Origin of the sequence: Sphingobium sp. TB-6, from assembly GCF_012927365.1 — a bacterium.
Classification (GTDB): Bacteria; Pseudomonadota; Alphaproteobacteria; order Sphingomonadales; family Sphingomonadaceae; genus Sphingobium.
Genome location: NZ_JABBGL010000001.1, coordinates 173,015 through 229,305, shown reverse-complemented (window position 1 = coordinate 229,305; position 56,291 = coordinate 173,015). Strand labels below are relative to the sequence as shown.

Here is a 56,291-nt window from a genome sequence, read left to right as displayed (position 1 = left end):
TGGGCGTGGCCCGGCGCGCGCTGGAACTGGGGCTCGACTATGCGTTGAACCGCAAGCAGTTCGGCAAGGCGATCGTCCACTTCCCGCGCGTCGCCGACAAGCTGGCGATGAGCGTGGTCGACATGGTGCTGGCGCGTGAGCTGACTTACGAGGCCGCGCGCGCCAAGGATTCGGGCAAACGCTGCGACATCGAGGCGGGCATGGCCAAGCTGCTCGGCGCGCGCGCGGCATGGTCGAACGCCGACGCCGCGCTCCAGATTCACGGCGGCAATGGCTACGCCATGGAGTTCGAGATCAGCCGCGTGCTGTGCGACGCCCGCATCCTCAACATTTTCGAGGGCGCCGCCGAAATTCAGGCGCAGGTCATTGCCAAAGGCCTTGTCGGCGGAAGGAACTGAAACATGTCCGAATGGGCTGCATGGCTGGGCCGGGAAGAAGTGCGCGAAGACAGGATCGGCACGGCAGCGGTGACGCGCTGGTGCGCGACGCTCGATCGGCCGACCGCTGCCGATGGCACAGTTCCGCAGGGTTATCACTGGTGCCTTGGCCTGCCTGACGCTGCAACGGCCGATCTGGGCGAAGACGGTCATCCCCGTCGCGACCCAACGTCCTCCAGCTTCCTGCCGCCGGTCCCCCTACCCCGGAGAATGTGGGCGTCAAGCAAGGTCGAATTCCTCCATCCCCTGCGCATCGGCGAAACGGTCAAGCGTCGCTCGCGGGTGAAGGCGATCACACCGAAGCAGGGTGGCTCTGGGCCGCTGGTCTTTCTGGAGGTGGAACATGAAACCACCTCCGAAGATCGGGTCGCGGTGCGCGAGGTGCAGTCCATCGTCTATCGCGCGGCGGCGCCCGAAGGGGCGCCCGCAGCGCCTCCGCCGGGGCCTGAGCTGAAAGGACTCGACGGCTGGAGCGCCACACGCACCCTCACCCCATCCGAGCCGCTGCTGTTCCGCTTTTCGGCCCTGACGTTCAACAGCCACCGGATTCATTATGACCTGCCCTATGCGACCGCCGAAGAAGGCTATCGCGGTCTGGTGGTCCATGGGCCACTGATCGCGACCCTTCTGCTCGACCTTGCCCAGCGCGCATTTGGCGAGCAACCGCTCTCGCGCTTTTCGTTTCGCGCAATGTCGCCAGCAATCTGTGGCGATGCCCTTCATCTCGCGCTGAGAGAGGGGGAAGCAGGCCTGGAACTCATGGCTCTGGCGAGTGACGGGCGCCAGGTCATGGCCGCGACGGCAACGCGGCGGAGCTGACAGCGGCGGTCATCCAAGATCGCGAAGAAAGGTTTTGAGTCAATGAACGATATAAGCTCGATGGGCGTTGTTGGAGCCGGTCCGATGGGATCCGGCATTGCCCAGATCGGCCTCACCAGTGGCATGTCGGTCGTCCTGATCGACAAGGATCAGGGTGCGCTGGACCGCGCCGTGCAGTACATACACAGCCGGATCGCGCGGCTGGTCGAAAAGGGCGCCATTCCGGGCGAACAGCTCGATGCCATTCGCGGCCGCCTCAGCACATCGACCGATATCGCTGACCTCGCCTCCTGCGATGTGGTGATCGAAGCCATCATCGAGCGCCTCGAACCCAAACAGGCCTTGTTCAGCGATCTGGAAAATATCGTCAGTGAGCAATGCATATTGGCGACCAACACCTCGTCGCTGTCGGTAGCGGCGATTGCCGCGAAATGCCGCAACAGGCAACGGGTTTGCGGAATGCATTTCTTCAATCCCGTGCCGCTGATGAAACTGGTGGAAGTGGTCATCGCCCCGGGGACAAGCAGCGAGGTGGGCGAAGCGGCCCACCGCCTTTCGCTCAGGCTCGGCAAGGTGCCCGTTACCGTGAAGGACGGCCCCGGTTTTCTGGTGAACCTGCAAGGACGGGCCTATACGACGGAAGCGCTTGCCATCGCCCAGGAAGGGGTCGCCGACTTTGCCACGATAGACCGCATCATGCGCGATGGCGCCGGCTTCCGGATGGGTCCCTTCGAGTTGATGGACCTGACGGGAATCGACGTCAACTATCCGGTGACCCAGTTCATCTACGAAGGCTATCAGCACGATCAGCGGCTGAGGACGACAACGCAGCATGCCCTTCTCGCCGCGGCCGGAAATTTCGGCCGCAAGAGCGGGCAGGGCTTTTTCGACTATGGCGAAGGCCGCACGGAAACGCCGGTCGATAAGGCCGCGGGTGGAGCAGAACTTCGCCCCAGACTGATCGGACATCCGCCTGTCTGGGAAGCCTTGCGCACGGCGACGAAGCTTGTCGAAGGCACCGACGTCAATCTTGTCGCGCCGGTGGGCGAGGATTGCGCGACGATCTGCCACCGGCTCGGCCTCGATCCCGCGAACACTGTCGCGGTAGATTTCACAGCGATCGAGCGCAAGCATCTGACCGTCATGAGCGCCATCGGAGGGTCATCAAAAGCGGAACAGGTTGCGCAATGGCTGCGCGGACATGGTTTCACGGTCGAAATCATTCAGGACTCGCCCGGATTCGTGCTCCAGCGCATTCTGGCGATGGTGGCCAATCTGGGTTGCGAACTTGCGCAGATCGGCGTCGGCAGTCCCGCCGATATCGACACCGCCATGAAGCTGGCCCAGAACTACCCCCTCGGCCCGCTGGAATGGGCCGAAAAGCTGGGCGTGGCCACATGTCACGCCATTCTCGTCCAGTTGCAGGCGATCACCGGCTCCGACCGCTATCGTCCCGGCCTATGGCTCCGACGCCGCGCCCTGCTCGGCCTGTCGGCACACACACCCCGATGAGGCCCATATGAGCGATATAGAGGCAGACGAGCCGCTGCTGTTCGACGTCATCGACGACCACATCGCCCTGGTGCGTTTCAACCGTCCGAAGGCGCGCAATGCCATTGACGGCGCGACCGCCCTCGCCCTTTCGGCGGCGGTGACGCGCATCGAAGCGGACCCGGCCCTGAGAGTGGCGATCCTGGCGTCCTCGACACCCGCAATGTTTTGCGCGGGTGCCGACCTCAAGGTCGTCGCGGCAGGACGTGTGGCTGAACTGCGACCGAACGACAGTGGCTTTGGCGGATTTGTCGATGCCATCAGGCAAAAGCCATGGATTGCCGCAGTTGATGGGGCAGCTTTGGGGGGTGGGACGGAACTTTGCCTCGCGTGCGACATGATCGTCGCCAGTCGAAGTTCCGCCTTCGGACTGCCGGAGGTCAAGCGAGGACTGATGGCGAATGGCGGAGGAGCCTCGCGGCTGGTCCGCGCCCTGCCGCGCAATATCGCTCTGGAATTGCTCGCGACCGGGGAAAAGTTCAGCGCGGAGTTCGCGGAACGGCACGGCATGGTCAATCGGCTGGTCGACTCCGGCGATGTCATGGAAGCGGCGCTGGAACTGGCGCGGACTATCCAGACCAATGCCCCGCTGTCCGTTCGCGAATCGCTCTCCATCGGACGTCTGGTGGGCGATCGCTCCGACGCGGAACTGCGGCGCCTGTCGCGCGAACGCATGCAGGTCGTGATGGCAAGCGACGATGCCAGGGAAGGTCCACGCGCCTTCGCCGAAAAGCGCGATCCCCAATGGAAGGGCCGCTAGGTCGAATGCAGGCCCAAAGTTCCAGGCTCCTAGTAGCCTGGCAGGTTTCGAGTTTGGAGGAACGAATGGACTATCATTTCATCACCTATGATATCGAAGACCGGATCGTCACCGTCACCCTCAATCGACCCGAGGCGATGAACGCCCTGACCGACGAGCTTTATCGCGAATTGCGTGACGCTCTGGAACGTATCCGGTCCGACAAGGAAGCCGCATGCATGATCCTGTCCGGCGCGGGCCGGGCATTTTGCGCCGGCGCCGACCTGAAAGTGCCACGCGATCACATGACGGCCATCGACCGGAGGACGCGGCATCGGTGGATCCTGAAGGAGGTGCTCGAACCGCTGCACAGACTGGAAAAGCCGGTCATCGCGGCGGTCAATGGTGCTGCGGTCGGCGCCGGGTGCAACCTTGCCCTGGCATGCGACTTCATCGTGGCAAGCAAAAGGGCATCATTCCACCAATCCTTTACCAGGCTCGGGCTGGTGCCGGATCTTGGCGGGCTTTATTTCCTGGTGCGTGCGGTCGGGCTGAACATGGCAAAGGAATTGTGCCTGACCGGTCGAAAGATCGATGCGGAAGAGGCCGGGCGTATTGGGCTGGCAAATCGTGTCGTACCGCATGAGGAAGTTCTTCTTGTGGCGCGCCAGATCGCGCTTGAAATAGCGAACGCTTCACCGACGGCTAACGCCATGGCCAAGACCTTGCTTAACATGTCCAGCAGTTCTTCGCTGGAGCAAATGCTCGAATATGAAGGCTATGCACAAACGATGGCCTTCATGTCACCCGATTACAAGGAAGGCGTCGAAGCATTTCGTGAGAGGCGTGCGCCGAACTTCTTCGATTCCCTGCAAAAGACTTGAAAGCCCCCCACGTCAACAGGACTCAGCGGACCGTTTAATCAAACCGGGGAGAATGAAAATGGTTGCGCAGGAAGCAACGATAGATGCCGCACATTTTCGGCATGTTCTCGGACATTATCCGACGGGCGTTTGCATCATTACGGCGCGCAGCGCTGAAGGCGAGCTGTTCGGCATGGCCGTGGGATCGTTCACTTCGATATCGCTGAATCCGGCATTGGTCGGCTTCTTTCCCGACAATGGTTCGACAAGCTGGCCCAGAATCCGGGCCTGTGGCAGCTTTTGTGTGAATGTTATCGGCAGCCATCAATTGAGTCTTTGCCGCCAATTTGCCGCACGGGGCGGCAACAAGTTTGAGGGCGTGACGCATCGCCTTTCTCCAGCGGGACACCCTATCCTTGATGACTGCGTCATGTGGATCGACTGTGCGTTCCACGATGAGGTTGCGACAGGGGACCATAGACTGGTTCTGGGGCGGGTCGCCGCGCTGGAGGTCGAGCGTGCCGACCAGCCTCTCCTGTTCCTGCGTGGAACCTATGGCGCGTTCCAGCCACTGTCCTGAGGAGGCATCGCTCCGGCCCTCGCCGCACAGGACCGGCGCAACCGCCGGACCTGATCCGCATCGATATGTGCGGCTCCGCGTGGCGGGCCGCGCTTACCGCATATAGCTGCCCCCGTTCAGAAGGATGGTGTCGCCGGTCATCCACGACGCTTCGGAGGAGGCAAGATAGACGGCGAGCGCCGCCGGATCGTCCGGCGTTCCGGCCCGGCCGACGACGATCGATGCAATGCGTTCCCCAAGCACCGGATCGGACGCCTTGATCTCATAGGGAGGGATCATGCCCAGGGCAATCGCGTTGACCGTGACTCCCGATTTGCCGACTTCGGCGGCGAGCGCCCGGGTGAAGCCCAGAGCGCCCGCCTTGGCCGCCGAATAGATGGACACGCCAATGTCGGTCCCTCTCAAGCCGGAGGCGGATGAGATATTGATGATCCGTCCCCAGCCCTGATCGATCATGGAAGGCAGCGTCGCCTTGCAACAATTGAGCACGCCGAAGATGTTGACATCGAATGTGGAATGCCAATCCTTCGGGTCCATATCGACGAATTGCGCCATTTTGACCGCCTCCGCCCCGGCATTGCCCGCATTGTTGACAAGAATGCCAATCGGCCCCTCAGTCTCCGCAACAGACCGCACGACCCGCGTGGCGGCTTCGAGATCGGTCACGTCGAATATGGCGGGAACGGCGCGCCCGCCTGCCTCCACTATCTCTTGCACGACCCGCTCGGCGCGGTCGGCATGATAGTCGTTTACAGCCACGACAGCGCCCCTGCCGGCAAGCGCCCTGGCGATTCCCGCGCCAACATTCTGGCCCGCACCCGTGACGAGCGCGACCCTGCCAGTGAGATCGAACATGCTTATGTTTCCACTTCTTCCAATGTCCCGATCCGATCGATCGGATTGTCGTTTACCCGGCAGCCGCCCACCTATGACTTCGTGAGGGCACGCTTCAACGCGCCCATGGAGTCGCGGTCGAGGGCCATGGTGATGTCTGCATCCGGCACAAGATTGAAAGCATGCGGCCCACCGGGATAGATGTGCAGTTCTGTCGAGACACCCGCAAGGATCAGCCGTCGCGCATATTCCAGATCCTCCTCCAGAAAGAGATCGAGTGCGCCGCAGGCGATGAAAGTCGGTGGCAGGCCGGAGAGATCCTCCGCCCTTGCAGGCGCGGCATAGGGGGAAACGTCCGCCCCGCCCGGCTCGCCGCCGATCAGCGAGCGCCAGCCGAAATGGTTATTATCCTGCGTCCAGATGAACTGACCGAGATAGGGCGAGGGATCGTCGCGGGTCGCCGTGCGGTCATCCAGCATGGGATATATGAGGTGCTGGAAGGCGACGGGCACCTCGGCACGGTCGCGCGCCAGAAGCACGAGCGCGGCGGCCAGCCCGCCGCCCGCACTCTCGCCAGTGACGGCGATGGTATCGGGATCGACGCCAAGCGCCTGGGCGTTTTCGTGCAGCCATTTGAGCGCCGCGTAGCAGTCGTTGACGGGTCCCGGATGCGGCGTTTCCGGCGCGAGCCGATAGTCGACCGAGACGCACACCGCCCCGAACTCCCCGGCATAGGCCGCGTCGATCTGCGCGGTCATGTCCGCCGAACCCATGATATAACCGCCGCCATGGATGTGCAGAATTCCCGGCCTCCCAGAACCGCTCGCCTTGGGAGCGGTGATGATCAGACGCACGTCCGGCGCGCCGTCGAGACCCGGTATGCGCTCCTCATACATCTTCAGATCGGCCGCCAGCGGCGCGGGCTGCGGAAGCGTCTCCGCCATGGCCACCATCGCGGCTCGGGATTCGGCGAGATGCTCGGCATCGAGCACCACAGCGGGCGCCTGCTCGACCATGGGCAGGATTTGGGGGTCGACGAGATGGCGGGACGGCATGACGTTTCAGCTCCAATCGATCTTCTTATACCCTAAGCTTTCCGGTGAGGCGTTGCGGACGGCCCATGATGGACGCCGCCACCGGGCACTATTTCCCTCATTCGACCGCCGCCAACAGGGTGCCCTCATTTCCTCCCTCGAACAACGCCGCGAAGGTTTGCGGAATGCGCTCGAAGCCGGGCCTTATGTCGGCGCGGTGAACGATCAGTCCCTGATCCACCCATTGGCCCAATTGCCTGAGCGCGGCGTCCGTCTCGTCTTCATAGTCGGCTTGCAGGAAGCCCTGCATCGTCACGCTCCCATAGATCAGCCGCATCATATTGTTGGGGCCGCGGGCCGGGCCGCCTTCGGTATAGGTCGCGATCTGGCCGCAGAGTATGATGCGCCCGAACTTCGCCATATTTTCGATTGCCGCCTGCAATATGTCGCCGCCGACATTGTCGTAGAAAATGTCTATTCCGTCCGGGCACAGTTCGCGCAGCTTCTCCTGAACGTCACCGCTTCGATAATCCACGGCGGCATCCAACCCGCATTCCCCGGTCAGCCAGGCGCATTTCCGGGCGCCGCCGGCAATGCCGATCACGCGGCACCCCATGATCTTCCCGATCTGGGCGGCGACCGAACCCGTCGATCCCGCCGCACCCGACACGACCAGAGTGTCGCCCGCCCTCGGTTTGCCCACTTTGAGAAGCCCGAAATAGGCCGTGCGGGCGTTGAGCCCATAGGTCGTCATGATGTCGGTCACGCTCAACCCATCGGGCACGGGCGTCACCGGATGATCGGCGGCGACGCGCTGATAGTCCTGCCAGCTCGTAAAGGCGGTGACGCGCATGCCAACCGGTACGCCCTCCCGCGCCGAAGCCACAACCTCGCAGGCGGCGGGCGCCATGACGGGGTCTCCGATGGCAATGGAGGGGTAGAGACTATTCCCTGGCGGCTCCATCCAGTTCCGCATGGTCGGCGCACAGAGGAACAGCAGGTTGCGCAAGATCAGTTCCCCCGGCCGCAACGATGAGCTGTCGGGTATCAATGTCTCCGAATATTCGAAATCGTCCGCGGTGACATTGCTGGTCGGACGGCGACGCAGCAACCATTGTCGGTTGATTTCAGACATTTTTTCCATCGCCCAATCCCTCGGCGAGATAATCCTTCACGACCTTGCCAAGGGGAAGCGAGAAATTGGCGGTCTGGACATGACCGGCAAGCATGCGCGTGGGCTTGAACAGGTGCCAGGGGTCCACCTCGCTCGGGGAATCGAATGCGACCGAGGCGCGTCCCGCCCAGAGCACATCGCCCAGCACGGGCGTCTGGTGCAGTCCACCCTCGACATCCAGCCTGACGAGTTCGGCCGCCGCCGGACCCCGCTCCGGATCGGATGGCGGAATATAGCGCAGCGACAGGATCGGCAGCGCTTCCACTTCGTCCGGCCTGGCGAGCCGGTCGCGCGAAAGAGTGAAGGTGACCAACCGCTTGCCCACAGGCCGCTCGATGGTGAAGATGATCTGCTCGGCCTCCTCGCGCCAGGCCATGGTCGCAAGCTTCTTGGCATAGCCCCAAATCTCCCGGCCGGCGGCCAGAGCAGGCTCGCGATTGGTGAAGATCACCGGTTGATACCAATAGCGCACCCCGTCCACCTCCACGCGAACATGGACATAGGCTTCCAGATAGGGCCCGAAGGTGGTCGAGGGATAGTCGCAGACCCAAAGCTCGCAGACGGGAGGGTTGCTGTCTGGCTTCACGCCGGGAGGGAGCATCCGCGCCACCGCCTCGACATCGGCTTCATAGGTTGCCCATGCCAGTTTGGCGCCGTGGAAGTGATGGGGCGGCGGCGGATAAAGCGACGCTCCCATCGGCATTGAAAAACCTGACGGCCCAGTCAAATCGATAGCCATGCCCTCTCCTCTCCAGCGGATTATGTTGCGTTCTTACCGGCCAGCGACGGGACTGCCATATTGCAGTACCCGCCAGTCCGTCCTTTTATATCTTCCTACAATATTATAATGCCATTCCCGGTCGATTGGCCACATGAAACTACTGCCGGGCCGAAGTTCCCCCGTCGATGACCAGCACCGAGCCGTTGCAATAGGAAGCTTCATCGGATGCGAGATACAGGCAGCCATAGGCGATTTCCTCCGGCCGGGCCGCGCGGCGCATGGGGGCAATCTGCTCGGCGGCGGCCTCATCCTCGAAGACATTCATCACGGAGGCCACCATGGGGGTGTCGATGAAGCCCGGCGCGACACAGTTGGCGCGGATATTGTGCTTCGCATAGGCAACGCACAGCGAGCGCGTCAGGTTGATCATCCCCGCTTTGGCGGCCGTATAGGCATGCGCCGCGGCCAGTCCCTGAGAACCGGAGATACTCGCCACATTGACGATGGCGCCCCCACCATTGTCGATCATGTGCGCCAGCACGGCGCGATTCATCAAATAGCAGGCGTCGAGATTGATGCCGATCACCTCGCGCCACTTGTCGGGCGTCGTGTTCACCACATCGTTCATGCTGCCCGGGCTTTTCTCTTGCCAGCTATAGCCCACGCCTGCGGCATGGACGAGAATGTCGATCCGGCCATAAGCCTCCAGCGTCGCGTCGACCACCTCCTGCGCGCCATGATCGAGGCTGAGGTCCGCCACGACAACGCGGCCCTCACCGCCTGCCTCCGTCACAAGAGCCAAAGTCTCATCCAGGCTGGAGCGGGTGCGACCTACGCCCACGACCCGGGCCCCTTCGGCAGCGAGCAGCATCATGCACGCGCGACCGACACCGGTTCCCGCCCCGGTAACAATCGCGACTTTATCGGCTACCCTCGCCATGACCTCACCTCTCAAATGCCGGCGCTACCCAAAGTGCGCCTTTTCTCTCTTGCCGATAACGCGGCCACTTCATCCGGCCGCCGCCTCGATCAATTTCAGCTTTCTTCCGGCGCCCTGAACGGCGCGGAGTCCAGATATTCGTCGAGCCGTTCTATCCGGCCGTCCCGCGTCCGGCAGACCACGCAGGAGGGAAACTCCATCTCATGGCCGTCCAGATGGCGGCCCCAAAAGATATGCTGCTGCACAAATCCGCCCTCGAACGCGCTTACCCGGCGGTCCCGGAAACGCCGCTCAGGAAAATGCGCGTCCAGGAAGCCCAGAGCGGCGACCTGATCGGCCAACGTCATCTCCTTGCCATCCGTGTTGTGCCAGATCAGGGGATCGTCGACATAACAGTCGACCACAGCCTGGATATCGCCCGTCTCGATGGAGTCGAAAAACCTCTGCGCGAGCGCCACGTCGGCGGAAGGCGTCGTGATGGACCCGGTCATGATATATTCTCCCCGCCCTGTTCACATCTGCGAAGAAGCAGACGCCGACCATGAAACTGGCTCCCTGAAACCGGCCCGGTCATGGCTCGCGCCATCAACCCGGCAAGCCCGGCGCATGTCCGGGAGCGTAGACGATTTCCGAACAGGGCTCAAAGATGCCGCTGTTTTCGGACGCGGCATCCAGCGCCGTGGAAACAAACATCTGTTCCGTCCCGGCGCGGCGGCCGACTTCGGCCATCACTGCCATGGGATCGTCGGTCTCCATATCGTAGATCGCGACATATCGGTTCCTGATCTCGCCGGCGGTGGCAGCCTTCAGAACGAAACGCTGGGCGGACATGAATCCGGGGATCGCGACGACATCCGCCAGATGCACCTTGTTGTACCAGTCATTATAGTCCTGATCCCCGCCCGCGACCGGATCGGTAAATGCGATCAATCTGTATCTGGCCATCTCAACATCCTCTTTCCGATCATGAGGCATCCAGCATATCGGTGCAACAACCCCGATTCAGGAAAGTGTCGTGCGATCCCATGGCAGGCTCGCACGGCCCTAAAATGGATCAATGCAGCCAGGACGGCATGTCATTCCAGATATGTCCGCTCGATGTCCCGCTCGATCCCGCCGTTGTTCAGCCACTCGCGCACGACTTGGGTATAATCTACCGGCCCGCCGAAATAGAACAGATCCAGAAATCCGATCGATGTCCCTTCGGCATTATAATAGGACGGCGTGCATTCTTCGTAGAATTTCGCTCTGGAAAATGCCTTGTCCTTGAGCTTCTCCTGCCAACGCACCTCCGCCTCGGCAGTGACCTCGAATGTCCGGACCCTGTTTCTGGCGCAATCGGCAATGATCTCCGCAATCACTTCGGTTTGCGCCTGGAGGGCGAACGGAATATTGATGGAAAGCGGCCCCTGCGGCCCGAAGGTGACGAAATAATTGGGGAATTGGTTGGTATGAATCCCGTGCAGCGTCTTCAGCCCCTGCGCCCAATATTCCGTTATCGACAGACCATTACGTCCATAGATTTCATAACCCATCTGATCTTCGCTTGAGACGCCGAATCCGAATCCGGTCGCATAGACGATGCAGTCGACTTGATAGGCCTGCCCATCGACGACCACCGCATTCTCGGTGATTTCCGACACGCCCTTGCCCTTTGTATCGACCAGCTTCACATTCTCTCTATTGAATGTCTGCAGATATTCATCGCTGAAGCAGGGCCGCTTGCACATCATATTATACCATGGCTTGAGCGCTTCCGCCGTTTCGGGATCTTTTACGATCTCGTCTATTCTTCTTCGGTTGGCCTCCATCTTCTTGAAGTCTGCCATCTGAAGGACATCACCAGGCGTGAGCTTGTTCTTGTCCGGCGCCGCGAAGTGGAACACCGTGGAGAAGATATCGGTCCACCCATCGGCGACCATGTCTTCTTCCTGGTAGATTCCGCTGACCATGGACTCGAAATTCGTCATGCGCTGCTTTTGCCAGCCGTGCGGCAGGGAGCCGGCCCATTCGCGGTCGGTAGGCCGGTTCGCGCGAACATTGATCGAGGAGGGCGTGCGCTGGAAGACATAGAGCTGTTTGGCCCACGCCCCGAGATGGGGAATGCACTGGATTGCCGTCGCGCCCGTGCCGATGATCGCGACTTTCTTGTCCTTCAACCCGACAAGCTCCCCGGTGGGGCCGCCGCCTGTATATTCATAGTCCCAGCGGACCGTGTGGAACGAATGTCCCTTGAACCGCGAAATTCCCGGCACGCCCGGAAGCTTGGGCTTGTTCAACCCGCCGCCCGCGCGAATAAGGAACCTGGCCCTGAAGACGTCGTCCCGATTGGTCTTGACGATCCAGCGGGCGCTGTCCTCATCCCAGGCGACGCTGGTGACGGTCGTCTGGAAATAGGCCCGCCGGTAGAGATCGTAATGTTTGCCAAGGCGCTGGCAATGTTCGAATATCTCCTGTCCGCTCGCATATTTGCGGGTGGGGATATAGCCGACTTCTTCCAGCAACGGCAGATAGCAATAGGATTCGACATCGCATGCGAGGCCCGGATAACGGTTCCAATACCAGGTACCGCCGAAGTCGCTCGCTTCCTCGATGATGCAGAAGTCCTCGACGCCTCGCTTTTCAAGATCGGAGCTTGCCAGCAAGCCCGAAAAGCCGCCGCCAATGATCACCACGCCCACATCGACCGAGACCGGATCGCGCGCCACGGGTTTCGCGTAAATATCTTCCTTGAAGTGCGCCAGGTCGCCTTCCGCGCTGAGATATTGAGTGGCGCCGTCCGGCCGCAGGCGTTTGTCGCGCTCCTCACGGTATTTCTGACGGAGAGCGTCGGGATCCACCTCGATCTCCGAACCGCCAAGTGCCTCTCGATCCATATCTCAATCCTATTCCTGACGTTTGCAGATGGTAAAGCCGGGTGAACCACCCGGCCTACGGGATGGGGCGGAAATCATGGCCGGCCCGTGAAACTCCCGGTTTCCCGTGCCATGACAACCGCTCCCTCAGTCTATTCGGCCCCGAAACCGTAACGAAGCTTCAGGCCCCACATGCGCGGTTCGCCATAGGTGGCGGTGGCAATGCCATAGGAGGACGCCGCCAAAAGCGCGCTTGGTTGCGAGATATAAGTCTTGTTCGTAACATTGGTGGCGAAGAGCGTCGCGTCCACCTTGGACCCAAGCACATGCTTCCATGTCACGTCGAGGTTAAGCAACGACAAGGGCGCGACTCGCTGGCCAGGCAGCGTGAAAAATTCGGGGAACTCAGAGCGGTGATACCAACTTCCACCAATGGTCACCTCACCGAAATTCTCTGGCAGTGGCAAAATATATTGCGCCGACAGGTTGACCATGTGCTTGGGCGTGCTCGGCAGCGGGTTGAGCGGGCAGAACCCGATTCCAGCTACCGGATTTGTCAACGGGTTGCTCGGACAAGCGATTTCCAGTTCACTCGGGCTCAGCCTGTTCAGATAGCGAGCATCCGTATAGGCCCAGGTTGCGCCAAGCGTCATTCCTTCGAATGGCACGAGCATTTGTTCCAGTTCGATGCCTTTTATCCTCGCTTCGGCGGCATTGGTTATGATCACGGCCGCCACACCGCCAGGACCAATCTGATTAACATTCGCTTGAATATCGGTGAAGCGATCCGTGTATGCAGCGATGTTGGTGCGCGCTCGCATCGAGCCGATATTATAATCGAGCTTGGCGCCGATTTCGAAGCTCAAGTCATATTCCGGACTGTAGGTGGGAACCACCCCCCCTGTCGAAACCGTGTTGATGCCTCCGGGCCGATAGCCGCGGCTGATCTTCGCGTAGACGAGTTTTCTTGGATCGATCTGATAGCTGAGGCCGAACGTGCCCGTCACCGCGCTCGAACTCTGCTTGGCCCTCGTGCAGGGCACGCTCGCCACGCCGATCATGGCGGGATAGTCAGCGAGATTGGTAACGCACTGCCCATGCGGCATAGCGGTCGCGCTAAGGTCTGCGTCGGTGAACGCAAAACCCAAATAGTTCGCGAACGACGCGTTGACCGAATCCTTGGTGTAGCGCAACCCGGCATCAAGCTTCAGACCAGGCAGGACGCTGGAGAGATCATAGCCGATTTGTCCATAGACCGCCTTGCTGCGCGTCTTTGGATAGCTGACGATAATTCTTTGTAGCGGTATGCCCAGTTGGCTGACGCCGAAATTTTCCGCTTTTCCTGGCACTTTCTGCCAGTCCCAATAGGTTCCTAAGGTATAATTCAACCTGTTATCGAAAGCGGTTCCCTGAATTTGCAGGTCTTCACTCCACTGTTCCTTATAAAAGGCAGGATCTGGGTAGAACTGATTAGGCGTGTCCACTGCAACGACCGAGCTACCATCGAAATCAGATCCCCAATGATTCTTGAAATAAATATAAGCCAAGACATTTTTAATTTCTATGTTGTCATTCAGCTTCAATACAGTCTTATTTACAACATAATGATTTTTAGATTTTGAATATAGTCCGTAATTCTCACCCCACATTGTGGAACCAATATTTATAGAGCGCGGCCCCAAGGCCCGTTGCGCCGCGATATCTGCCTGCATCTGAGCCACGAACGCCGGTCCATTCAGAACCGCGAGGAGGCCCAACGGGTTAAAATCGATCAGTTTATTTGAAGTGCCGTTCTCATTGACGGAGTTGTAATTGTAGATAAGCGTATTTTCGAACTCGTCGGTCGGCTTAAACAACACGCTGATACGGGCGGAGTCATAATGTACATCGTCGAGCTTCCGCCCGGAGCCCAGATTTCGCGTGTAACCGTCGCGCCGGTTGATTTCGAAAGCTCCGCGCACGAGCAACTTTCCTGGAACGATCGGTATATTGAGCGCACCGGCGACGCCTCGCAGGTCATAATTACCGGCCTTTGCCTCAACATATCCCTCGAAGCGATCGACGGGCCTTTGCGGCGCAACCATGACGTTGCCGCCGTCAGTGACGCGGCCGAACAACGTTCCCTGGGGGCCGCGCAGCACCTGGATGCTCTCCAGATCGAAGAATTGCCCGCGATTGAGGTTGAGGACAGGAACTTCGGCAAAATAGGTCACCACCGCGGGAAAGAGGGTTCCGCCCGCCTGACTCTGCCCCCTCAGGGTGAAAATAAGCGAGTTGCGCGAACCGCCGAAACCCTCCGAAGCATTGAGGCCCGGCACTGTGTACTTGAGATCCGTCACCTCGAAGTTGCCGCGACTGGCGATTTGTTCCGGTGTAACCGCGCTGACCGCGACAGGAACCGTCTGCATCCTCTCCTCTTTACGGCGTGCGGTGACGATGATGTCGCTGATGCCATCGCCGCCCGACTTTGCGGTCGGAACGTCAGGCGCAGAGGATTCGGCCGCCGACGCGGAACCTGCTGCCAGCAGCATCGCCATAGCAATGGAAGTCGTGGAGAATAGATGAGTACCCATGTCAGAATCTCTCCCGGAGCCTGTTTTGTTTCTCGTGCAAGATTGTACTATAATTTTATAGGACCACAATAGAAAATCGTGATGCCGGGCCTTGGCCGCGCGCCCACTGGAGGCAACGTCGCCCACGAGCCAACGCAAGCCGAACCGAACGACCACAGACGGCAAATGCCCATGCAGCCGCGACTTCTCAATGCGGCACCGGACCGCACTCCGCTCGGCTGGACCAGCCAGCCGAGCGCGCGTCCGGCAATATCCTGATCCGTACTCGCCCACCGAAATCCATCGAAGGACATCCGAGCGTAGCGCGGATCGAGTCCTATAGCTGAAACTCTTCCTTCAGCGCGATTTTGTCAGCCATGGGGCCACTATAATGTTCGGGCGCAGTATAGATGCGGCCGACCGGAATCTTGCTTGGACGCCAACCCATCAACGCCTGCAGTTCCGGGTCGAAGGTGGCGGCACGCTCCTGCGCCACCGCGACCGTGAAATTCTCCTGCGGCCTGGCCCAGTTCGCAACATAAGCGACGGTCATGCCGTGCCGGACTTCATCCGCCGTCCGGTTTGCTCCGCCGCCGTGATAAATGGAGCCCAGGGTGAAGAGCGCGCTCCCCTTGGACATCTCTGCCGCTATGGTTTCATAGGAAGCGGACTTCTCGAAATCCGGATATTGATCGAAGAGATGGCTACCGGGGATGACCCTGGTAGCACCATTCTCTTCCGTGAAATCGCTCAACGCCAGGATGACATTGACGAAATAGGTCGGATGATCCCGGGGCAACAAATGGGTATAATCGTCCGCGTGAATAATCTGGGCCGGCTCGCCCGGTCCGATCGAGACCGAACCGTAGCTGCTCAAAAGGCAATCCTCGCCTATGGTCGCACGCACCACGGGCAGAACTTTGGGCGCGATGGGGATTTGCTGGAAGATCGGCGCCGCGTTCAGAAGGTCGAAATAGCGGGCCGTCCTGTGGCCGTGGAAATCCTGCACATGGGCCCGACGCCACTTGCCCTTCATGCGCCCGAACTCAGCCACCAGCTCGTCGCAGAGGGCGGAATCGAGCGCGTCCGGCATGATCGAATATCCATTCGCGATCAGATCGTCGCGATGCCGGACAGTGAGATCGTCGAGCTCAAGGGCACTATCGTTCATGGTTCTCTCCAAGTCCATTTTGTTTCTCACAAGCGATTGTACTATAATCTTATAGGACCACAATATGAATCGTGAGGCGTGTCCGCTATAATTCAGCAGCGGTCATGCTGCTTGGGGGAAAATCACCTGCCGCTATGAAACGGCCTGCCCTGGCCCGGCGACCCATGTTCCGCGCCGATGTTGGTCACGATCTTTCCGACCACAAGCCCGCCCCTATTTCCGTCGTTTCGGCGCATGGAACCTTTCGTGGCCTATCAGCGCCAGCCCTTGCGCCCCTTGCCGCCGACAAGGCCGGCCGCGACCCGTTGCTTGAGAAGGGGGCGGGGACGGAAACGTTCGCCATAGGCCTCAAACATGATCTGCTGCGCCGACAGGCAAAGGCTGGATGTGGTCGCGTCCATCAATTCGAACGGACCCATGGGATGGCCAAGACCCAGACGGCAGGCAGTATCGAGATCCTCAACGCTGACCACGCCCTCCTCGATCAGGCGGACGGCCTCGATCATGAACATGTGCAGCACGCGGTTGATCGCGAAGCCCGGCACATCCTTCACCCGGATCGGGACCTTGCCCGTGGCTTCGGCAAGCGCATAGGCCCGCGCCACACAGGCTTCGCTGGTAAAGATCGCGGGGACCACCTCCACCAGCTTCATCCGACTGACCGGCGAGAAATAATGCATGCCGATAAAATCCGGACGCCGCGCCTCGCCGACATGCGATGCCAGCACCGAAATCGGAATCGTCGACGTATTGGTCGCGATCATCGCGCCCGGGGGGAGCACCGCATCCAGCTGACGCAGGACAAGAGCCTTGACGCCGGCATCCTCGAACACCGCTTCCGTCGCGATGCCGCAGGAGGAAAAGTCGGCGATGTCGACGGTCGGGCGGATGCGGGAGAGCGCCTGGGATGCTTCCGGCGCCTCGTAAAACCCTCGCCCAACCCCCTTGTCCAACAGCCTATCCAGACGGGCCATCGCGCCGTCCAGCGCTGTCCGGTCGCGGTCCAGAAGAAGCACGTCATGGCCCGCCAATGCCTGCACAAGGGCGATTTCGGCGCCCATCAGGCCAGCGCCCGCAACGCCACTCTTCTTATTTTGAGTCTGCATCATCATGCTACTATCTTGTGTTACAATATTGTCCTATTACTACCATGACACATGACCATGCAAGTCGATTCTGGCGAAAGCCGAAAATGCGCGAAAGGGAGGGAACATATGGCCGATATCGGCTCGGACGTCGTTGGCTTTGAGATGATCGACGATCATATCGCACTTGTTACGCTGCGCCGGCCCGAAGCACGCAATGCGATCAACGGCGCGGCCACCCGCGCGATGCGCCAGATCGTCGACAAGGTGGAAAAGGACCCTGATATCTGGGTCGCGATCCTGACCGGCGAAGGGGGCAAGGCCTTTTGCGCGGGCGCCGATCTCAAGGAAGTGTCGGCGGGCGGAATGAACGATCTGATCGATCCCGTCGGCGGCTTCGCCGCCTTTGTCCACGCGGACCGGGCAAAGGCCTGGATTGCTGCCGTCGATGGGGTCGCGATGGCCGGAGGATTTGAACTCGCACTGGCCTGCGACCTGATTGTCGCCTCCGAAGACGCGCGTTTTGCCCTGCCTGAAGTCAAGCGGGGCCTGGTTGCCGCGGCGGGCGGCATTTATCGTCTTCCCCGGGCGCTTCCACGCGCGATCGCGCTTGAACTCGTCGCGACCGGAGAGGCACTGCCGGCCAGCCGGGCGCTGGAGATGGGATTGATCAATCGGATGGTGCCGAAAGCCGACATATTCGACGCGGCGCTCGCTCTGGCTCGGCAGATTTGCGAAAATGCGCCGGTTGCCGTGCGGGAGAGCCTTAAAGTCGCGCGGCTCGCCTTCGACCGGACCGATTCCGATCTCAACCAATTAAGCCTCAGGGCACAGGCGGTCATCATGACCACCGACGATTTCGCGGAAGGCCCACGCGCCTTTATCGAGAAACGCCCTCCTATATGGGTCGGGCACTGATGCCGGGATATTCCATTATCGCGGCATGACTTCATCCCCTGGCTCCGCCTTTTCATCGAAGCGAGGGCATGGCTGATATGATAACAACCCGGAGACATATATGAACAAGAACACGCAATTGGCTCATTCATTCCTGGCGACGATGGCAAGCGAGGGACTTCCCGTCGCGATGGAGAGACATTGTAGCGCTGACTTCACATATTGGATGACAGGGGCCGGAGAAATCCAGGAACATGCCCAAGCGGCAAATGCCTATTTTCAGGCCCTGATCGAAGAGGGTAGCGAAACCCTCAAGATAATAGGCACGACTTCGGAAAATGACAGGGTCGCGGTGGAAGCCGAGACGCGCGCAAAGCTGAAATCCGGCAAGGAATATTTCAATCAATATCATTATCTTTTTTCGATTGATGGGGACAAGATTTCTTCCGTTCGCTCCTATTTCGATACGGCACTGGCACAATCGACGCTGAACCCCAGCGCATGATGAAATCCGTGCGCGGGTAATTTGAGGAAGCATCGTCTTCCTCGATGGTTTGACAGCCGGATCGAGCGCATTCCGTCATTTTGGTCATCGGATCATGGGAAATGCGCCCATGATCCGATGCCCTCGCCAGCCCTATTCCCTCGTCGGGAACTCGGCCTTTTCAACTCCCTCCCGTGCAGTGGAAGAAGCTTCGACCCGGCGACAATGACGCCACGCCCATTCCATGAACGATATGGGAGTCAGCCCCTGTCGTTCGACCTGTTCACGGAAGTCGCGAGACCCAGTTTACGGAAAAGACCGGCATCGGCATCCGTCCCGGCATTGCCGGTCGTCAACAGCCGGTCCCCGGTGAAGATGGAATTTGCCCCGGCCAGGAAGCAGAGCGCCTGCGTGGTCTCGCTCATGCTCTCACGCCCTGCCGACAGCCGCACCACCGCGCCCGGCATCGCGATCCGCGCGACGGCGACGGTGCGGATGAATTCGATATCGTCGATGGGGGCGGGAACATCCTTCAGCATATCGCCGAGCGGCGTGCCTTCTATCGGCACCAGCGCATTGATCGGCACGCTGCCCGGATGTTCGGGCAAGGTCGCCAGCGCATGGATGAAGCCGATGCGGTCGGCCCGGCTCTCACCCATGCCGACGATGCCGCCCGAACAGACGTTGATGCCGTTTTTTCGGACCCGCGCCAGCGTATCGAGCCGATCATCAAAGGTCCGTGTCGAAACCACCTTCTCATAATATTCGGGAGAGCTGTCGATATTGTGGTTGTAATAATCGAGCCCCGCTTCCGCCAACCGCTCGGTCTGCTCGTCGGAGAGCATGCCGAGCGTCATGCAGGTCTCAAGCCCCATCGCCCTGACGCCTTCGATCATCGCCACGATGGCATTCATGTCGCGATCCTTGGGGCTGCGCCAAGCCGCACCCATGCAGAAGCGTTCGGAACCGCTTGCCTTGGCCGCGCGCGCCGCTTCCAACACCTCGTCCACGGCCTTGAGCTTTTCGGCCTTTACGTCGGTGTCGAAAGACGCCGACTGGCTGCAATAGCCGCAATTCTCCGCGCAGCCGCCGGTCTTGATCGAAAGCAGCGTAGAAAGCTGGACAGTATTCGGATCATGATGCGCGCGATGCACCTTCTGCGCTTGCCAGAGCAGGTCGTTGAACGGCAGATCGAACAGCGCGGAGATTTCGGCGCGGGTCCAGTCGGTTCTTATGGTCGCGTCGGCTGCTCCGGCACCTTTCTCGACAGGAAGCGCTTTTTCAATCACGTCATTTGTCGCCGTCATTTCGCTGGCTCCCTAAATCTTCTCGAAGAGCGTGGCGTTAGCCATGCCGCCGGATTCGCACATCGTCTGAAGACCGAAACGGCCGCCGCTTTCATCTAGCGCGGCGAGCAGGTTGATGAGCAGGCGGCCGCCGGACCCTCCGGCGGGATGACCCAGCGCAATCGCTCCGCCATAGCGATTGACGCGATCCGGCGACACGCCCAGATCCTTGATCCAGGCGAGCGGAACGGAGGCGAAGGCCTCGTTGACCTCGAAAGCCGCGATATCGCCAATGGACAGCCCTGCGCGATCGAGCAGCTTGCGCGTGGCGGGCATGATCGCGGTGAGCATGAGGAGCGGATCGTCGCCCGCGACCGCGAAATGCGTGATCGCGGCGCGCGGCTTCAGACCCAGCCGCGCGGCCACGCTTTCTTCCATGATGAGCGCCGCCGCCGCGCCGTCTGTGACCTGGCTTGCATTGCCAGCGGTCACACTCCAGCGGATTTCGGGAAAGCGGGCAGACATGGCCGCATCCTCGAACGCGGGTTGGAGCGTGCCCAGCCGCTCCAGCGACGTCTCGCGGCGCAGCCCCTCATCATGGGTCACCCAGCGGGCACCCTCCGGGGCTGGAACCTCGACGGGAATTATGCTGCGCGCCGTAAGCCCGCTGTCCTCCGCAACTGCGGCGAGACGGTGCGAACGCAGCGAGAAGGCGTCCATCTCTTCTCGCGAAACATTCCATCGTGCCGCAATGAGTTCGGCGGAGACCCCCTGGCGTATGAACCCGTCCGGATAGCGTGCCTTGAGCCGCACCCCGTCGGCGTCCTTGCCGAGCCGGTTGGCGCGCATCGGAACAAGGCTCATCATCTCGACGCCGCCAGCGATCACGATGTCATAGGCGCCCGCCATGACGCCCTGCGCCGCGAAATCAAACGCCTGCTGGGCCGATCCGCATTTGCGGTCGAGGGTCACGGCGGGCACGCTTTCCGGGAAGCCCGCCGCCAGCGCCGCCTGCCGGCCGATATTGCCCGCCTGTTCGCCGACCTGAATGACGCAGCCGGTGATGACATCCTCTACCAGCGCCGGATCGATGCCCGTGCGCGCGACAAGGCCGCGCAATATCTGTGCGTAGAGATCGACCGGATGGAGCCCGTCGAGCGCCCCTCCCGCACGGCCGCGGCCAAAGGGCGACCGCACGACATCGACAATGACGGCGCGGCGCATGGTCAACGGCTCAGCATCAGCGACAGGCCGGCGCTGCGGAACTGCACATAGGGCGAAGTCGCGGTTTTCATCAGCTTGGCCGCCTGATCGAGTTCGGGCGACGACAGCATCGGATAAGAGCGCTTGAGCGGCCCCGCCTCGCGCATTTTCTGCAGATCCGATTCAGGCATGAGCGCACGCAGAATGAGTTCGTCGTCGTCTTCGGTGCCGTAACGCTTGCGCAATTCCTCGATGGTCGGCTGTTCGGGCGGATGATCGAGGACATGCTTCGCGCGCGGACAGTTCATGATCCGGTCAAGCACATTGGCATCGATGGGCGCGACCGGCTCACCATAATAGCCCGCCGCATATTCGACGATTTCGTCAGGGATGATGGCATAGCGCTCCCCCTTCACCACGTTCAGCACCGCCTGGATGCCGACCAACTGACTGAAGGGCGTCGCCATGCCGGGATAGCCCAGTTCGCGCCGCACGACCGCGACTTCCTTGAGCACCTCGTCGAAGCGCTCGGACATCCTGTGCTGGGCCAGCTGCGCCTTGAGCGTGCCTATCATGCCGCCGGGAATCTGATGCAGGGTCGAGAGCACATTATATTCATTATGCTGGTTGACCAGGAAGCCCGCCGCCTTGCCGACCTTTTCGAAATGATCGGCAACCGGGGCGAACAGGCTCTTGTCGAGGCTGTGGGTGTGACCCAGCAGTTCGATATTGTCGACCACGCTTTCGGTCGACGGCACCGACGGGCCGTTGGCCATCGGCCGGCTCGCCGTGTGCAGGATGGTGACGCCCAACGGGATCGAGTCGAGATAGGCCTTGCCCGACTGGCCGAGGATGTTGTTCGCATGGAACTCGATCGGCTTGCCGCGTGCCTTCGACACGATCGCGGGGAGCAGCGTCGTCAGCCGCTCCTTCTCGAGCACGCCAGCCGTGTCATAGAGCAGGATGGTGTCGATATCGTCCGACGCCGCGAGCTTGTCGACCTTGTCGGCATAATAAGCGTCGTCATGGACCGGAGAGAGCGTGAACATGATCGCGCCCGCGACCTCCGAACCGAATTCCTTCGCGACCTTGGCAAGCCGCAACATCTTGTCGATGTTGAACAGCACGTCATAGATCCAGAAGCTGCGCGCCCCATGCCGGTTGAGCTGGCGCATCCAGGCATCCATCAGCGCGTCGGGGGTCGTGCGGAAAGTGACGCTGGCGTTGGAGCGCATGCCCGAACGGAGCACCGAATGGGGCATCGCCTCCACCAGCGCGTCCATCATCGCCCAGGGATTTTCCCGGCAATGGCGGATCAGCACCTCGAAATGGTTCGAACCAGTGAGATCGATCACACGGAAGCCCGATCGGTCGAGCCAGGATGCGGCCGGCAGCGCCATGCCCGCCTGCAACCGCATGCCCCACAGGCTCTGCTGCCCATCCCGGATGGTTTGGTCGAGAAATTCCACATGAGCCATGAGGTCAGCGTCCTTGTCGCGCGCGGAAGGCGGGGAGCACTTGCGTCTCCAGCCAGCGCGTATTGATGGAGTTGGTCCGGAAATCCGGATGGGCAACGATGAATTTCAGCAGCGGAATGTTGGTGGCGATGCCTTCGACCTGGAAGTCGTCCAGCGCCTGGGCGAGCCTGTCGACCGCTTCTTCCCGGCTTGCGCCATGCACGATCAGCTTGGCGATCATGCTGTCATAATAGGGCGGCACCATCGCGCCGGATTCCATCGCGCTGTCGACCCGCACGCCCGGGCCGTTGGGTGGCGACCAGCGCGTGATGCGCCCGGGACAGGGCATGAAGTCGCGGTCCGGGTCCTCGGCGATGATCCGGGCCTCGATGGCGTGGCCCTGCGCCTGGATATCCTCCTGCTCGAACCCGGCGATGGCGCCGGTCGCGAGGCGGATCTGCGCCTGAATGAGATCGGTGCCGGTAATCGCTTCGGAGACGGGATGCTCGACCTGGATGCGGGCATTCACCTCCATGAAGAAGAATTCCTCAGTGGCGCTGTCGTAGAGAAACTCCACTGTCCCGGCGTTGCGATAGTCGATGGATGAAAGCAGCTGCACCGCCGCGGCATGAAGCCGCTTGCGCACATCGAGCGAGAGGATGGCGGCGGGCGCCTCCTCGATCATCTTCTGGTAGCGGCGCTGGATCGAGCAGTCGCGTTCGCCGAAATGGACCACGCCGCCCTTGCCGTCGCCGATGACCTGAACCTCGATATGCCGCGCCACTTCGACATAGCGTTCGATGAACAGCGTACCGTCACCGAACGCCTCGCGCGCGGTTGTCACCGCCTGATCGAAAGCCGCGGCCAGTTCCTCGGGCGCATGGGCGACGACCATGCCCCGCCCGCCCCCGCCCGCCGACGCCTTGGTGATGACGGGATAGCCGATCTGCTCCGCAAGGCGCAGGGCATGGGCCAGATCATCGACGGCTTCGCTGCCGCTGGTCATCGGCACATTCGCCGCCTTGGCCATGGCGCGGGCGGAAAGCTTGTCGCCAACCTGCTGGATCGATTCCGGCGTGGGTCCCACGAAGGCGATGCCTTCCTCCGCGCAGAGCTGGGCCAGTTCCGCGCGCTCCGACAGGAAACCGTAACCCGGATGAAGCGCCGTGCAGCCCGTTTCCTTGGCGGCATGCACGATCAATTTCGCATTGAGGTAGGAATCGCGCGCCGGTGCCGGACCGAGCACGACGGCGCGATCCGCCGTGCGGGCGCCCAGACCGTCGCGATCCGCTGCCGAGACTCCCAGAACAGCCTCCATGCCGAGCGCCTGCGCGGCGCGGATCGCCCGAAGCGCGATCTCGCCCCGGTTCGCGACGAACAGCCGTCCTTTCGAGGGGGCGGGGTCAGGCATCGGGTTCGATCAGGAACAGCGGCTGGCCATATTCGACCAACTGGCCATCCTGCGCATAGATTTCGCGCACGGTACCGGTCGCGGTGGCGCGCAGCGTGGTGAACAGCTTCATCACCTCGATCAGGCAGAGTTCGGAATCCTTCGCGACACTCGCGCCCAAGTCGGTGAACATCGGCACGCCCGGCTTGGGCGCCCGGTAGAAGGTGCCAAGGCTGGGCGCGGTGACCAGCACCCAGCCCGGCGGCACGACGGGATCACCCGCGCTGGCGGAAGGCTGCGCCGCTCCGGCGGGTGCAGGCGCGGGGGCCGACGGCGCTGGCGTTGGAACCGAAGGCAAAGCGGGAACGGAGGGCGCGCCCGCCAGAGCCGAACCGCTGCCGTCCTTGCTGAGGAACAGGTCGAAATCACCGAGTTTGAGGTGCATGGCCTTCCACCCGGTGCGCTCGAACAGCGCCATCAGCGCTTCGATATCCTGTGTCGAAATCTCGCTCACGCTTGTCCTTTCAAATTTCGTTGGGGCGTTCGGCCGCCACCAGCAGCGCCGGCAATACCGGCTTTGTTACGATGGTCGCGGCCCCTGCCGCGATCGCTGAGCGAACGGCGCTCGCGTCATTGGCGAACAACGCGCCCGACACGGTCGCGCCGCGCGGCAGCGACGCGAACAAGGCGCTGGCCTCCTCGACATTTTCGTCGAAATCGATGGCGTCGCCGCCGCCGCCGGAGGAGGATGTGACGACAATCGACGCCCTCTCACTGGCCCAGGCCGACAATTGGCGCAGGACCGCATCATCCTCTTCGCGCGGCGTCACCACGGGAAGAGCGCCGGGATAGATGTTGCCCGTCTGGCCATCGACGGTTACCGTCTGGCCTTCGAACGCCGCCAATGTACCCTCCCCGCATCCGACGACGCAGGGCCGGCCGAGCGCGCGTCCGACGACGGCGGCATGGCTTGTCGATCCACCATGTTCGGTGAGGATCGCGCAGGCGGCGATCATGCCGTGCAGATCGTTGGGACTGGTCGTCGCGCGGGCCAGGACCACCGTTTCGCCCAGCCCGGCGCGGCGCTCCGCCTCATCCGAATCCATCACCACGACGCCCACACCCACGCCGGGCGAAGCGGCCTCGCCGGTCAGCGCCGGGCTGATGCGGTCGGCCGATCCCTCCGCGAGTTGCGGGCTGAGGAGGATGCGCACCTGTTCGCTCGACACACGCGACAGCGCTTCTTCGGCATCGATCATGCCTTCGGCCACCATGTCGACCGCGATCCGTGCCGCTGCGCGCGGCGACCGTTTCGCCGCGCGGGTCTGCAACAGATAGAGCTTGCCGCCCTGCACGGTGAACTCGATGTCCTGAACGTCGCGGTTCTCCTGCTCCAGCTTCCGCGCGGCGGCGAGCAGTTCGTCATGCACCTCCGGCATGGTTTCCCGCATCGCCACGAGGGGTTTGGGCGTGTGCTTTCCCGAAACAATGTCTTCGCCCTGCGCGCCGCCAAGATATTCGCCATAGGCTTCCGGAGCGCCGGACAGCGGGTTGCGGCTGAACAGCACGCCCGTTCCCGAACGGTCGCCTTCATTGCCGAACACCATCGCCTGCACCGCGACGGCCGTGCCCAGATCGTGGGGAATGCCGTGATGTTCGCGATACCGCCGCGCGCGGCGTGAATTCCAGGATTCGAATACGGCACGGATAGCCGATTGGAGCTGGGCGCGAACATCGGTGGGCACGCCCTGCCCGGTCTCGCGCTCGATCGCGGCGCGCCATCCCGAAGGGTCGCCGGCGGGATCGATCTCCAGCTCGCCTTTCAGAACGATGTGGGTGTAGAGGTCGAGGAAGCGCCGGTGGGTATCGCGCGCAAATCCGGCGTCACCGAAATCCGCGGCCAGTTCGGCCTCGGTGGCATCGGTGATGCCAAGGTTGAGGACAGTGTCCATCATCCCCGGCATCGATATCGCCGCGCCCGATCGGACCGAGACGAGGAGCGGACGAGGCCCCTTGCCGAAGGTGCGGCCGGTACGGCTTTCGAGCCAGGCGATGCCCGCGTCTATCTCATCGGCCAGCCTGTCCGGCTCAGCCCCTTCCGCAAGGAAATGCGCGCAGGCGCGGGTGGTGATCACGAATGCCGGCGGCACGCTGAGGCCCAGCGCGCTCATCCGCGCGACCGACCATGCCTTGCCGCCGATCAAAGCCTTGTCCGGCAGGCTCGATCCGTCGAGGGCAAGGACCCATTCTCCCAGGGGAAGCGCCATGATTATTCCACCCTCGTCCGGCCGACGATCCGCAACAGATCCTCGTGCAGTTCAAACCACAGCGTATGATAGCTCTCGATCCGGGCGTCGCTGACCCATTCGATGGCGCCGTCCTCGGCCTTCTCCAACGCGGAAAGCAGATGGGTCCGGTAATAGTTCAGCCGCGGCAGACCTTTGGCGAGCCGGGACAGGATGCTATCGGCGCGCTCGTGCAGGTCGCCCAGCCGGCCGATGACCTTTTCATCATGGGCGCTATTGTTGTGATCGTTGGCGACACGCTGACCGGCGACCTCCATCGTCTGCCAGTCGGTGATCAGCGCCTTGAGCTGGACATTGATCCGCTCGAACGCCTCATAGGCGGCAAAGAAGTCGGCATCGTCGCGCAGCTCGGCATAGTGCCGGGAATAATCGCTTTCGAGCGCAACGCGCGCGAGCGGGCTCAGCAGATATTTCCCGTTCGCCTCGACCGCGCGGCCGCCCGCCGTTGCGACCCGCAAATATTCGGCCGTGTCCTCGGGCCTGAGCCCGATCAGGCCCGCAATCTCGTCCGGCCCGGCATGCTTCTTGATCGCGAGACCGTGGAGAACCAGATGCATGGGGCTCATGCCGATGCTCCCTCCCGGCGCGCCGTCACGGTATCGCGGATCTCGCGGCGCAATATCTTGTTCGCGCCGCTCTTGGGCAGCTCGGGCCAGATCTCGATCGACTTGGGCTGCTTGTAATTGGCCAGCCGCTCCCTGGCGAAAGCAAGCACGGCCTGATCGTCAAGACCGGCACGCCCGGCAATCACCGCATGGACCCGATCTCCCCATTTTTCGTCCGGCAGGCCCACGACGGCGGCTTCGACAACGCCGTCATAGCCCAGCAGCACATCCTCGATCTCGCGCGGATAGACATTATAGCCGCCCGAAATCAGCATGTCGTTCTTGCGGTCCAGGATGTAGAAGAAACCATCCTCATCCATCCGGCCGATGTCGCCGGTGTGCAGCCAGCCGTTGCGGAACGCCTCCGCCGTCGCCTCGGGCCGGTCCCAATAATAGGCCATGAGCTGGGTACCCCGGCACACGATCTCGCCGACCTCGCCCGCCGCAAGGAAATTGTCCTGCTCGTCGACGATGGCGACCTCGACCGTGGAAAAGGGCCGCCCGCACGAGCCGATGCGATCATGATCCTCGGGTTTGAGGCAGGTGATCACCATCGGGCTTTCGGCCTGACCGTAGGTCTGGGCGAAGACCTTGCCGAAGCGGGCTTCGCCGCGCCGCAGCAGGCTGTCCGCAATCGGTGAGGCGCCATAGGCGATACGGCGCAGATCGAGCCGGGTTTCAGCGCAGCCGGGCTGTTCGAGTATCATCGCCAGCATCGTCGGCACAAGGAAGGTCATCGATGCCTTTTCGGCCTCGGCCAGCGCGAGAAAGGCCTGGGGATCGAACTTCTTCATCACCACCGAGCGCACGCCACGCACGAGCGCGGGCAGGAAGAAGGCGCCGGACGCATGCGCGATCGGCGCGGCATGCAGGAAGGTGTCGCCCTCATGCATCTCCGGCATGAGGTCGATGAGGAAGGCGGAAAGCTCGGCCGTTTCGCCGCGCATCGTCAGCGTCACGCCCTTGGGCTTCCCGGTGGTGCCGCCGGTATAGCCGAGACGATAGGGCGCCTCCAGATCGCGGTCGACCGCGCAGGGGCTGGGAGCGCCGGTCCGCGTCATCTCGGCAATGGCGTCGGGGCGCAGGCAGAAGTCCAACGTGTCGGGCACGATATCGTCGACGCCGCAGATCACCGCCCGGCTGCCGCTGTCGCCAAGCTTATAGGCGTGGTTGTCCTGCGTTTCCCGCGTGTTGAGCGAGACCCGCACCAACCCCGCCTTGGCAAGCGCATAATAAGCGACAAGGCAGTCGATACCGTTGGGCAGAAGCACGCCGACGCGGTCGCCGGGCTGAAGGCCGTTGGCGAGCAGCGCGTTGCCCAGCCGGTCGGTCAGAGCATCGAAGTCGCGGAAGCTGACGATCCTGTCGTCTTCGACAAGGCAGGGCGCGTCCTTATAGTGCAAGGCGGCGCGACGGATGATGGAACCGATCTGCATTAATTTTTCTCACTCATCGAGCCGTGATCTTTCCGTGTTCGCGACTGACGTTGCTCAACCCTGTAGAGTTCGTCGGCCATCGGCGTCCCGGCATTATATTTGACCCAGGTCTCGCAAAGGAACCGGTAGCGGTCGGAACAGATTTCCGGCCTGTGCTCCTGCGCAAGACGATTATATTCGGAGAGACTCAATGTGCCCCGGCTTGTCCGGTAACGATCAACCTTCGGGTCGAGATTATTGGTGCCCGGCTGGGGCGGCCCCGCGCTCGGCACATAATCCTCGCCGTTCAGGATGGAGAGCGGCACGGGTGTAAACATACGTCTGGCGGCATCATTGTGCTGCATCATGGTGAAAGGAGAGACTTGCTGGCTCGGAAGGGTCAGGCTGCCGACCAGTTCGTTCAGCACGCTATTGCCATATTCATCGTTGAGCAACGGCCGGAAGCGCTCCGCACGCGGATCGATCTCCAGCCAATCCTCGACCTCGAACACGCCGGCGACATGGGCGAGATCCTTGATCACCGCAAAATAGGACAGCGCGCCCGCGTCAAGGAGCTGGTCACGCGACCATTCGGCCATTCGCACCCATAATTTGTTGGTGGCGTCCTTCAACACCTCGTTCAGTTCGAGGAAAGTTTTGGTGAGTTCTTCGCGCGAACCCATGCCAAGAGGCACAAAGCCATCGGTAAGAGGATCGGAAGTATAGAGGCCAACGCCCGCAAGCTTATCCGCCGTGAATTCTGGCGTGGATTCGAAGCTGCCCCAGTCATCGACCAGATGAAAATGGCAATCGCGAACCGACATCGTAACGGTGAAATTATTATGGGGAACATCGGCCGCGACACCGTCCAGCCAGGGCAACGAACATTCGGCAAGGTCCATGAAATCGCGAACCAGCAACTGATGCGTGTCGTCGAGCCGGTAGGGACCGGAATTCGTCAGACTGATCCGGCTCTCGCACGAAACAAGGAAACCATATTGCGAGGCGGTCGCCATGAACGCCTGGGCCGCGCTGTGCAGCGCATCGCCCGGTTCGCAGGTGAACATATCCGCCTTGAATATCTCAAGCCGGCGATCGGGCAGGATTTGCGCGCGGTGACCATATTCCCGGTTGGTCAAATGGCCGTCATTGCGATGCCAGGCGAGCTGGAAACGCTTCCAGAAGTCGAGCACATAGACAATGTCCTCCACCGCATCCTGCGGCCTCAGCATACCCAGCGAGATCAGCCATTCGCGACCCAGCAGGTAGAAAGCGGGAAGACACCAGCCCATGTGGGAATTCTGAATCTTGATGCCCATGTTGCGGCTGCGGTCGGCGATTTCCTCCGCCTTCATCCGCTCTTCGATCTTCCGGAGCAGCGCCGGATAGCGGTAGAAAGCATTCAGATAGGAAAACATGATATAGGCCGATACCGGGAACAGTTTCGATCCCTGCACCGTTCGCGTCACGCACAGCCAATAGGTTTCATCGCCCACAGTCTGCATGAGGTTGTTCGCCTCGAGCAGCTGGACATAGCTGAGGGTTTTCGGATTGTCCGTCATGCGATCTTCCACACACGCGCGCGCATTTCCATGCCGCTCTGATAGGATTCGGCGGTACGCGCGGCGGCGCTGGTCTCTATCAGGACGCGCTCCCCCTCCCGAATGCCGCTGATCCGCGCATTCATCAGGCAGGGTATGCCATATTCACGCGTCAGGATGCCCAGGTGCGAACGAACGGTGCCGCCCGCGCAGATCACGCCCTTGAACCCTTCCAGGATCGGCGCAGTGAGCGTTCCGCCGCTGTCGTCGATGATCGCTATCGTATCTTCGGGAACGCCGTTCTTCATGAAGTCGATCACGCGCTCGCTGGTGCGGATGTAGCGCGCGATCCCGCCGGTATCGGCCGGGCAGCGCACGACATTGTCACCGACGCCCCGCTGTTCGCGCCCCTCTCCATCGACCGGCGCGACGATCGCGTCCGGATGCTCGAAACTGAAATCAGGATCGTCAATCGCGCCCTCCACGGCTGCGTAGATATCCGGCCGATCCCGAACGGAAAGCATGGACGACCAGGCGAAGCGATAGCCGGTGCCAAGAATCCGGCGCTCGATCGCTTCCATATCCGCCTTGGTCACAAGCCTGTCGGACGAACCGAACGCAAAGCTCGCCCAACTGTCGCCGCTCTCGCTCCATCGCTTTCGTACCAGATCTCGGACGGCGTTGTGCACCGCCTCGACCAGCAACGAGGCGGGGGCCTCTCCATAACGGTCTCGATCGGTATACAATCTTCCCATCATTCCCCTCACCCTTGCTCGAATGCCCGGAAGCAATCGCTTTTTCTATGCTGCCTATTTCGCACCGAAGCGGCGGGACTGTCAACTATTAAACGACAATATTGTAGCGCAATCCTGAACTAACAATGGAAATCGACCACTGCGGCGGCAGCGGATCGCGGATGCGGATCGACGCGCTCGATCCGCGCTGTGCGGGCGATTCCATAATGACCGAACATCATGGAAAAACGGGGTAAATCCTTTGCTCAGACAGCCGCGCATCGCACCGCCTGCCGGACCTTGTTCAAGGAGATCGCGCAAAGAAATACCCGTCCGGTCCCGCTGCACGGCGGCAGGGACAGGACGGGTATCGCTGCGTCACTATTGCTTCCGCCGCCAGGGCGGCATCGAAACCTATGCCGCCGCCGGAAACTCCGGACTGGCGTTGATAATCACCTTCACCGTTTCCCCGGCCTTGAGCTGGACGGCAAACGCCTCGGCGGCATCTTCCAGCGGGAAGCTGTGCGTCATCAGATGCCGCACCTTGATCGCGCCCGAAGCCAGCCTGTCGATGGCGGGCGCGAAATCGCCCCCCAGCGATCCGACGATCCGGGGCATCTTGTGAACGATCTTGGTGGTATCGATTTCCGCGGCATGCTCGGGCAGGCCCACGATGCAGATCGTGCCGCCCGGACGCACCATCTCCAGCGATTGCTGGATAGTGAGGGCGATGCCCGCCGCTTCGAATACGACATCGGCATTGCCACCCTCATTATAGTGGTAAGGCGCAATGCCGAACTTCTGCTTCACCCATTCAGTGGCATCGCCGGTCCGCGCATCGAAGACATCGTCCGCGCCGCTCTGCCGGGCGATTTCGAGGCGGGCGGGGCTGACATCCACCGCGATCACCTCCGCCGCTCCGGCAGCCTTCGCGGCCTGCAAACAGGCGTTGCCGATCATCCCGACGCCGAGCACGACCACTTTGTCGCCGTGCTGGACATTAGCCTGAACCGCGGCGGCGACACCCACCGAAACGGGCTCGATCATCGCCGCCGAAACATCGTCGATCGTATCGGGCAGCTTGTGCACATTGCTGCCAAGCAGCGCATTTTCGATCTTCACATATTCGGCAAAGGCGCCGGGAAGACCATAGCCGGTCGAGCCGGTGAACAGTTTCGCGCACAATATATATTGTCCGCGCTTGCAGGCGTCGCACTCGCCGCAAATGCTCGCGGAAAAGCCGGTCACCCGGTCGCCGACGGCAATCCCGTCCACCTTGTCGCCGACCATGGCGATATGGCCCATGAATTCATGGCCCATCACCTGGCCCGGCTTGACATACATCCCCGTTTTGAAACTGTGGACGTCCGATCCGCATATGCCGCAATTCACGACGCGGATGAGCACATCCGCCTCGCCGATCTGCGGCATCGGGACGTCCTTGACCGCGATCTTTCCGGGACCTTCCAGCACAGCGGCCCGCATCGTCTCGTTCATGTCCGAATCCTCTCTCATGCGCCATATTTCACCCCTTGAGGTGCAGCCGCGCAGGAAGGGGATAACACCGTGTCCTACAGAAAGGAACGACAATTATTGAGATGACCGCGATTTGACGGACAGGGACACGGGTCATTCCCCGAGACGACGAGCAGGATTTGGGGCAGGCGCGCCGGTCGATGCGGCCCATGACCGGAGAGCGCCGGAGGAGAAAGGATCGATCGGCGGGCAACCGCCAAGGCACCTTATGTGCGGCTTATGTGCGGCGAGCGAATGCCTCATCCGGCAGACGCCCGATACGTTGATGCATGCTCCTCATATGGTTGCGCATGGCGCGCTGGGCACGCATCGCATCGCCGGCCAGCACGGCATCGGTGATCGACGCATATTCATCGACGCGATCCCGCCGGTCTTCCGGGCTGAAATAGGATTCCAGCTGAAGCCTGAGCAGGTGAACCCGCATCATCGGCATGACGGACTGGAGCTGCGAGTTCCCGCCAATCCGGATGAGCGTATCATAGAAATGGCTGCGCTGCTCGTTGAAGGCAAGATTTTCGAGCGCAGGATCCTTGAATCTTTCGAGCCATTCGAATGCATCGCGTACAAGCTCCGCATTATGGTCGCGCGCCACGGCATTGGCCGCAAGGCGCGCGATCAGCGCCGTCAACACCTCAAGGATTTCGAGGATGTCGAGAACCTCCTGTCGCGTCAGGGAACGGATATAGGCGCCGCGATGCCGGGTCAGCTCAACAACACCCTCGGCATCCAGCCGCTTGAGCGCCTCCCGAACCGGACCGCGGCTGATGCCCAGGCTTTGCGTCAGATCCGCCTCGATCAGCTTCTGGCCGGGAACATAGCGACCAACCAAAATCCCCCGATGGATTGTCTCGATAACCCGATCGGGCGAGCTCGCCGCGTCGCCATTCAAGCTGACAGGCACAACGTCGCTCACGCCCCCTGCGGCGGTTTTCATTTCTCTTTTCTTCCGTTGTATCGCCATTACTTCTTCCATCGGCCCTAGCAGCTTGCGCGGTTCTCCTGTCGTGTCGCGCAATTCACGGCGACGCGCAAGCACGCTCACCTGCGGCGAGTGTACAATATAGTACCACATGCTCATCGGACAATTGGAAATGAGGGCACGGAAATTCACGGAAAATCATCCCTATTCTGCGTTTGTTCCACGGATGGAGAATGACCGCATGACCATGGATACGCACCGCAACGACAGGGGCAGGCTCACGCGACAGCCGGTATCGAGCCCGAATCGCAGGAACGGCCGGACTCCGGGTGGTGAGCGACAGCACGCTTCGCAGGGTGTCGCTCACCAACCGGACAAGTCCCGGCGATACCCGCCCTCGACAACGGCATATCGATGGGAAAGGCCATCCCGATCAGTCCGGAAGCAGGAACAGGCCGTTCGATCGGAAGAAGCCTTCCTTCACGGCTTCATCTCTGCCTTTTAGCTTCTCCAGGAAGATCTTGTCGGACTCGATCCCGCCCTCCACATGAGGATAGTCGGTTGCGTAGGCGTAGACCTGAGCCAGCTCCGGATAGCGATCGATATAATAGTCCACCGGCTCGAAGTAGAAAGGCGTCGCGCGAACGTTGCGCGCGAGATAGCCGGATGGCGGCATGGACAGATCCGCCAGCCGCTTGACGAACTGGCCGGCGAGATTGTCCATCCGTTCCGCGAGCGGGCCGACCCAGTGCGCGGCGCATTCGATGATACCCACGCGCAGCCGGGGGAAGCGCTCGAATACGCCGCCAAGGACCATGCAGACCAGATAGTTTTCCATGCAAAAGTGGAGCGTAGACGTGTGATAGGGCGTCACCTGAAATTCCGCCGAGGAGACGCGCGATGGATAGAAGGCCGGCACATTGTTCGGCCATTTGAGCGAGCTCATGAACGCGAATTCGGTGCCCAGGTGCAGGGTCAGCGGGATGTCGTTCTTCTCAAGCAGTTCCCAGAACGGGTCCATGGCCGGGTCGGCGGGCGATGTGCCCGCGGGTGGCGAGCCGGCCGGCAGCATGATGCCCCTGATGCCCGCCGCCAGCAATTCTTCCGTCTGCTTCATGATCTCGGGAATGGAATCGGGTAGAACCATCCCGACGGGCCGGGTCTTCGACTGGGTGGCTTTGGTGATGCGCGCCGCCCATTTGTTGTGTGCGTCGCATGCCTCCTTGCCGAGGCGCTTGTGATCCACGCCCTCAGGATCGTAGATCAGATATTCGTGCGGATTGGGCAGATAATAGAGGATCAGGCCGATCAGTCCGAACGTCGGGAACACGAGCTGCCGCTCGATACCCATCGCCTCCATGACTTCAGGACGCCTGCTGAGGTCGATCGCACTGGGCGCTCCCGGACCCTTGATGTTCCACACCGTGTCATGGTTGATGGGCGTGACATCACCGGAGATGTCTGGCCTCAGCATCGAATTGCCCGCTCGCAACTCGCCAGACGCCTTCATGTCGAGCTTGCCGAGGAAGTCTCCGACATCCCCGAACTCCTCGCCCCAGAAATGGAACGGCACCATCTCATGGCTGTCCACGTCGACCTTATTTCTAAGGTACGAAGCTTGTTCCTCTTTCCCAAGATGCTCGGGGTTTTCCCTAATGCTATTCATTACGAATCTCCTCGGCGGCGGATTACCACCTCAATTCAAACCAGACTCGGCCGGGCGCGACGCATCATCGGCTGCCTTCTCGAGCGCACTCGCCACAAGAACACCGGTGGGGAGCGTCTGGAATGGGTGAGAAACGCATATGCCGATGTCGGCCGCGCATTGGCAACCAGGAAAGCGCCCCGGCGCCGCGTCATGGCCCTGAAAGCTGCTGTCAGACAAAGTGCGGAGCGGGCGCTGACCGACTGATCCGGCAAGATCGGGCGGAGGGGGTAAAGCCGCCTTTGCGGCCATGCTTGTCCAGGTAACGGACGAGGTGGTGATGTGGACGGCACCTTGATCGAAGCCTGGGTCAGCATGAAGGGCTTCAAGCCCAGGGAACAGCCTTCCGAAGGCGACGATGACGACAGCGGTTCAACCCCTGGCAAAGAAGGCAGGTGGAAGGCCAGCGGGCGGAATGCCGAGTGAGATTTGCGCGGCGACAAGGGGGCCAATGCCACCCATGCCTCGGTCACCGATCCCGATGTCAAGCTGTTCGAGAACGCGCGCGGTCAGGAAGAAAGGCCAAGCCAAACAGCCCAATGGAGAACCGCACGGCATCTCGCTGGAGGCCGTCTAACTACCCAAACCAAATGTGTTTCCTCTCCTGCCACGCCACTAGGTCGTCGAGCGCTCATTCGCACGGGCAACTCGTTCCCCCGACTCGTCAAAGACTATGAGCGTTACGTCCAAACTCTCGCCGGACTGCATGTCGCCGCCATCGCCCGCATCATAATGAAACAGGCTCCCACAATCCGGCAGGTGCATAACAGCTCCGGGCGCGGCCCCTCATGCGGCGCCCAGCATAATCATTCCGGCTGGACGGACAACCGTATCAGATGGCCCTTGAAAGCGAAGGGCGTTCCATATTCCGCAGAAACCGGTGTGCCGGTGTCCGATCCGACGTCGAAGGTCTCGCTTAGCGAAATGATCATTGGGATCGTGCGGGGGATGCGACCCTCACCGACCTGGATTCCGTCAACCAACAGGTCGGCTGCCCCAGCCTTTCCGGCTCCGCCGCCATCGTAGCGAAAGCGCAGATTGATGTCATGCTGACCCGGGGTCAACGACACAGCGCCCTTGATTTCCGTCGTCTCCAAGCCAAGCATATTGTAGGCGAACGTTGGTATCCCGTTCCTGATAAATAGCGAATAACCGCCGAAGCGGCCACCCTGGGCAACAAGCACGCCATCGCCGCCGCTGGTCGGGATGTCGACCTTGGCGGCGATCTCGAATGAGCGGTTCAGGATGTTGGGTGCCTGCGCAGAGGGAACGCGGTTGACCGGCATGGTGTAGGTGAAGACGTCCCGCGAGACCTCCGCCCACGGCGGACGTCCGCCCTGAGGAATAAGCGGATAGACCTGATTGCGATAAGCTTCCCGATCGAACATGGCCTGCAGTTCGCGCAGCTTTCCGGGGTGCTGTCTGGCGACATCTGTCGATTGACTGAAGTCGGCGTTGAGATCGTAGAGTTCCCATTGCATCGCAGCCGGGTCGAACGGTCGCCAAGGGGCTATTTCCCAAGGCATCCTCACTGGTGTGACCGCGGCCAACCAACCTTCGTGATAGAGTGCGCGCCCACCCGTCACCTCGAAATACTGCGTGCGGCGACGGGTCGGCGCGTTCGGCGCATCGAACGTGTATTTCATGCCGACGCCCTCGATGGGCTTTTGGGCAACGCCATTCACTGTGTCCGGCGCCGTTATCCCTGCCGCCTCCAATATGGTCGGCATGATGTCGATGACATGGTGGAATTGGTGCCTGATCCCGCGCGCGGGCATCTGCGCAGGCCAGGAGACAACTAGGCCGTTGGCATGCGCCCCCAGGTGCGAGGCGATCCGTTTGAAGTAGGGGAACGGAGTGCTCATCGCGTTCGCCCAAGCCGCCGGGAAATGGTTGTAGGCTCTTGGACCACCAAAGCTGTTCAGCCGATCTTTGATCATTGCGAAGTCTTCGGGGACTCCGTTCATGACCGTCGTTTCGTTCCACAGCCCTTGAAACCCTCCTTCGGCACTGGAGCCGTTATCACCCTGGATGTAGATGATGAGGGTGTTGTCCAACTGACCCTCTCGTCGCAGGGTGTCGATCACCTGACCAATCTGATCGTCGCAATAGCTGAGCGCGGCGGCATAGACCTCCATCATATGGGCATAGACCCGCTTCTGCTCGGCCGTCAGCCTATTCCAGGCCGGCAACATTGCTGGCCGGGCCGAGAGCTTGGTCGAAGGCGGCACAATGCCCAGTCTTTTCTGACGCTTGAGGATTTCGACGCGCAATGCATCCCAGCCCTCATCGAATTTGCCGCGATAACGGTCAATCCATTCTTGCGGCGCATGCAGCGGAGAGTGGGCCGTGCCGGGGGCGTAGTAGATGAAGAAAGGTTTGTCGCGTGCGACGGCGTTATGATTGGCGATCCATTGGATCGCGTGGCCGGCGAGATCCCGGTCAAGGATGTAGCCTGGCTCATTCGTCGGCGGCTCGACGGGCGTGATGCCATTGAACAACTGCGGCGCGTATTGGCTGGTTTCGCCATTGAGGAATCCGTAGAAATATTCGAACCCCTTGCCGGTCGGCCAACGGTCGAATGGTCCTGCGGCACTTTCCTCCCACTGAGGCACCAGATGCCACTTGCCAAACGCCGCAGTGTTGTAGCCGTTCTCACGCAGAATCTCGGCCACGCTGGCGGCGTTCTTCGGCAGAATGGTGGTGTAGCCGTTAGAAAGCTGCGGCCCGTCAGTGGTCCCCCCTCCCATGCCGACGTCGTGTTGGTTCCGTCCGGTCAGCAGGGCGGCGCGCGTGGCAGAGCAAACAGCAGCCGTGTGGAAGTTGTTGTAGCGCAATCCCCGGCTTGCCAATTGGTCGAACGTAGGGGTAGCGATCGGACCGCCGAAGGTGCTCGACGCGCCGAAGCCCACGTCATCTGTCAAGATCAACAGCACGTTTGGCGCATGCGCCGGCGCCGTTGGAACCTTCGGCCATTCGAACGGCGTCGCCGGCGGCGGCCCAGCGACCGCTGTGCTTGCCGAGAACGGGAAAAGTGATCCAGCGAGCAACAGGCATAGAAACCGCCGGCTCCTCCTGCCGTTGCATGACCTCTCTTTACGCGCTTCAGCCTTGCTTTGGGGGCGCATGTTTTTCTCCCTCATCCTTTCCTGGAGGTCACGCAGCCCTGCCCTGGCGCGCACCCTCAGACCTTTGCGCTCTTAACGCAGAACAAACGGATGCCAAATCATTTTTATCATATGTATTAAATATTCCTTCAAATGTATGTCGCATGAGGCCTTATAGTCGTCTATCCGGTGTTTCGCTCACCCACATGCGACTCGTCCCCTAGCGGTTTAGGAATAGGAGCTCAGATTGCGGTCAATCGGTCACAGGCGAAAGCAAACTGCTGAATCCGACACCAAAGCGCAGCTTATCGAAGCGGGGGAAAGGCTGTTCGGATACCACGGGCTGGAGGGCGTCTCACTGCGCCAGATCGCAGCCGCTGTAGGATCATCGAATTCCTACGTCGTCCAGTATCATTTCGGCGACAAGGAGGCCCTATTCTGGGCGATCTTCGTTCGCAGGTTGCCATCCCTGGAGGTCGGCCGCGGCGCCCTGTTGGCAAAGGCCCGGCAAGACGGCCGAGCGGAAGACCCACGCACGCTGCTCGAAGTGATCCTGCGGCCGATGAGTGAGGAACGCGACCAGAAGGGACGCCGCAGTTATGCCGGTTTCCTCCTCGGCCTCCGCAGCCGGCACAGTCTCACCCAGCGGAGGCGCGAAGCAGCCGAACTTGCACCGCTCACCGAGCATCTCGTGGAACTCCTCCGCACCGCCGTGGGTCCGATGCCTTGGGCGTTGTTCAGTTCCCGCATGTTAGCCGCAACCACCCTTTACTGGCACGCACTGACCGACCTAGACGATCAGCTCTTCAGCACAGGCCGCCTGGCCGTCAGCGAAGAGGCGACGCTTAGCGAAACGCTGGATGCGGGAATCAGGATACTGACAGCGCCCGTTTCGCCAGAGTCTTGGGCGGCATTCGCGGCGGCCGCCGAATAGACCGCAACCCGCGCCCAAGCCAATCCCCGCCCCCGTCACTTGAGCATAGCCATCCGATGCACGTTGTCTGGATACGGTACGCGGCGCACCGCGCACGCCGGTCACAATGATGGCGCTTGCGTCAGCGGCGGCTTCGGCCGCAGCGCTGTCGGGCGTCGCAACAGTCTGCGCGAACAAGGGCGCGGACGTCAGAAGCGCTCCTGCAAGTGCGGTCGAGCACAGATAAAGGCGATCAAGGTTCATGGATTTATCCCCCGGTTTCCGGGGACCGTCTATTTTCTATTAATCGATTGAGAAATAACTTCGCTATAGGAACTATGAGTAAATTTGAATTTTAGATCTGCTTGCTAGTGGCGAAGTTCAGCTTCGCCCGCCCTTGCCGAAACTGCGGTCGAAGGCATCCGCGACAGGCCGCTTGCCTTCAGTCAGACCGGCTTTCTGGAATCGGTGGGTGATGTCCTGCTCATGCGCGATGATCTTCCCGTCAATGGGCTGGGCCACGCGGTTGTTTCGGTCGAAACTGGCGCGGGCGATGTCGATCGGCAGGCCGGTTTCCTTTGCCAGCACTTGCGCGAATTCGTCAGGATGCGCGCGCGCCCATTCGACAGCCCTTGCTTCCCGCTGGAGGAAATCAGCGAGCAAAGCGCGCTTGGGGCCGATGGAATCGCTGTGGGCGATGTCGATATAGATGGGCAGGCCATAATCCTTCGCATCGACCACGGCTCGCGCGCCTTCCTTGATCGCCACATTGGTATAGGGCGTCCAGGTGGACCAGGCGTCGATCGCGCCGCTGTCGAAGGCGGCCTTGGCATCGCCGGGCGGCAGGAAGGTGACGCGCACCCTGTCCGCCGGGATATGCGCCCGCTCCAGCGCCTGAAGCAGCAGATGATGGCCAATCGACCCCCGCGTGGTGGCGACGGATTTGCCGATCAGATCCTGCACCGACCGCGCAGGCGAGTCTTTCTTCACCAATATGGCCAGCGCTTCCCCGGCTGGGGCAAATGGCGCCTGTACGCCTATGGCTTTGACCGGGCTGCCGCTCTGATAGGCGAAGATGAAGGGCGCGTCGGCGGCCAGGCCGAGATCCGCAGCGCCGCCGCCCACCGCCTCCAGCAAGGGCTGAGCCGCCGGGAATTCCGACCATTCGACCTCATAAGGCGCATCCTTGAGCACGCCCGAGGCGATCATCATGGATTTGACCTGCCCCTTCTGATTGGCGACGCGCAGCACCTTGTCGTCATCGCCGCCGCCAAATTTCGCGGCGGCAAGGCCGAAGCCTGCCGCCGCCACCAGTGCCACCGCGATGATCGCGCCCCTGTTTTTCGCCATATCAGCCCGCCAGCGCCAGACCGGCCTTGGTCCGCTCAGAAACCTTGCGCCGCACGATGGGGAGAAGTTCCCGGCCATAGAGGATGGAGTCGCCCAGCGGATCGAAGCCGCGGATCAGGAAATGATCGATGCCGATGTCATAATAATCGAGCATCGCATCGGCCACCTGTTCGGGCGTGCCGACCAGCCCCGTGCTGTTGCCCGCCGCGCCGGTGAGCGCCGCGACGCCGGTCCAGAGCCGCTTGTCCTGCCGATTGGCGCTCGCGGTTTCGAGCAGGCGAAGCGACCCGGCATTGGCCGGACGATGGCCAGCAAGCGGCAGCCCGGCGGCGACGCGATTTTCGCGCACCTGCTCCTCGATCTCCGCCGCGCGTTTCCACGCCGCTTCCTCCGTGTCCGCGATCACCGGGCGCAGCGAGAGCGAGAAACCCGGATCGCGCCCATAGCGCACCGCCGAGCGGCGCACCTGCCGCACGGTATCCCGCACGGCCTCCAGCGTTTCGCCCCACAGGGCGTAGACATCGGCATGACGCCCGGCGACATCGATCGCTTCGGGCGACGAACCGCCGAAGAAGACCGGCAGATTGTCGGGCTTGATGGCGCTGAACGCCTGTTTCACGTCATAGAATTTGCCCTGATGGTCGAAGGGCTGGGTCGCCGTCCATTCCTGACGCAGGATCGACAGATATTCATCGGTGCGGGCGTAGCGTTCCGCCTTCACGCTCTTCGTGTCGCCGTCACGCGCCATTTCCTCGTCAGCGCCGCCGGTAATGATGTGGACGGCAACGCGGCCGCCGGACAACTGGTCCAGCGTCGCCAATTGCCGGGCCGCGACCGTCGGCTGGGTGAAACCGGGGCGGTGCGCGACCAGAAATCCCAGGGTCGACGTAATCGCCGCCGCATGGGCCGCGACGATCTGGCTTTCGGGCGTGTTGGAGCCGAAGGGGATCAACACGCGGTCGAAGCCGCCCTCCTCCTGCGCCTTGGCCGCCGCCTCGACATAATCCTTGTCGAGCGTGCGGCTGCGCACCGCCGACTGGGTTTCAGAGCCGTTGTTGAAGCCGATATAGCCGATAAACTTGACGCTCATAATCGCCTCTCAAAATCAGATTACGAAAAAGCCGTGGGTGCCGTCGCGCTCCAATTGAGCGACGAGGCCATATTCCCAGTCGAGATAGGCCTGCATGGCGGCGGCCTTGTTGTCCGTGCCTTCATAGGGGCGCTTGTAGCGGCCCTCCGGCCCGCGTGGGCTGGGCGCGCCGTCGGACCCCTTTTCCAGCGTCACTGCGGACCAGTCCACGTCGAGCACGAAGACCTCCCACCCCAGTTGCGCGAGCCAGGAGGCGGTCATGTCGGCGCGCGGGCCAAGATCGTCGGTGACGACGATGCGGGCCCCACGCACCGGAGCATTATGGTCGGTCTCCTGCACGAGCTGGCCGCCCTGCGCGTTGCGAAATCCGGGCAGATGGCCGCTTTCATATTCACGCGGCTGGCGGACGTCGTAGAGATAGAGGGTGCGCGCACTGTCCGCTTTCAACTCTTCCAGCTCATCCCAGCCGATACGCTTCACCCCGGCGCGATAGGCGACTTCCCGAGCATGGGCGCGAGCGCCTTCGACCGAGCGATTGTCGACCTCCGGCGCCACACGGGTCTGACCGGTTTCAAGCTCGTGCCCCGCCAGCGTCCAGCCGATCGTGCCGTTGCGCAGGGCGAAGATCGGGTTGGGCAAACCCGCATTGACCAGCGACTGGGTGCCGATGATCGACCGGGTGCGGCCCGCGCAATTGACGATGATCGTCGTGTCGGGATCGGGCGCGATGGACCGGGCGCGCAGCACCAGTTCGGCGCCGGGCACGCTGGTGCCGGTCGGGATGCTCATCGTGTGATATTCTTCGTAGCGGCGGGCGTCGAGAATGGCGATATCGGCCTTGTCCCGGATCAGCGCCTGCACCTCTTCGGCCGCCAGTGAAGGCGTATGGCGGCGATGCTCGACCAGTTCGCCAAAGGCCTTGGAATAGCTGTTCACATCCTCGAACAGCTCATAGCCCGCCTCGCGCCAGCCATGGAGACCGCCTTCCAGTTCGCGGACGTCGGTATAGCCCAGACCCTCGAACCGCACGGCCGCCTTGCGCGCCAGCCCTTCGCCATCGTCATAGACGACGATCGGCGTATCGAGCCGCGGGATGCGCCAGCGCGCTTCCTCATCGATCCGGCGCAGTGGAATCTGGGCAGCGAAAAGAGGGTGGCCTTGCGCGAATTCATGTTCCTCGCGCACGTCGATCAGAGCGATCTCGCTGCCGACCAGCAGGGCGCGACGAATATCCTGCGGCGTGGCAGCCAAAGTGCGGTCGCCTATACGGTCCAGCGTGTCGGTGGTCATGCGTTTCTCGATCTGTCCCAGAGGTTGGGGATCACGCCGTTGGCGTAACCCGATATGAAGGTCTTGGGGGTGCCGTCGGGCGCATAGGTCGCCCGCTCGACCGCGCCGATATTGGCGCCATAGACATGGATGCTGATCGACGGCCGGTCAGCAAGGCCGTTGGTCACGCGATGAATGTCACCAATGCGGGGGGATACGGCGTCGACTTCGCCCTCGCGCAGATATTGCTCGCCATGCGGGATCAATCGGCCGTCGGGCGACTGGCGGAACCGCTCGACCTTCTCCACGCCGCGCAGCACGCCGACCAAGCCCCAGACGGTGTGGTCGTGGATCGGCGTCGACTGGCCCGGTCCCCAGACGAAGCTGACGACGCTGAACCGTTCCCGACTGTCGCAATGGAGCAAATATTGCTGGTAGCGATCGGGATGCGGGCGGGTGAACTCTTCAGGCAACCAGTCGTCCTTCGCGATCAGGCGGCCCAGCAGGGCGCGACCGCTTTCCAGGATCGCTCCTTCGTCACGCGTCGCCGCCAGCAGATCGGCAAAGGCGGTGACGAAGCCGCGCAAGCGGCCAATGTCCGTGCGGCTATCGACAGGCCGCTCTATGGCCGAGACGGCGTTCATTCGGCCGCCTCAGCAATGGGCGCGAAGGGAACGACACCGTCGCCATGATCCTCGCCACCCAGATAGGAAAGCAGCTTTTCGCGCAGACGACCGGAAATGCCGGATCGTTCGCCGCGGGGAGCCGTGATCCGCTCCTGCGCGACGATGCGTCCCTTGTCGAGCACCAACACCCGGTCGGCCAGTGCGATCGCTTCCTCCACATCATGGGTCACGATCAGCACGGCTGGCCGATGTGCGCGCCACAGCGACAGGACAAGGTCGTGCATCCGATAGCGGGTCAGCGCATCCAACGCGGCGAAAGGTTCGTCGAGCAGCAACAGCGTGGGTTCGCGCACCAAAGCGCGGGCGAGCGCGACGCGCTGCGCCTCCCCGCCCGACAGCGTCAGCGGCCAGGCGTCGAGCCGATGGCCAAGGCCGACTTCCTTGAGCGCCGCCTCGCTTCGGTCGCGCACCCGGTCGCCTTTCAGGCCAAGGGCCACATTCTTCCACACCGGCTTCCAGGGCAGCAAACGGGCGTCCTGGAACACCACGGCGCGGGAATCAGGGACTTCCACATCCTGGCCCCGCACCTCGTCCAGCCCCGCGAGCGTCCGCAGCAACGTCGTCTTGCCTGAACCGGAGCGGCCCAGCAGGGCAATGAACTCGCCCGGCGCGATGTCGAGGTCGAGGCCATCGATGATCGTGTTGGGGCCGAAGCGGCGAGTGAAATCGCGCAGCCTCACCACGGGTTCTGGATGCGGAAGGTGATCGGCGGCGCTTTGCAGGGCGGTAAATCCGAGACGGGCGTCCATGCTTATTGCTCCACTATGCTGGGGCGCCAGATCAGGGCGCGGGCTTCGATGCTGCGGACCAGCCAGTCGGCGCCAAGGCCGAGAATGGCGTAGACCATGAGGCAGACGACGATGATGTCGGTCCGCATGAAATCGCGGGCATTGTTGATGAGATAGCCGAGCCCCGCCGAAGCGTTGATCTGCTCCGCCACGACCAGAACCAGGATGGAAACGGACAAGGCATAGCGCAGCCCCACCAGCAGCGAGGGCAGCGCGGACGGCAGCACCACATGCCAGATCTGCTCCCAGCGGCTGAGGCCAAAGCTCTTCGCCGCATCCAGCAGGCGCAGATCGACGCTTCGAATGCCGCTATAGAGATTGAGGTAGACGGGGAAGATGGTCCCGAAAGCGATCAGCGCCACTTTGGGCGTCTCGCCAATGCCGAACCAGACAATGAAAAGCGGCGTCAGCGCGAGAGCGGGAATGGTCCGCTTGATCTGCATCAGCGGGTCGACCGCAAGCTCCCCGGTTCGGGATAGACCGGCGACGAGGCCAAGGCCAAGGCCAAGGACCACCCCTATCAGCAAGCCAGCGGCGACTCGGGCAAAGGACACCAGCAGGTTCGAAGGCAATTCGCCAGAGAGCAGCATTTCGACCAGCGTGCCGATCACGGCGGAGGGTGCGGCCAGGGTCCGTTCGGGGATCAGGCCGCTCCGCGACCCCAATTCCCAGAGCAGCAGCAGAATGACGGGCGAAAGCCAACGTCCGCCGAAGCGCGCCAGAGAAAATCTCCGGACGTCGGAATATCCGGGACCGCCCCTGTTCACTGTCACAACCGTCATCAACTCGCCCTCTTGTGGTGAGGGAAAGCCCAACATGAATTCTCTACCAATTCAATTAAGTTTTATTCGGCCGACCTATGAGGGGTGTTAATATGGAGCGATTGACCGCAAATCGGGCGTCATTGGCCGCAGGAAATGGCGGGTTTGCGTGCTTCGACCGTTTGAGCCAAGATTTTCCTGGCCATATTAAATCTCTACTATTTTGATTGATATATAAGCCTTCGCGATAAGACAGCTACTCCGTTCCCGGCTTCGGATCGGCGGCTTCCCTTTCGATGAGGTTTTCATGCCGGTCAATCTGCCCACCAATTTGCTTCGCAGCTTCGTTGCCATCGTCGACACCGGATCGATGCTGAACGCGTCGGAGCAGGTGTTCGTGACCCAATCTGCGCTCAGCCTCCAGATCAAGCGGCTGGAGGAACTGGTGCAGCAGACGCTGTTCCTTCGGGAAGGGCGGCGGCTGAACCTGACCTCCGCCGGGAAAGTGCTGCTCGATTATGCGCGGCGCGTGCTGCTGCTGCATGATGAAGCCGTCGCGGCGGTCAGCGCCGGCCGTTTCGCAGGGCCGGCCCGTATCGGCATGGTCCAGGATTTTGCCGACAGCCTGCTCAGCGGGCTCCTGTCGCGCTTTTCCGAACTGCATCCCGATGCGCAAATCTATGCGCGGGTCGCCGGTACTGCGGAGTTGCAGACCTTGCTGGACCGCCGCGAACTGGACATTTTGCTCGGCTTCGCCGCGCCCAACGATCCCCATGCGGTGACGATCGCCCCCATGAGCTGGTATGGCGAGGCCGCGTTGGTCGAGCGCGAGGTGATCCCGCTGGCCGTGCTGGAGGAGCCCTGCCGGTTCCGCGAAGCCGCGATCCGGGCGCTGGAAGATAGCGGGCTGCAATGGCGGATCGCGGTGGAAACGCCCAATCTGGCGACGCTGAAGGCGGCGGTTGGTGCGGGGCTGGGCGTCACCTGCCGCACCCATTTGTTCCTTGGCGACAGCGAAGCGCTGGAACATGAAAAGCTGCCGCAGTTGCCCCGCGTCGCCGCCATCCTGCGCGCGGGTGAAAAGCTGGACAAGGCGGCGCATCGTCTTGCCGAACTGGCGCGGGAGACAGTTCAGACGCTCTGACTCGATAATAGAACGTCGACCGGCCCTAATAACCCCGCGCCGGATCGACGATGTCGCTGGGTTTTTCACCCCGGACGAAGCGGGACAGATCGTCATTGACCTTGTCCAGCAACCGATGGCGGATCAGGGTGTAATTGCCGGAAATATGCGGTGTCAGCCGGACATGCGGATGGCTGTAGAGCGCATGGCCTTCGGGCAGCGGCTCCGGCTCGGTGACGTCCAGAGTGGCAAAGCCCAGCCGGTTCCGATCCAGCGCATCGACCAGCGCTTCCTGATCGATCACGGACCCCCGCGCCACGTTGATGAGATGGGCGCCCGGCTTGATCCGCGCGAACAGGGCTTGGTTAAAGAGATGGCGGGTTTCCGGCGTTCCGGGCACGGCGATGACGATATGGTCCGCCTCCGCCACCAGCGTTTCGAGATCGCGGACATGCTGCACGCCGCTGATGCCCGATTGCGCCCCGCTTCGCCGCAAGCCGACGACCTGCGCGCCCAGCGCCAGACCGCGCCGCGCCACCGCCGCGCCGATCGCGCCCAGGCCGACGATGCCGATGGTCGTTCCAGACACGCGGCCCAGCGGACGCTGGGCCCACTGCTCCCGCGAGCGCACCGTCACCGCCTCCAGATTCTTGGCATGCGCATAGATGGCGGCGATCACATAATCAGCGATCTCTTCCGAAGCGACCCCGCGACCGCAGGTGACGAGCGGCGCATCCAGCAGCCAGCCGGGATAGAAATCCACTCCTGCCGAGGCGCTATAGACCCATTTGAGCCGCCCCGGCCATATTTTGGGCCGCTCCTGCGCCGATTGCCGCCAGGCCGGAGAGGGCCGCACCAGCAATATGTCCGCCTCATCCGCGGCGGTCCACGGCTCTTCCTCCGCCACGTCGATCAGGGTCGGGGCGGACGGGTGCAGACCAAGGCTACGATTGAAATCGGGCTCCAACTGGCTGGCGATGATCAAGGACATGTCAGTTCCCCAGCGCGGCGCGTCCCGCCGCGATCAATATGGTATCGCTCTGCGGCGAGTGAATGCGGCTGCACAGCACGTCGCGATAATGGCGTTCCAACGGATTCTTGCGGCTGATGCCCGGATTGCCGGTCAATTCCAGCCCGATTTCCACTGCGCGGATCGCGTTGGCGGTCGCGAGATATTTGATGTTGTTGACCTCCACCGCGCCGGGCGGATCACCTGCGTCATGGCGCGCGGCGGCATCGCGGATCAGCGTGCGGTTGACCTGCAACAGCGCCTCGATCTCCCCGAATTTCTCCTGCACCCGCGGCAGGGTCGCCAGCGAAGCGCCAAGGTTGCTGGGCGCCCGATCGTTGAGATAGGCGCGCAGCCAGTCACGCGCAGCCCGCGCCACGCCATCATAAATGGTCGAAATCGACAGCGCGTTCCAGATCGCCAGACTGGGATCGCCCGCCCCCGCAGCCCATTGCTCGGGCAGACGGATGTCGACCGCATGATCGAGCGGAACCGGCGTATCCGTGAAATGCACCGCATGGCTGACGGTCGCGCGCATGCCCAGATGGTCCCAGGCCGGTTCTATGTCGATGCCCGGACTGTCGGAACGGACCAGGAAATTGCCGACGCGGGGGCTTTCCTCATCCGTCTTCGCCCATACGGAAAACCAGTCGAGGCCCGTCGATCCGGTGGAGTAGATTTTCGTGCCGCCGATCGCCCAGCCATCGGCCGTGCGCCGCGCCACCGTCGCGGGCAGGCCGCCGCGCACTGGCGTCCCCAACTCCGGCTCGACGCGCAGCCCGCCGATCAATCCGCGCCCCTGCACCGCCTGCCGCGCCAGTTGCTCGTAAATCCCCTGCGGCCAGCCCTTTGCCCGGGCCGGGGTCGCATGATAATGGTAAGTCATGAACAGGATCAGCGCTGTCGACGGCTCCCCCTTGGCCACCGCGCCAAGCACGCGCAACGCTTCGGAGAGGGCCGCGCCGCGCCCGCCATATTCGACCGGGACGGTCAGCCCGATCAGCCCTTCCCGCCCCAGCAGATCGAAATTGGCGCGGGGAAATTCCGCGCTCCGGTCATAGGCTTCCGCCGTTGCCGCCAATTGCCGGGTGATGCGGTCCAGCAATTCGGAGCCGATCGGCTCGGGAGACGGGGTTTCGGGAACAAGTGCTTGGCTGGCCATGATTTTTCAGCCTCTTTTCGGTATGGAATCGTTGAACCGCTTGTCCCAGAGAGGCCACACGTCGACCGCCTTCGGCAACAGCTTCTGGGCGAAGAAAAGGTCCGCCACTTGCTGTTGGGAGGCGATGGCCGCATCGGTCACGGGGCGCAGTTCATAGCTGGCGCTTTTGCGCCGGAACTGGTCCACCACATAATCGCGCGGCACGCCGATATCCTGGGCGATGATGCCTGCCCACTCATCCTGGTGCGCTGCCGCCCAGCCAAAGGCCTGCTGCACCAGCGCCAGATATTCGCGGATGATCTGCGACATTTCCGGATCGGCCAGCGCATCGACATGGGCGGACACCAGATAATTGCCCGACAATATGCCATAGGCCGTGCGCAATATCCGGGCGCCTTCGGTCGCGACCGCCCGCTGGATCGGGAAACCGTAGATCGCCCAACCGTCCAGCGATCCCTGGGAAAAGGCCGCCGCGCCATCGGAGACGCCCATGGCGACGGGCGTGATATCGTCCCATCCCAGACCTACTTCTTCGAGCATCCGGATCAGGAAATATTGGGAGGTCGTGGCGCGCACATAGCCCACCCGCTTGCCCTTGAGATCGGCAATGGAGCGCGCTTTGGAGCCCTTGGGCACCAGCACCACCTGGTTATTGACGTCGCCATGGGTGACGGCGATCTGCCGGAAGCTCTGGATCGTCGACGCGGCGGCGAAAATGGGCGGAATCTCGCTCATCCCGCCATAATCGAGCGAACCGCCGTTCAACGCCTCCACCACCAGATGGCCGGACTGGAATTCGCTGTAGCGCAGATCGAAACCCTTGGCCGCGATTCCGGCCGCCTTGAACAACAGCCGGGTATCGCCTTCCCCCTTGCCGGTGATCGAGACGCGCAGACGGGGCCGGGAATCGCGACCGGCGCCGCACCCCGACAGCAACAGCCCGGATGCAGCCCCAGCCGCCAGAAAACCGCGCCGCGACCAGCCTTCAGCGACCACCGAGGCTTTCCTGCTTCGGCGCAGCCCGATCGAACAGGATCACGTCGGGATCGCGCAGAAATTCGCGACGAGCGGCATCGCGCAAACGACTCCAGGAGTCGATCAGGAAACGCAACGGGTTCATATTTGTCCTTCCGACAGCCATTGCTTATTTATCTATTTTATCAGTAGAGATAAGTCTCACAAGCAATGCTGTCGGAACTATAAGAATTCTTTGATTCACTGCCGTTCCGGCTTCAGACGGCCGTTTGCATCACAGCGCAGCCGCAACCAGACCATGCCGGGTCGGATCATATCTGCGAAGCGTCGCCGGAATAACGATTGGCGCGCCCGGCTAAGGGTGCGTCTGCAATTTGCACCTCATGCCGTTGGCCGCGCAAATTGCGTTAAGCGCACTATCGAAAATGGCTGCGGCGCCGGACGTCGGACCGATAAGCTTGCGATGTTCCAAACTCACCACTCCATGCGCCGTTGCCCACAATGCGTAGGTCACATGCTGGGCATCAAGTCTGCGGTCGGCTGGCAAATCGTCGCGCACGGCATCCCTTAGCGTTTCGAAACTGCGCCAGGCCTGCTTGCGACAGGCGGCGGGCGCTTCCCACGCCCGGCCCAGATCACCGAACATCACATTGTAGAGCGCCGGTTCGTCAAGAGCGAAAGACCGATAGGCTCCCAACATCAGGGCCAGCCGCCGGGCGCTGTCGGCTTCCCCGGCATGTGCTTGAAACGCAAGGACCAACTCGGCAAAGCTGTGCAGGTAAAGAGCTTCGAGCAAACCGTCCTTGCCGCCGAAATGGGTATAGATCATCTTCGTCGAAGCGCCGGCGGTTTCGGCCACGCGCCGGACCGTCAGCGCGCCCGGCCCCTCTTCGCTCAACAAGGCCGCGGCAGCCGACAGGAGGGTCGAACGAGTCTCCGCCTCCAATGCCGACCGGGCGGCCCGGATATTGCCTATGATAGAAGGTGCGGTCATGCGGCGACAGTTTGATGATCCGCAACGCCTTCAGCAAGGAAATTGGATAGCCGCCGCCGGATGATGCTTTCGGCATCGGCCATGATCCGGTCGATCAGATCCTTGACCGTCGGAATGTCCCGGATCAGGCCGACGACCATCCCGCAGCTCCATGCGCCCGCGTCCATATCGCCATCGACCATGACCTTCGGATAAACGCCCGCAACCTGATCGTGAATGTCGTCGATCGTGAGGGCGCTGCCCTTTTCCCGCTCAATCTCCTGCAAACGGGTGACATTCTCGTTCTTCAACACGCGTTCGGTGTTTTTGAGAGACCGCATGATCAACCGCGTATCGAGCTCGGTCGCATCAAGCAGAGCCTGCTTCACATTGGCATGGACCGGCGCTTCCTGGGTCGCAATGAACCGGGTCCCCATATTGACGCCGTCGGCGCCCAGTGCGAGGGCCGCGACAAGGCTGCGCGCGTCTCCCATGCCGCCGGACGCCAGAAACGGTATGCGCAATTCGTCCGCGGCGCGCGGCAGCAGGATCATGTTCGGAATATCGTCCTCTCCGGGATGGCCGCCGCATTCAAAGCCGTCGACGCTCACCGCATCGCAGCCGATCGCTTCCGCCTTCAAGGCATGGCGCACCGAGGTGCATTTGTGGATGACCGTGATCCCCGCCGCCTTGAGCGCGGGCATATAGGCCTCCGGGCTCCGGCCTGCCGTCTCCACAATGGTAACGCCGCCCTCTGCGATGGCCTGGATATATTCAGGATAGGGCGGCTTCGCGAACGTCGGGAGAAAGGTCAGGTTCACGCCGATCGGCTTGTCGGTCATTTCGCGGCAGCGGGTGATCTCGCGCGCGAGCGCTTCGGGAGTGCGTTGCGTCAGCCCCGTGATCACGCCCAGTCCCCCGGCGTTGGAAACCGCGGAGGCCAGTTCGGCCAAGCCCACGAAATGCATACCGCCCTGAACGATCGGATGCTGTATTCCGAGCAAATCGGTAATCCGGGTGCGCATAATGAAATCTCCTAGACCATGATGGAAACGTTGTTACCATAAAAAACAATGTTTCTCAATTCTGACGCGCGGGATTTTTTCTGGCCCCGCAGGAAGCTTGCGAAAGCGCTGTTTCGTCACTCGAGATCGTGGGATATGATGCAGGCATCGAACTGCGGCCGCTGAGCGGTTTTTGGCGCAAAGCCGCGAACGGCGGCCAGCTTTATCGTTGCCATGCGCGATTTTTCTTGAACTGCCATCTCACGCAGGGCATCCGAAAACGCCACGGAAATCCTTGGTTTCCGGCAAGAATATTGGCGCTGTCTGGGCGAATTCAGATTGGAAATGCTTGATCCATGCTGAAGGTCGATCATGCCGCCATCATCGGGGGCGGGTTCAGCGGCACGTTGCTGGCCATCAACCTGCTTCGGCACGGCACGCTGCGGGTGACGATGCTGGAGCGCCAGGGCGACCGCCTGGGCCGGGGTCTGGCCTATGGCGCCGCGCAGGCCGGCCATATCCTCAACGTGCGCGCCGCCAATATGAGCGCGCTGCCCGACAGCCCGGATCATTTTACCGACTGGCTGAAACAGGAAGGGCTGGGGCAGGAAGGCAGCTTTGCCACGCGGCGCGACTATGGCGCCTATCTCTGCGCGATGCTGGACAAGGTGCGGGGACAGGCCAGCGACAGGTTGACCATCGTGACGGATGAAGCGGTCGATCTGAGTCTGCGCGACGACGGCGTCCATATCGACCTGCGGTCAGGCGGTGGGGTGGATGCCGACATCGTCGCACTGGCGCCCGGCAATCTACCGCCCCATGACCTGCCCGCCTTTGCCGGTCTGTCCGGCCATAGCGCATCCTATGTCGACGATCCCTGGGCCGCATCCATTGCCGAAGGATTGGGACCAAGCGATCGGGTTCTGCTGCTCGGCAGCGGGCTGACCGCCGTAGACTGCGCGCTCAGCCTGGACAGCGCCGGCTTTCGGGGACGGATCGTCGCACTTTCCCGCCGTGGATTGGCCCCGCAAAGCCATGCTCCGGCAGCGCCCTACACAGCCCGCAGCGACCGTCCGAGGGGCGCCGCCTCAACGCTGGTTCGCACGCTGCGCAGCCGCAGCGCGGAGATCGGCTGGCGCAATGCCGTCGATGAACTTCGCCGCTTCACCCAGGATATGTGGCGCGCCGCCAGCGCGGAAGAACGCAGCCGCTTCCTGCGCCATTTGCGTCCCTATTGGGATGTGCACCGCCACCGCCTCGCCCCGCAGGTCGCCGCAAGACTTGCGGCGATGCAGGCGGAAGGGCGGCTGGAAATCCATGCCGCCAAGGTGGTGGAGGCCGTTCCCCACGGCCGCACGCTTCACGTCCATCTGCGCAGGCGCGGACAGGACGAGAGGGAGACCCTGCCCTTCGCCCGGGTCGTCAATTGCACAGGCCCGCTGGGCGACCTGCGGCGCACCGACGATCCGCTGCTGCGTCAGTTGGCGATTCGCGGCGACATCCGGCCCGATCCGCTGGCGATCGGCATCGATGTCGACCGGCAATGCCACGCCATCGCCCGCAACGGATCGGCCCAACAGCGGCTGTTCGTGGTCGGACCGATGACGCGTGGCGCGCATTGGGAAATCGTCGCCGTTCCCGACATCCGCCGTCAGGTCTGGGAACTGGCGCGGGAAATCACCGGCGCTCATTGGGTCGAGGCCGAAGGATTGTGAAAGGGCATGACCTGTTTACGCCTGCCCGCGCAAGATGAGGTGCGGATTTGACCGGCATCTTCTAAAGCGATTCCATGACGACATCCCCCGACCTTGCCATTCGCCTGCGCCGCGCCGATTTCAACCGCGCTCTGGCCGAGGCGGACCTGAATGCCATCGGGCCGCTGCTTGCCCTCCATGCCGTTCTCATCACCGGGACGGACAGCGCCGTCATCTCCGGCCGCAAGGCGCAGCTTCAGGCGTGGAAACGGGAATTCAGCGCGGCGGAGCGAACCCTCTATATCCGCACGCCCGACAGCATCGTCGCCTCGACGGTCGAGCCCATCGCGCTGGAGCATGGCCGCTGGCAGGGCGTGGCCGCCGGGGCGGGTCGCCTTGTCGCATCGGGCAGCTATAGCGCCAAATGGCGGCAGGCCGGTGCGGATTGGGTCATCGAAGCGGAAATCTACCTGACCCTCGCCTGATTGGCGCATCGGCCGGAAACGCTTGAACAGCCGCTCGCCAGCGCCCAATTAGAGGATATGCCTCATCCGTCGAGACCCTGAAAGCTGCGAGAAATCATGACGACTGCCAATCCCCTCCTGGCCGATAGTGACCTGCCCGATTTCGCGGCCATACAGGCGGCCCATGTCGTTCCCGCCATGGAAGACGCCATCGCCGCGCATCGCGCTGCCGTCGAAAGGATCACCGCCAGCGGGAAGGATGATTTCGATGCGGTGGTCATGGCGGCCGAACGCGCCGATTTCCTGCTGTCACGGGTGTGGTCGCCGGTGGGGCATCTCGCATCGGTGGCCGACACGCCAGAATTGCGGGAGGCGCATGCCGCCGCCCAGGCGCTGATGACCACCTATCTGATGGAGGCTGGCCAGAACCGTGCCCATCATGACACCGTGGCGCACCTTGCCGCGCGTCCCGATTTCGCCAGCTTGCCGCCTGCAGCGCAGCGCGCGGTCGTCCTTGCCCTGCGCGGCTTCCGCCTTGCCGGTGTCGCGCTGGAGGGCGAGGCGCGGCAGCGTTTCCTCGACATCGGCGTGGCGCTGAGCGACCTCAGCACCAAATTCGGCAATGCGGTGCTGGACGCGACCGAAGCCTGGAGCGAACATCTCACCGACGAAGCGACTCTGGCGGGCGTTCCGGAGAGCGACAAGGCGATCCTGGCTGCCTATGCGCAGGAAAAGGGGCTGACCGGCTGGCTGATCACCTTGCGCCAGCCCAGCGTCCTGGCGATCCTGCTTCATGCGAAGGACCGGGCCTTGCGCGAACGCGTCTATCGCGCCCACAACACCCGCGCCTCCGATCAGGCGGACGACAAGAGCCACGACAATAGCGAAAGGATCGACGCGATCATGGCCCTGCGCCATGAAGCGGCGCAGATATTGGGCTTTGCCGATTCCGCCGCCCATTCGCTGGAAACGAAAATGGCCGCCGATGCCGACGAAGCGCTGGCCTTTCTGGCCGACCTCGCTGGCCGGGCGCGACCTGTCGGGGAGCGCGAACTGGGCGAAGCCCGCGCCTTCGCCGCCAAGCATCTGGGGCTGGACGATGTGCAACCCTGGGACCTTTCCTATGTGGCCGAAGCGATGCGCCGCACGCTGCACGGCGTCGATCAGGAGGCGCTCAAGGCCTATTTCCCCCTGCCCCGCGTCCTTGCAGGCACCCAGGCGCTGATCGAACGGCTGTTCGGCGTCCGCCTCGTCACGCGGGAGGGGGTGTCGACCTGGCACCCGGACGTGCTGTTCTACGACGTGCTCGATGGGGACGGCGCCGTGGTGGCGGGCGTCTATCTCGACCTGTTCGCGCGCGCGGGCAAGCGGGGCGGGGCATGGATGGACGTGTGCCGTTCCCGCTTCCGCGATGCCGACCGCCTGCATCTGCCCATCGCCTATCTCACCACCAATTTCGCGCCGCCCACGGGCGACCGCCCCTCATTGGTGACGCATAATGACGTGGTGACGCTGTTCCACGAATTCGGCCATGTGCTGCATCACTTGCTGACCGAGGTGGACCTGCCCTCGATCGGCGGCATCAGCGGGGTGGAATGGGATGCGGTGGAATTGCCCAGCCAGTTCATGGAGAATTTCGCATGGGACCGGGACACGCTGATCGGCCTGTCCGGCCATGTCGACAGCGGCGAACCGCTGCCGCAGGCAATGTTCGACCGCCTGCTCGCCGCACGCCAGTTCCAGGCGGGCCTTGCCATATTGCGCCAGATCGAGTTTGCGACCTTCGACCTGCTGCTCCACCGCGACTATGATCCGGCCAAGGGCGCGCAGGTCAACGCCATGCTGGATCAGGTCCGCAAGGCCGTCGCCGTCGTTCATCCGCCGGAATGGAACCGCTTCGCCCATGCGTTCAGCCATATTTTCGCGGGCGGCTATGCGGCGGGTTATTATTCCTATCTTTGGGCGGAACTGCTGTCGGCCGACGCCTTCGAGATTTTCGCCCATGGCGCCATTCCAGGCGGCGGCGCGACCGCTTTCCGGCGCGAGATACTCGCCGCGGGGGCCAGCCGTCCCGCCGCCGAGAATTTCCGCGCCTTTGCCGGACGCGCGCCGGAGGTCGACGCCTTGTTGCGGATGAGGGGTCTGGCCGCCTAGACTTTGTCCCGATAATAGTGCGCCTGCGAAGGCAGGAGCCCGGTTCAGACATTATATGGATGAGGCGAGGGCGGGACTGAGTTCCTGCCTTCGCAGGAACATGGTTCAACTTAACTCGATAGCCGAACCATATCCTGAAACGGATCAGAAGTGGGCGGTGTAACCGCCGTCCGCCGCCAGCACTTGCCCGGTCCCATAAGATGCCGCGTCCGATGCAAGGAACAGGACCGGGCCGACAATTTCCTCCGGACGGCCCCATCGCCCCAGCGACGTGCGCCGGGCGACATGCTCGATCGGCTTGCGGTCGCGATGGCCCGCATTATTGACCAGTATCGGGGGCGGACCGCATTTGCGAACCGCGCGTTGTTCTTGCTAGAGCATCGCACCTGAAATAGGAATCGCGCTGGGGATTCCCTTTTTTGCGGATCCATGATTCATTTCTTGGCAGAGGTGGAACATGGGTAAGTCCTATTCGAGCGATCTTCGAGAACGGATATCGGCACATGGCCCTATCGAGCGTCGCCCTGGACATGAATCCGGCGCCGAGCGCCAGAACCTCTACACGTCCATGCAATACCGTGACGGTCGTGTCATCGGCACCGCGATGGACATTGAAGGCCGTCCCGATCGCCGTGGCGGTGCCATTTTGCGTTCGTACCGTGAATGGCCGGTTCTTGTCGGGCACCACCGTGAAAAGCGCTTCGCCCGACAACAGCCTTACCATGCGCGCCTCCTTGCGAAACGTCACCTCAACGGCGCTGGCACCCGCAAGCGTGACGTTCGAGCCATCGGCTAGCTGGATCGAACGGATCGTGCCCGACGGCGTCGCGAAATGCGCTTCACTGGCGATTTCCGCATGTTCCATCGACAGGAACCGGGCATCGGCAATGACCAGCAGCAGCATGCTTGCCGCTATCGCAGCCATTCTCCAGCCGA

The 56,291-nt window shown here is 62.1% G+C and carries 52 protein-coding genes and 3 pseudogenes (2 of these 55 running past the window's edge); 15 read left to right on the top strand and 40 right to left on the bottom strand.

The window, feature by feature from the left end:
* From HHL26_RS00965 to HHL26_RS00940, 6 genes are all read left to right on the top strand, one after another.
* A protein-coding gene (locus tag HHL26_RS00965; RefSeq protein WP_169575732.1) for an acyl-CoA dehydrogenase family protein crosses the window boundary here: on the top strand, positions 1 to 398 show its end. The gene continues 1,198 nt to the left of window position 1, outside the view; only the last 398 of its 1,596 coding nucleotides appear in the window; its start codon lies beyond the left edge, outside the window; the stop codon is at positions 396 to 398.
* A gap of 3 nt (positions 399 to 401) precedes the next feature.
* Positions 402 to 1,256 (top strand): MaoC family dehydratase N-terminal domain-containing protein, encoded by an 855-nt coding sequence (locus HHL26_RS00960; RefSeq protein ID WP_169575731.1) that lies wholly within the window; start codon positions 402 to 404, stop codon positions 1,254 to 1,256.
* 42 nt (positions 1,257 to 1,298) lie between these two features.
* Positions 1,299 to 2,768 carry a 3-hydroxyacyl-CoA dehydrogenase gene (locus tag HHL26_RS00955; protein WP_169575730.1) on the top strand — a complete coding sequence of 490 codons (1,470 nt, stop codon included), beginning with the start codon at positions 1,299 to 1,301 and terminating at the stop codon, positions 2,766 to 2,768.
* A 7-nt stretch (positions 2,769 to 2,775) separates the two neighbouring features.
* Positions 2,776 to 3,567, top strand: a complete 792-nt coding sequence (locus HHL26_RS00950) for an enoyl-CoA hydratase-related protein (protein WP_169575729.1) — start codon at positions 2,776 to 2,778, stop codon at positions 3,565 to 3,567.
* 65 nt (positions 3,568 to 3,632) lie between these two features.
* Positions 3,633 to 4,430 (top strand): enoyl-CoA hydratase/isomerase family protein, encoded by a 798-nt coding sequence (locus HHL26_RS00945; protein ID WP_169575728.1) that lies wholly within the window; start codon positions 3,633 to 3,635, stop codon positions 4,428 to 4,430.
* 58 nt (positions 4,431 to 4,488) lie between these two features.
* A complete protein-coding gene (locus HHL26_RS00940; protein ID WP_169575727.1) occupies positions 4,489 to 4,989 on the top strand; it encodes a flavin reductase family protein in 501 nt (166 codons plus the stop codon).
* Positions 4,990 to 5,082: 93 nt separating this feature from the next.
* Here HHL26_RS00940 and HHL26_RS00935 read toward each other — a convergent pair whose 3' ends face one another.
* The 11 genes from HHL26_RS00935 to HHL26_RS00885 form a co-directional block, all read right to left on the bottom strand.
* Positions 5,083 to 5,844 carry an SDR family NAD(P)-dependent oxidoreductase gene (locus HHL26_RS00935; protein WP_169575726.1) on the bottom strand — a complete coding sequence of 254 codons (762 nt, stop codon included), beginning with the start codon at positions 5,842 to 5,844 and terminating at the stop codon, positions 5,083 to 5,085.
* Between the two features lie 71 nt (positions 5,845 to 5,915).
* Positions 5,916 to 6,878: an alpha/beta hydrolase gene (locus HHL26_RS00930; protein ID WP_169575725.1), complete on the bottom strand. Its 963-nt coding sequence runs from the start codon at positions 6,876 to 6,878 to the stop codon at positions 5,916 to 5,918.
* Between the two features lie 97 nt (positions 6,879 to 6,975).
* Positions 6,976 to 8,001, bottom strand: a complete 1,026-nt coding sequence (locus HHL26_RS00925) for an NADP-dependent oxidoreductase (protein WP_169575724.1) — start codon at positions 7,999 to 8,001, stop codon at positions 6,976 to 6,978.
* On the bottom strand, positions 7,985 to 8,770 hold the full coding sequence (locus HHL26_RS00920; protein WP_169575723.1) for an acetoacetate decarboxylase family protein: 786 nt from the start codon (positions 8,768 to 8,770) through the stop codon (positions 7,985 to 7,987). The genes HHL26_RS00925 and HHL26_RS00920 overlap by 17 nt, the downstream gene beginning before the upstream one ends.
* Before the next feature lie 139 nt (positions 8,771 to 8,909).
* Positions 8,910 to 9,692: an SDR family oxidoreductase gene (locus HHL26_RS00915; RefSeq protein WP_087573629.1), complete on the bottom strand. Its 783-nt coding sequence runs from the start codon at positions 9,690 to 9,692 to the stop codon at positions 8,910 to 8,912.
* Between the two features lie 95 nt (positions 9,693 to 9,787).
* Positions 9,788 to 10,183 (bottom strand): nuclear transport factor 2 family protein, encoded by a 396-nt coding sequence (locus tag HHL26_RS00910; RefSeq protein ID WP_169575722.1) that lies wholly within the window; start codon positions 10,181 to 10,183, stop codon positions 9,788 to 9,790.
* A 94-nt stretch (positions 10,184 to 10,277) separates the two neighbouring features.
* Complete coding sequence (locus HHL26_RS00905) at positions 10,278 to 10,637, bottom strand: DUF4286 family protein (RefSeq protein WP_169575721.1); 360 nt, start codon at positions 10,635 to 10,637, stop codon at positions 10,278 to 10,280.
* Between the two features lie 131 nt (positions 10,638 to 10,768).
* Positions 10,769 to 12,568: an NAD(P)/FAD-dependent oxidoreductase gene (locus tag HHL26_RS00900; RefSeq protein ID WP_169575720.1), complete on the bottom strand. Its 1,800-nt coding sequence runs from the start codon at positions 12,566 to 12,568 to the stop codon at positions 10,769 to 10,771.
* A gap of 131 nt (positions 12,569 to 12,699) precedes the next feature.
* Positions 12,700 to 15,120, bottom strand: coding sequence for a TonB-dependent receptor (locus HHL26_RS00895; protein WP_169575719.1), 2,421 nt, complete (start codon positions 15,118 to 15,120; stop codon positions 12,700 to 12,702).
* Positions 15,121 to 15,436: 316 nt separating this feature from the next.
* Positions 15,437 to 16,270 (bottom strand): phytanoyl-CoA dioxygenase family protein, encoded by an 834-nt coding sequence (locus HHL26_RS00890; RefSeq protein WP_169575718.1) that lies wholly within the window; start codon positions 16,268 to 16,270, stop codon positions 15,437 to 15,439.
* A gap of 254 nt (positions 16,271 to 16,524) precedes the next feature.
* Positions 16,525 to 17,382: a 3-hydroxyacyl-CoA dehydrogenase family protein gene (locus HHL26_RS00885; protein ID WP_206377297.1), complete on the bottom strand. Its 858-nt coding sequence runs from the start codon at positions 17,380 to 17,382 to the stop codon at positions 16,525 to 16,527.
* 102 nt (positions 17,383 to 17,484) lie between these two features.
* Between HHL26_RS00885 and HHL26_RS00880 the strand changes: the two genes are divergently transcribed.
* Both HHL26_RS00880 and HHL26_RS00875 read left to right on the top strand, forming a co-directional pair.
* Positions 17,485 to 18,273 (top strand): enoyl-CoA hydratase-related protein, encoded by a 789-nt coding sequence (locus HHL26_RS00880; protein ID WP_087573635.1) that lies wholly within the window; start codon positions 17,485 to 17,487, stop codon positions 18,271 to 18,273.
* A gap of 100 nt (positions 18,274 to 18,373) precedes the next feature.
* On the top strand, positions 18,374 to 18,757 hold the full coding sequence (locus tag HHL26_RS00875; protein WP_169575717.1) for a nuclear transport factor 2 family protein: 384 nt from the start codon (positions 18,374 to 18,376) through the stop codon (positions 18,755 to 18,757).
* A gap of 239 nt (positions 18,758 to 18,996) precedes the next feature.
* Here HHL26_RS00875 and bioB read toward each other — a convergent pair whose 3' ends face one another.
* From bioB to HHL26_RS00810, 13 genes are all read right to left on the bottom strand, one after another.
* Positions 18,997 to 19,971 (bottom strand): biotin synthase BioB, encoded by a 975-nt coding sequence (gene bioB, locus HHL26_RS00870; RefSeq protein ID WP_346765555.1) that lies wholly within the window; start codon positions 19,969 to 19,971, stop codon positions 18,997 to 18,999.
* Positions 19,972 to 20,055: 84 nt separating this feature from the next.
* Positions 20,056 to 21,246 (bottom strand): thiolase family protein, encoded by a 1,191-nt coding sequence (locus HHL26_RS00865; protein ID WP_169575715.1) that lies wholly within the window; start codon positions 21,244 to 21,246, stop codon positions 20,056 to 20,058.
* A gap of 2 nt (positions 21,247 to 21,248) precedes the next feature.
* Complete coding sequence (locus HHL26_RS00860; RefSeq protein ID WP_169575714.1) at positions 21,249 to 22,703, bottom strand: pyruvate carboxylase; 1,455 nt, start codon at positions 22,701 to 22,703, stop codon at positions 21,249 to 21,251.
* Positions 22,704 to 22,707: 4 nt separating this feature from the next.
* Complete coding sequence (locus HHL26_RS00855) at positions 22,708 to 24,093, bottom strand: biotin carboxylase N-terminal domain-containing protein (protein ID WP_169575713.1); 1,386 nt, start codon at positions 24,091 to 24,093, stop codon at positions 22,708 to 22,710.
* Complete coding sequence (locus tag HHL26_RS00850; protein ID WP_254911413.1) at positions 24,086 to 24,586, bottom strand: biotin/lipoyl-containing protein; 501 nt, start codon at positions 24,584 to 24,586, stop codon at positions 24,086 to 24,088. The genes HHL26_RS00855 and HHL26_RS00850 overlap by 8 nt, the downstream gene beginning before the upstream one ends.
* A 10-nt stretch (positions 24,587 to 24,596) precedes the next feature.
* Positions 24,597 to 26,339, bottom strand: coding sequence for a pyruvate, phosphate dikinase (locus tag HHL26_RS00845; RefSeq protein WP_169575712.1), 1,743 nt, complete (start codon positions 26,337 to 26,339; stop codon positions 24,597 to 24,599).
* Between the two features lie 2 nt (positions 26,340 to 26,341).
* Positions 26,342 to 26,944 (bottom strand): hypothetical protein, encoded by a 603-nt coding sequence (locus tag HHL26_RS00840; RefSeq protein ID WP_087573642.1) that lies wholly within the window; start codon positions 26,942 to 26,944, stop codon positions 26,342 to 26,344.
* Positions 26,941 to 28,419, bottom strand: a complete 1,479-nt coding sequence (locus HHL26_RS00835) for an AMP-binding protein (RefSeq protein WP_169575711.1) — start codon at positions 28,417 to 28,419, stop codon at positions 26,941 to 26,943. The genes HHL26_RS00840 and HHL26_RS00835 overlap by 4 nt, the downstream gene beginning before the upstream one ends.
* Entirely contained in the window at positions 28,419 to 29,960 is a 1,542-nt protein-coding gene (locus HHL26_RS00830; protein ID WP_169575710.1) for a hypothetical protein, read from the bottom strand. Before HHL26_RS00830 ends, HHL26_RS00835 begins: the two co-directional genes overlap by 1 nt.
* On the bottom strand, positions 29,957 to 30,697 hold the full coding sequence (locus HHL26_RS00825; protein ID WP_240962249.1) for a PEP-utilizing enzyme: 741 nt from the start codon (positions 30,695 to 30,697) through the stop codon (positions 29,957 to 29,959). Before HHL26_RS00825 ends, HHL26_RS00830 begins: the two co-directional genes overlap by 4 nt.
* A gap of 390 nt (positions 30,698 to 31,087) precedes the next feature.
* Positions 31,088 to 32,170, bottom strand: a complete 1,083-nt coding sequence (locus HHL26_RS00820; protein WP_169575709.1) for a zinc-binding dehydrogenase — start codon at positions 32,168 to 32,170, stop codon at positions 31,088 to 31,090.
* A 256-nt stretch (positions 32,171 to 32,426) separates the two neighbouring features.
* The gene (locus HHL26_RS00815; RefSeq protein ID WP_169575708.1) at positions 32,427 to 33,143 is read right to left on the bottom strand and encodes a GntR family transcriptional regulator; all 717 of its coding nucleotides are present in this window, start codon (positions 33,141 to 33,143) and stop codon (positions 32,427 to 32,429) included.
* A gap of 418 nt (positions 33,144 to 33,561) precedes the next feature.
* The gene (locus HHL26_RS00810; protein WP_169575707.1) at positions 33,562 to 34,794 is read right to left on the bottom strand and encodes an amidohydrolase family protein; all 1,233 of its coding nucleotides are present in this window, start codon (positions 34,792 to 34,794) and stop codon (positions 33,562 to 33,564) included.
* A 321-nt stretch (positions 34,795 to 35,115) separates the two neighbouring features.
* Between HHL26_RS00810 and HHL26_RS24150 the strand changes: the two are divergent.
* Together HHL26_RS24150 and HHL26_RS24145 are read left to right on the top strand one after the other, a co-directional pair.
* Positions 35,116 to 35,328: pseudogene (locus HHL26_RS24150) on the top strand (IS5/IS1182 family transposase); the annotation flags it as partial.
* 55 nt (positions 35,329 to 35,383) lie between these two features.
* Positions 35,384 to 35,577: pseudogene (locus HHL26_RS24145) on the top strand (IS5/IS1182 family transposase); the annotation flags it as partial.
* Positions 35,578 to 35,639: 62 nt separating this feature from the next.
* Here HHL26_RS24145 and HHL26_RS00805 read toward each other — a convergent pair.
* Positions 35,640 to 37,961 (bottom strand): arylsulfatase, encoded by a 2,322-nt coding sequence (locus HHL26_RS00805; RefSeq protein ID WP_169575706.1) that lies wholly within the window; start codon positions 37,959 to 37,961, stop codon positions 35,640 to 35,642.
* A gap of 226 nt (positions 37,962 to 38,187) precedes the next feature.
* Between HHL26_RS00805 and HHL26_RS00800 the strand changes: the two genes are divergently transcribed.
* Positions 38,188 to 38,874, top strand: coding sequence for a TetR/AcrR family transcriptional regulator (locus tag HHL26_RS00800; protein WP_169575705.1), 687 nt, complete (start codon positions 38,188 to 38,190; stop codon positions 38,872 to 38,874).
* Positions 38,875 to 39,234: 360 nt separating this feature from the next.
* Here HHL26_RS00800 and HHL26_RS00795 read toward each other — a convergent pair whose 3' ends face one another.
* Genes HHL26_RS00795 through HHL26_RS00770 form a run of 6 tightly spaced genes read right to left on the bottom strand, consistent with a single transcriptional unit; the run spans position 39,235 to position 44,818 of the window.
* Complete coding sequence (locus tag HHL26_RS00795; RefSeq protein ID WP_087573649.1) at positions 39,235 to 40,203, bottom strand: ABC transporter substrate-binding protein; 969 nt, start codon at positions 40,201 to 40,203, stop codon at positions 39,235 to 39,237.
* A 1-nt stretch (position 40,204) separates the two neighbouring features.
* Positions 40,205 to 41,293: an LLM class flavin-dependent oxidoreductase gene (locus tag HHL26_RS00790; protein WP_169575704.1), complete on the bottom strand. Its 1,089-nt coding sequence runs from the start codon at positions 41,291 to 41,293 to the stop codon at positions 40,205 to 40,207.
* A 15-nt stretch (positions 41,294 to 41,308) separates the two neighbouring features.
* Entirely contained in the window at positions 41,309 to 42,583 is a 1,275-nt protein-coding gene (locus tag HHL26_RS00785; RefSeq protein ID WP_169575703.1) for a rhodanese-like domain-containing protein, read from the bottom strand.
* Complete coding sequence (locus HHL26_RS00780; protein ID WP_169575702.1) at positions 42,580 to 43,206, bottom strand: cysteine dioxygenase; 627 nt, start codon at positions 43,204 to 43,206, stop codon at positions 42,580 to 42,582. Before HHL26_RS00780 ends, HHL26_RS00785 begins: the two co-directional genes overlap by 4 nt.
* A complete protein-coding gene (locus HHL26_RS00775) occupies positions 43,203 to 43,997 on the bottom strand; it encodes an ABC transporter ATP-binding protein (protein ID WP_066563419.1) in 795 nt (264 codons plus the stop codon). The genes HHL26_RS00780 and HHL26_RS00775 overlap by 4 nt, the downstream gene beginning before the upstream one ends.
* 2 nt (positions 43,998 to 43,999) lie before the next feature.
* Positions 44,000 to 44,818, bottom strand: a complete 819-nt coding sequence (locus tag HHL26_RS00770; RefSeq protein ID WP_087573653.1) for an ABC transporter permease — start codon at positions 44,816 to 44,818, stop codon at positions 44,000 to 44,002.
* A gap of 286 nt (positions 44,819 to 45,104) precedes the next feature.
* Here HHL26_RS00770 and HHL26_RS00765 point away from each other — a divergent pair, with 286 nt between their 5' ends.
* A complete protein-coding gene (locus tag HHL26_RS00765) occupies positions 45,105 to 45,941 on the top strand; it encodes a LysR substrate-binding domain-containing protein (protein WP_087573654.1) in 837 nt (278 codons plus the stop codon).
* Positions 45,942 to 45,966: 25 nt separating this feature from the next.
* Here HHL26_RS00765 and HHL26_RS00760 read toward each other — a convergent pair whose 3' ends face one another.
* The 7 genes from HHL26_RS00760 to HHL26_RS00735 form a co-directional block, all read right to left on the bottom strand.
* Positions 45,967 to 46,911, bottom strand: coding sequence for a D-isomer specific 2-hydroxyacid dehydrogenase family protein (locus HHL26_RS00760; protein WP_169575701.1), 945 nt, complete (start codon positions 46,909 to 46,911; stop codon positions 45,967 to 45,969).
* Between the two features lies 1 nt (position 46,912).
* Positions 46,913 to 48,091, bottom strand: a complete 1,179-nt coding sequence (locus HHL26_RS00755; RefSeq protein ID WP_169575700.1) for an acyl-CoA dehydrogenase family protein — start codon at positions 48,089 to 48,091, stop codon at positions 46,913 to 46,915.
* Between the two features lie 6 nt (positions 48,092 to 48,097).
* Positions 48,098 to 49,087, bottom strand: a complete 990-nt coding sequence (locus tag HHL26_RS00750; RefSeq protein ID WP_169575699.1) for an aliphatic sulfonate ABC transporter substrate-binding protein — start codon at positions 49,085 to 49,087, stop codon at positions 48,098 to 48,100.
* A complete protein-coding gene (locus HHL26_RS24450; RefSeq protein WP_257721821.1) occupies positions 49,077 to 49,211 on the bottom strand; it encodes a hypothetical protein in 135 nt (44 codons plus the stop codon). Before HHL26_RS24450 ends, HHL26_RS00750 begins: the two co-directional genes overlap by 11 nt.
* A gap of 210 nt (positions 49,212 to 49,421) precedes the next feature.
* On the bottom strand, positions 49,422 to 50,060 hold the full coding sequence (locus HHL26_RS00745) for a TetR/AcrR family transcriptional regulator (protein WP_087573658.1): 639 nt from the start codon (positions 50,058 to 50,060) through the stop codon (positions 49,422 to 49,424).
* Positions 50,057 to 51,064 (bottom strand): nitronate monooxygenase family protein, encoded by a 1,008-nt coding sequence (locus tag HHL26_RS00740; RefSeq protein WP_169575698.1) that lies wholly within the window; start codon positions 51,062 to 51,064, stop codon positions 50,057 to 50,059. The genes HHL26_RS00745 and HHL26_RS00740 overlap by 4 nt, the downstream gene beginning before the upstream one ends.
* 116 nt (positions 51,065 to 51,180) lie before the next feature.
* Complete coding sequence (locus tag HHL26_RS00735; protein WP_140404524.1) at positions 51,181 to 51,417, bottom strand: hypothetical protein; 237 nt, start codon at positions 51,415 to 51,417, stop codon at positions 51,181 to 51,183.
* Between HHL26_RS00735 and HHL26_RS00730 the strand changes: the two genes are divergently transcribed.
* The 3 genes from HHL26_RS00730 (at position 51,400) to HHL26_RS00720 (ending at position 55,355) form a co-directional block, all read left to right on the top strand.
* A complete protein-coding gene (locus tag HHL26_RS00730; RefSeq protein WP_169575697.1) occupies positions 51,400 to 52,758 on the top strand; it encodes an FAD/NAD(P)-binding protein in 1,359 nt (452 codons plus the stop codon). The two genes, HHL26_RS00735 and HHL26_RS00730, sit on opposite strands and share 18 nt — an antisense overlap.
* 74 nt (positions 52,759 to 52,832) lie before the next feature.
* Complete coding sequence (locus HHL26_RS00725) at positions 52,833 to 53,222, top strand: nuclear transport factor 2 family protein (RefSeq protein WP_169575696.1); 390 nt, start codon at positions 52,833 to 52,835, stop codon at positions 53,220 to 53,222.
* Positions 53,223 to 53,318: 96 nt separating this feature from the next.
* A complete protein-coding gene (locus HHL26_RS00720) occupies positions 53,319 to 55,355 on the top strand; it encodes a M3 family metallopeptidase (RefSeq protein WP_169575695.1) in 2,037 nt (678 codons plus the stop codon).
* A gap of 144 nt (positions 55,356 to 55,499) precedes the next feature.
* Here the strand turns inward: HHL26_RS00720 and HHL26_RS00715 are convergent.
* Together HHL26_RS00715 and HHL26_RS00710 are read right to left on the bottom strand one after the other, a co-directional pair.
* A pseudogene (locus HHL26_RS00715) lies at positions 55,500 to 55,649 on the bottom strand (SDR family oxidoreductase); the annotation flags it as partial.
* A 25-nt stretch (positions 55,650 to 55,674) separates the two neighbouring features.
* A protein-coding gene (locus tag HHL26_RS00710; RefSeq protein WP_169575694.1) for a FecR domain-containing protein crosses the window boundary here: on the bottom strand, positions 55,675 to 56,291 show its 3' portion. Its footprint extends 229 nt past the window's final position; only the last 617 of its 846 coding nucleotides appear in the window; its start codon lies off the right edge, out of view; its stop codon occupies positions 55,675 to 55,677.

What these genes read in the sequence shown, in the direction of transcription:
- HHL26_RS00960 (WP_169575731.1), top strand. Translation starts at nt 402, where the DNA reads ATGTCCGAATGGGCTGCATGGCTGGGCCGGGAAGAAGTGCGCGAAGAC.
- HHL26_RS00955 (WP_169575730.1), top strand. Translation starts at nt 1,299, where the DNA reads ATGAACGATATAAGCTCGATGGGCGTTGTTGGAGCCGGTCCGATGGGA.
- HHL26_RS00950 (WP_169575729.1), top strand. Translation starts at nt 2,776, where the DNA reads ATGAGCGATATAGAGGCAGACGAGCCGCTGCTGTTCGACGTCATCGAC.
- HHL26_RS00945 (WP_169575728.1), top strand. Translation starts at nt 3,633, where the DNA reads ATGGACTATCATTTCATCACCTATGATATCGAAGACCGGATCGTCACC.
- HHL26_RS00940 (WP_169575727.1), top strand. Translation starts at nt 4,489, where the DNA reads ATGGTTGCGCAGGAAGCAACGATAGATGCCGCACATTTTCGGCATGTT.
- HHL26_RS00935 (WP_169575726.1), bottom strand. Translation starts at nt 5,844, where the DNA reads ATGTTCGATCTCACTGGCAGGGTCGCGCTCGTCACGGGTGCGGGCCAG.
- HHL26_RS00930 (WP_169575725.1), bottom strand. Translation starts at nt 6,878, where the DNA reads ATGCCGTCCCGCCATCTCGTCGACCCCCAAATCCTGCCCATGGTCGAG.
- HHL26_RS00925 (WP_169575724.1), bottom strand. Translation starts at nt 8,001, where the DNA reads ATGGAAAAAATGTCTGAAATCAACCGACAATGGTTGCTGCGTCGCCGT.
- HHL26_RS00920 (WP_169575723.1), bottom strand. Translation starts at nt 8,770, where the DNA reads ATGGCTATCGATTTGACTGGGCCGTCAGGTTTTTCAATGCCGATGGGA.
- HHL26_RS00915 (WP_087573629.1), bottom strand. Translation starts at nt 9,692, where the DNA reads ATGGCGAGGGTAGCCGATAAAGTCGCGATTGTTACCGGGGCGGGAACC.
- HHL26_RS00910 (WP_169575722.1), bottom strand. Translation starts at nt 10,183, where the DNA reads ATGACCGGGTCCATCACGACGCCTTCCGCCGACGTGGCGCTCGCGCAG.
- HHL26_RS00905 (WP_169575721.1), bottom strand. Translation starts at nt 10,637, where the DNA reads ATGGCCAGATACAGATTGATCGCATTTACCGATCCGGTCGCGGGCGGG.
- HHL26_RS00900 (WP_169575720.1), bottom strand. Translation starts at nt 12,568, where the DNA reads ATGGATCGAGAGGCACTTGGCGGTTCGGAGATCGAGGTGGATCCCGAC.
- HHL26_RS00895 (WP_169575719.1), bottom strand. Translation starts at nt 15,120, where the DNA reads ATGGGTACTCATCTATTCTCCACGACTTCCATTGCTATGGCGATGCTG.
- HHL26_RS00890 (WP_169575718.1), bottom strand. Translation starts at nt 16,270, where the DNA reads ATGAACGATAGTGCCCTTGAGCTCGACGATCTCACTGTCCGGCATCGC.
- HHL26_RS00885 (WP_206377297.1), bottom strand. Translation starts at nt 17,382, where the DNA reads ATGATGATGCAGACTCAAAATAAGAAGAGTGGCGTTGCGGGCGCTGGC.
- HHL26_RS00880 (WP_087573635.1), top strand. Translation starts at nt 17,485, where the DNA reads ATGGCCGATATCGGCTCGGACGTCGTTGGCTTTGAGATGATCGACGAT.
- HHL26_RS00875 (WP_169575717.1), top strand. Translation starts at nt 18,374, where the DNA reads ATGAACAAGAACACGCAATTGGCTCATTCATTCCTGGCGACGATGGCA.
- HHL26_RS00865 (WP_169575715.1), bottom strand. Translation starts at nt 21,246, where the DNA reads ATGCGCCGCGCCGTCATTGTCGATGTCGTGCGGTCGCCCTTTGGCCGC.
- HHL26_RS00860 (WP_169575714.1), bottom strand. Translation starts at nt 22,703, where the DNA reads ATGGCTCATGTGGAATTTCTCGACCAAACCATCCGGGATGGGCAGCAG.
- HHL26_RS00855 (WP_169575713.1), bottom strand. Translation starts at nt 24,093, where the DNA reads ATGCCTGACCCCGCCCCCTCGAAAGGACGGCTGTTCGTCGCGAACCGG.
- HHL26_RS00845 (WP_169575712.1), bottom strand. Translation starts at nt 26,339, where the DNA reads ATGGCGCTTCCCCTGGGAGAATGGGTCCTTGCCCTCGACGGATCGAGC.
- HHL26_RS00840 (WP_087573642.1), bottom strand. Translation starts at nt 26,944, where the DNA reads ATGAGCCCCATGCATCTGGTTCTCCACGGTCTCGCGATCAAGAAGCAT.
- HHL26_RS00835 (WP_169575711.1), bottom strand. Translation starts at nt 28,419, where the DNA reads ATGCAGATCGGTTCCATCATCCGTCGCGCCGCCTTGCACTATAAGGAC.
- HHL26_RS00830 (WP_169575710.1), bottom strand. Translation starts at nt 29,960, where the DNA reads ATGACGGACAATCCGAAAACCCTCAGCTATGTCCAGCTGCTCGAGGCG.
- HHL26_RS00825 (WP_240962249.1), bottom strand. Translation starts at nt 30,697, where the DNA reads ATGATGGGAAGATTGTATACCGATCGAGACCGTTATGGAGAGGCCCCC.
- HHL26_RS00820 (WP_169575709.1), bottom strand. Translation starts at nt 32,170, where the DNA reads ATGAACGAGACGATGCGGGCCGCTGTGCTGGAAGGTCCCGGAAAGATC.
- HHL26_RS00815 (WP_169575708.1), bottom strand. Translation starts at nt 33,143, where the DNA reads ATGAAAACCGCCGCAGGGGGCGTGAGCGACGTTGTGCCTGTCAGCTTG.
- HHL26_RS00810 (WP_169575707.1), bottom strand. Translation starts at nt 34,794, where the DNA reads ATGAATAGCATTAGGGAAAACCCCGAGCATCTTGGGAAAGAGGAACAA.
- HHL26_RS00805 (WP_169575706.1), bottom strand. Translation starts at nt 37,961, where the DNA reads ATGCGCCCCCAAAGCAAGGCTGAAGCGCGTAAAGAGAGGTCATGCAAC.
- HHL26_RS00795 (WP_087573649.1), bottom strand. Translation starts at nt 40,203, where the DNA reads ATGGCGAAAAACAGGGGCGCGATCATCGCGGTGGCACTGGTGGCGGCG.
- HHL26_RS00790 (WP_169575704.1), bottom strand. Translation starts at nt 41,293, where the DNA reads ATGAGCGTCAAGTTTATCGGCTATATCGGCTTCAACAACGGCTCTGAA.
- HHL26_RS00785 (WP_169575703.1), bottom strand. Translation starts at nt 42,583, where the DNA reads ATGACCACCGACACGCTGGACCGTATAGGCGACCGCACTTTGGCTGCC.
- HHL26_RS00780 (WP_169575702.1), bottom strand. Translation starts at nt 43,206, where the DNA reads ATGAACGCCGTCTCGGCCATAGAGCGGCCTGTCGATAGCCGCACGGAC.
- HHL26_RS00775 (WP_066563419.1), bottom strand. Translation starts at nt 43,997, where the DNA reads ATGGACGCCCGTCTCGGATTTACCGCCCTGCAAAGCGCCGCCGATCAC.
- HHL26_RS00770 (WP_087573653.1), bottom strand. Translation starts at nt 44,818, where the DNA reads ATGACGGTTGTGACAGTGAACAGGGGCGGTCCCGGATATTCCGACGTC.
- HHL26_RS00765 (WP_087573654.1), top strand. Translation starts at nt 45,105, where the DNA reads ATGCCGGTCAATCTGCCCACCAATTTGCTTCGCAGCTTCGTTGCCATC.
- HHL26_RS00760 (WP_169575701.1), bottom strand. Translation starts at nt 46,911, where the DNA reads ATGTCCTTGATCATCGCCAGCCAGTTGGAGCCCGATTTCAATCGTAGC.
- HHL26_RS00755 (WP_169575700.1), bottom strand. Translation starts at nt 48,091, where the DNA reads ATGGCCAGCCAAGCACTTGTTCCCGAAACCCCGTCTCCCGAGCCGATC.
- HHL26_RS24450 (WP_257721821.1), bottom strand. Translation starts at nt 49,211, where the DNA reads ATGAACCCGTTGCGTTTCCTGATCGACTCCTGGAGTCGTTTGCGCGAT.
- HHL26_RS00745 (WP_087573658.1), bottom strand. Translation starts at nt 50,060, where the DNA reads ATGACCGCACCTTCTATCATAGGCAATATCCGGGCCGCCCGGTCGGCA.
- HHL26_RS00740 (WP_169575698.1), bottom strand. Translation starts at nt 51,064, where the DNA reads ATGCGCACCCGGATTACCGATTTGCTCGGAATACAGCATCCGATCGTT.
- HHL26_RS00730 (WP_169575697.1), top strand. Translation starts at nt 51,400, where the DNA reads ATGCTGAAGGTCGATCATGCCGCCATCATCGGGGGCGGGTTCAGCGGC.
- HHL26_RS00735 (WP_140404524.1), bottom strand. Translation starts at nt 51,417, where the DNA reads ATGATCGACCTTCAGCATGGATCAAGCATTTCCAATCTGAATTCGCCC.
- HHL26_RS00725 (WP_169575696.1), top strand. Translation starts at nt 52,833, where the DNA reads ATGACGACATCCCCCGACCTTGCCATTCGCCTGCGCCGCGCCGATTTC.
- HHL26_RS00720 (WP_169575695.1), top strand. Translation starts at nt 53,319, where the DNA reads ATGACGACTGCCAATCCCCTCCTGGCCGATAGTGACCTGCCCGATTTC.